The sequence below is a fragment of the Bowmanella yangjiangensis genome (genome assembly GCF_017255015.1).
In the GTDB taxonomy this organism is placed as follows: Bacteria; Pseudomonadota; Gammaproteobacteria; order Enterobacterales; family Alteromonadaceae; genus Bowmanella; species Bowmanella yangjiangensis.
On sequence record NZ_JAFKCS010000019.1, the window covers coordinates 1 to 57671 of the forward strand.

Below are 57671 nucleotides of genomic sequence, written 5' to 3' on the forward strand. Positions count from 1 at the left end.
GTCTGCACAAGGTCCAGAAAGGTCTTTCAGCTCCTGAAAGGCACCGGCACCAGCTTTGTCTAAACCGCGCTTCAGATCCATAGGGTTCATGCCAGCGGCAACGGATTTCAGACCTTCAGTTACGATAGCCTGGGCCAGTACGGTAGCAGTAGTAGTACCGTCACCCGCTTCGTCATTGGCTTTGGAAGCAACTTCCTTCACCATTTGCGCGCCCATGTTCTCGAACTTGTCTTCCAGCTCGATTTCTTTGGCGACAGAAACACCATCTTTAGTGATGGTAGGTGCACCGAAAGACTTTTCCAGTACTACGTTACGGCCTTTGGGACCCAGGGTAACTTTAACGGCATTGGCCAGAATATTTACGCCTTTCAGCATTCTTGCGCGGGCGTCATCACCAAAACGAACTTCTTTAGCTGCCATGTGTATATTCCTCTAAATTCAGTTAATTCAAATAGTCGATTAGGCTTCAACTACAGCCAGGATGTCGCTCTCACTCATGATCAGCACTTCCTCGCCGTCGACCTTTTGGGTCTTCACGCCGTAACCGTCGTTGAAAATCACGATGTCGCCAACTTTAACGTCCAACGCTTTAACATCACCGTTATCCAGGATGCGGCCGTTACCCACAGCAACAACTTCACCACGGGTTGACTTTTCGGCAGCAGAACCAGTCAGAACGATGCCTCCAGCAGACTTGCTTTCTTGCTCTTGGCGTTTGACGATAACGCGATCGTGTAAAGGACGGATTTTCATGCTCAAATCTCCTGAAAATTTCCAATCAAGGATGTTAGGTCCCGATTTCTCGGGGAAATTGCAGCGAACCGGATGTTTCCGATCCACTTAAAACTGTCTGCCAGCCTATTTGGGGGCCACAGAATCGATCTCAAGAGCAAAACACAAAAAATTGTGATTTTTTTTGTGTTAACGCACAGTAAAGGCATCACCTTCTAACAATCATGCGGTTTTCTATGTCAGCAACCTTACAAAGCACCAGACTGCTTCTACGCCAAATGCAGCCGGAAGACGCCGAAACCATCTATGCTTATCGACGGCTACCTGACGTCGCCCGTTTTCAGGGATGGGAACCCGTCAATGTACAGGAAATCGCGGACTATGCCCGCCAATTGCAGAGCCATCCAGACAGTCTGACAACACTCTGGCAGCAATGGGTTTTTATCGCTCGCCAAACAAACGAGGTTTTAGGTGACCTTGCATTCAAATTGGACGGTAACAAACAGCAAGCAGAGCTAGGGGTTGCTCTGGCGCCCAAACACCAGGGACAAGGCTTTGCCACCGAGGCCCTTAAGGAAGTAATAGGCCACTTATTTGAACAGTACAGGCTGCACCGCATCCATGTTTCCATTGACCCGCTCAATCACAAGTCCATAGCGCTATTCGAACGTCTGGGATTTCGTCGCGAAGGCCTGCTTAAACAGTCACTTTGGTTTAAACAACAGTGGTGTGATGACTTGTTGATGGCCGTTCTGGCCCAGGAATGGCAAGCTTAAAAGCAAAAAAAGGCGGGTTCCCCCGCCTAGTCTCAAAATACTAAAGACTTACCCCGGCCGCTAGTTTCTGACGCGGCCTCTAAACCACCCAATGGGTTACGGCTAATCACCTGCAAGTCGCCAAAACGCTGGTTATTCAAGCTATATCCCATGTCTTCCAAACGCTTTTTAGCACCCTCGCTTAAACCTGAGTGATGACGAATCACATCTTTTGGTAATAACTGATGATGTATACGCGGTGCATCCACCACTTCCTGGGCATTCATATCAAACAGGACTCGATTGAGAATGGACTGAAATACCGAACTAATAATAGTCGTGCCGCCGGGAGACCCTGTGACCATTTCAACCTTGTCTCCCTTAAGCAAAATGGTGGGCGTCATAGATGACAGCATGCGTTTCTGCGGCGCAATTTCATTGGCCTCCTTACCTACCGCACCGAAGAAATTTGGCACACCGGGCTTAGCACTAAAATCATCCATTTCATTATTCAGAATAAAGCCAGCACCATCGACCACCACTCCACTGCCAAAACTTAGGTTAATAGTGGTCGTAGTGGACACAGCGTTGCCCCATTTATCCACTACGGAGTAATGCGTGGTGTCCTCACTTTCTTTTAAGCCGGGTTTCACCTCATCGGTATTAGATATGGCCGTTGGGTTAACTTGCTTGGCCCGTTGCTCAATATACGCGTCTGCCAACAAGGGGGTAACAGGCACCTGATAGAAGTCCGGGTCGCCCATATATTCGGCACGGTCGGCAAAGCCCAACTTGGCCAGCTCAGCCAATAAATGAATATACTGGGCTGAATTATGTTCAAGACCATTAAACTGATTGGCCAACTCGGCTTGCATCTTCAACATCTGCACTAATACCAGCCCACCAGAGCTTGGTGGTGGCGCTGACAATACCTGATAACCTTGCCAATCCGCACTGATAGGTTGACGCCACACCGCACGATATTTGGCCATATCTTCCATATTGATTAAGCCCCCGCGCTGACGCATAAATTCCACCAGCAACTTGGCGGTCTGCCCCTGATAAAAATCTTTCGGCCCCTGTGCGGCAATGCGCTTCAGAGTGGCCGCCAGTTCAGGTTGCTTAAACGGCTTGTCCGCTTGCATGCCATCAAAATATTGGTCGAAATTGCGACCATGGCGGTTTTGCCTGACCCGCTTGATATAACCCTGCGTACTGCGTACTAACTTTTCATGAGGCAGGAAACCTTGCTCGGCCAGACGAATAGCCGGCTCCAGCAGCTCCTGCCAGGGTTTGCTACCGTACTTCTGGTGGGCTTCCCACATCCCCATAACTGAGCCGGGCACGCCGGACGCCAAAATGCCATACAAGGGCTTTTCGGTGATGACATTGCCTTGCTCATCCAGATACATATCTTTGTGCGCCTGCAGCGGCGCTTTTTCACGGTAATCAACGAAATCGGCTTTCCCCTTATGGCGAATCAGCATAAAGCCACCGCCACCTATATTGCCGGCTTCGGGCAGGGTTACGGCTAACACAAAACCTGCCGTAACGGCCGCATCTACGGCGTTACCACCACTTTGTAAAACCGCCGCAGCAGCATCAGCACTATAGCTATCCGGCATTGCCACCGCAGCCTGTTCGTTTGCATGAGCTGCCATAGCAAAACAGCTCAGCACGACGATGAAGAATTGACGCACAGTTAGAACTCCTCAATACAACCTATGCCTAAGTTAGGGCATACGGGGCAATGAAGTCCATGCTACTGGTCGGTAGATATGCAGTGTTTACCTGCTTAGCGAGGTAATTTAGGGTCCTGGTCCCGATCTTCCCGGCGAACTTCAAACTCGCCTTCGAATACATCGCCCTGACCAGATTGATGCGAGTAAAAACCTGCGGAATGTACTGATGCACCTGCCACAACCAGACGCTTTAACAGCCAACGGGCAATTAAAGGCCGGCTAACAGGCATCACCAACAGCAAACCTAAGCCGTCGGTGACAAATCCTGGCGTCAGCAGTAAAACACCTGCTACTGCCAACATTAAGCCTTCAAGCATTTCCTGGCCAGGCGACTGTCCGGTCGTCATCTTTTGACGCGCTTGCATCAAGGTTGCCACGCCTTGTTGACGTACCAGCGTCGCACCCACTGCGGCGGTTAAGATAACCAGCCCGATGGTTGACCAACCTCCAATGCGTTCTCCTACTTCAATCAATAGGGCGATTTCCACGATAGGGATCAACACAAAGAGTAAAAACAGCAGTTTTCCCACAAGGCATCCTTTAAGGCATAAAATTAGTAGTATAGTTTGGGCGCAAGATAGCAAATACAAGTTCAGACCAGCAACGCCGTATCAACGCTCACTGGCATTTACCCAACACAGATTTTGTTGCTCAATACCCAACAGGCTGGCAAAAAGGTAAAACCGTGTTACAAACCTCAATAATGAAAGTCTTTTACCTGTTACGGGGTCTGTATGTCTGAATTTTGCCTGGTGCTATGCACCTGTCCCGACCAGGACAGTGCCAGAACTATTGCTCGCCAGGCCGTGGAGCAACGTTTAGCGGCGTGCGTCAATATTATCCCTGGCCTGGAATCTGTGTATCGTTGGCAGGGTGAAGTAATGACCGACAGTGAAGTGCAGTTGGTGTCGAAAACCTACAAGACGCGACTGGACGCTCTGTATACGCTGGTAAGTGAACTGCATCCCTATGATGAACCTGAATGGCTGGTACTGGATATAGCCGATGGCAGCCCAACCTATCTAGATTGGATAAAAAGTAGTACGACATGATTAAGACCTTTTTGCGTAGTGCCTGGTTAGTACTGTTATTAGTGCTGTCCCCCATCTCTCAGGCGCAGGACCCGCTGGCAGATTTGTTTGCTGACCAACCCACCTTTTTGCCTGTTGATGAAGCATTTAAATTCGATTTTCGTCAGGAAGACAATGTACTGGTGTTGAGCTGGGAAATTGCTGAGGGCTATTACCTCTATAAGAAGCAGTTCAAGACTGTCGTCAAAGACGCCACATTGGGTGAGCCGCAATTTCCTCCCTCGGATCAAAAAGAAGACGAATATTTCGGCCTGTCTGAGGTCTTTCATCATCAGGTGGATATTCGTTACCCCATCCTGAATGCCGATAAAGACGCCGTGGTCAAAGTGAGCTTCCAAGGCTGTGCGGATGCAGGCTTGTGTTATCCAGCCACAGTTAAAGTGGTGTATTTGGAAGCAGTAAAAGGAAGTAGCGGCGAGCCAGCCGCGGTTGAAGACGGGAATCGCTCCGAGCAGTTTGAACTGGCGGACCTGCTGTCCAGCGATCAGAGTCTGGCCATTACCTTGGCACTTTTTGTATTACTGGGTGCAGGGCTGGCATTAACTCCCTGTGTTTTCCCTATGTATCCTATTCTGTCCGGCATTATTTTAGGTCAGGGCAAACAAGTCAGTATTTCCAAGGCCTTCAGCCTTAGCTTTGTCTATGTGCAGGGTATGGCCATTACCTATTCGATTCTCGGCTTGATTGTGGCCTCGGCAGGGGTGCAGTTTCAAGCAGCGTTGCAACACCCAGCCATTCTTATCACCCTAATTGCGGTGTTTGTGTTGCTGGCTTTGGTCATGTTTGGCCTGTGGGAATTGCAGCTACCTTCTAGCTGGCAGGAAAAACTTAACAGCCTGAGCAATCAGCAAAAGGGGGGCAGCTATTTCGGCGTGTTCTTAATGGGCGCAATTTCTGGATTAGTTGCCTCGCCCTGCACCACCGCTCCCTTAACTGGCATCCTCTTGTTCGTCGCTCAAAGCGGCGATCTGGTGCTTGGTTTCAGTGCCCTGTACGCCCTGAGTATAGGTATGGGTATTCCGCTTATTTTGTTCGGTATTACAGGAGGAAAACTGCTACCTAAAGCCGGTAACTGGATGAACGTGGTTAAGGTGACCTTCGGTTTTATGATGTTAGCAGTGGCCCTGCTGTTTGTTGAACGAATGACGGAAAACCTCTGGACGAATCTGGCCTGGGCCGGTTTGGGGCTAGCGACGTTCAGTTATTGGCAGGTGATGAACCAAAATACCGCTGCCAGTTTCCTCAAGGGCGTGCGCAGTTTACTGATTTTCCTTGGTCTGTTTGCTTCCGCACTCTACGGCTACCAAAGTTTAGGCCTGAAAACGCCCGCCACGTCCGTGCAGAGCAAGATCGTCTCTGGCCATGACATCGACTTTGTCAGAGTCAAAGATTTACAGGATTTTCACACTAAGTTGGCTGAGGCGAATGCTCAGGGGAAATCCGTAATGATTGATTTGTATGCCGATTGGTGTGTGGCTTGTAAGGAATTTGAAAAGTACACCTTCCCCGATCCCGCGGTGCAAAAAGCCCTGAGTAATACCGTATTGATGCAGATAGATCTGACCGATAACACACCGCAAAGCCTGGAATTCCAGGAGACATTTTACGTGCTGGGATTACCTACCATTCTGTTCTTTGATCCACAGGGACAAGAGATTGCCAAAGGCAGAGTGACTGGTTTTATGAAAGCAGACGCCTTTGCAACCCATCTGAGTAAACTACCACTTTAATCCCCCCAACAGGCTGGCTTATCGCCAGCCTGCCAAGCCCTCTATATAACCGAAAGAAATAAAGTATAACCATAGAATTAGTCCATTTATTATACTAATGCTTTAATTAAAGCTGCTAGAAGCCAGGTAAGGCGACATTAAATGCAGCGTCTGTCCTGGTCGTTGCCGTTTGCTCGATGCAAATCGGTGAATAGAAACAGCGGATTCTTCCGCATAACACCAGGAGAGATAAATGAGGTCTGTTTTTAAAACCTTACTGCCACTGACGGTAATATTGGGGGGAATGGGCATCAGCCAGCTTGCATCTGCCCATGGGTATATGCAAGTGCCAAAAGCCAGGCAAGTATTTTGTGAAGAGCAAGGCGGTTATTGGTGGCCACAGGATGGTTCGAACATACCCAACGCAGCATGCCGTGCCGCTTACCTGCAAAGTGGCTCCTACCAATTTGTGCAAGCCATTGAATTTTCAGTGAACGTGGCAGACTACTATAACCAAACCGCAGTAGAAGCTGCAGTACCTAATGGCAGTCTATGCAGTGCCGGCGATGCGCAAAAACAGGGTATCAATATGCCTTCCCCTTATTGGCAGCGTTCTCAGGTGGTACCCAATGGCAATAATGAGCTGAATGTACGCTTTTATGCCAGCACGCCACACAATCCCAGTTTCTGGAAATTTTACCTCAGCAAGCCAGGATTTGACGGCAGCACGCAGGCGTTAAGTTGGGCCGACCTGGATCATATCCAGGATCTGGGCAACGTCGCTGTTATCCTCGCACCGGATGGCAAGCGATACTACGATATGACAATTTCCATCCCAGCCAATCGCAGCGGAGATGCCATTCTTTATACCAGATGGCAACGCGAGGATGTGGCAGGAGAGGGGTTCTACAACTGCAGCGACATCACAATAATCAGAGACACCAATCCACCGACTCAATGGTATGCGGTCAGCTACTTTGTGCGTCAGGGCCAGGATGCCAGCCCTGGCGATACGGTTTGGGCACGACTATTTGACGGCAGTGGTCAGGAGCTGATCAGTGAATTACTACCCATCACCAGCCAGAACAGCCAAAGCTGGCAGGCAGATTTAGCCACTACGCTGAATACTGACTATGGCTTAGACATACAGGTAGGGGTTCAGGGCCAAAACGGTGCTATCCAGTTTGATAACCAAAACTTACTCAGTAATCAGGTTTTTGCCGCCCAGTCTTCCTACAGTTTTAACCTGAGCATTCAACCCCCGCAGGGCAATACTGCGCCGGTGGTGCATACTCCTGGCAACTTACAGTTAGTTGAGGGGCAAAGCGCAGCGGTAAATGTGCATGCCTATGACGACCAGCAGGATCCGCTCACGTTCACCTGGCAGGTACCTGCGCCCCTCAGTTACACAGGATCAGGGGCGAACATTACCCTAAGCGCGGGACAGGTGAGCCAAAACACCACAGTAACGGTCAGCGTATCAGTCTCTGATGGTCAACTTAGCACCAATGCCAGCTTTGAGGTTACTGTACAAAATGATAGCAGTAGCGCACCAAGCTGGGATGCCAATACTGTGTATGTCAAAGATGATTTGGCCAGTTATCAAGGTGTGGTCTACCGTGCCAAGTGGTGGACCTTAGGTGAACAACCGGATACTGCCGAGGTGTGGGAAGTTCAGCCGTAAGGGGCACTTCATTTCAACACTGAAACAGGCCAGGATCTCCTGGCCTGTTTTCAATGGTCAGCCGCTAATGTTTCGCGCCAATCCTTACTCAGCAAGGCTGGTACATCATCCGCGCCTACAGGCCGGGAGAATAAGTAGCCCTGCAATAGTTCACAACCATGCTCACGGAAGAAGCTTAGTTGCTGCATTGTTTCTATGCCTTCGGCGATACACTTCATCTGCAAACTTTCCGCCATCAGCAGCGTGGTTTTGATAATCGCCTCATCATTTCCGTCCAACCCGATATCCTGAACAAAGCTTTTATCGATTTTTATCTTTTCAATAGGAAACGCTTTCAGATATTTGAGCGACGAGTAACCTGTGCCAAAATCATCCAAGGCAAAACGAATACCTGCTTCATACAACTTGTCCATGCAGTCTTGTACCTTGGCATAATCTTCCATCAATGCACTTTCAGTTATCTCCAGTTTCAGCGCATGTACAGGTAAAGAGTACTTAGCCAGCAAGCACACCAAGTCGTCGACACTCACCCCTTGTTCGAGATGTTTTGCCGACAGATTGACCGTCAGGTATGGCTGCTTACCTGACTGATACCACCTTGACAAATCAGCCAAGCCCCGCTCCAAGGCCTGCCAGGTCATGGCGTCGATAAGACCAAGCTCTTCACAGACCGGAATAAACTCCGAAGGCGATCTGACGCCCTTGGGGGTTTGCCAACGCAGCAACAATTCCAGACCAACAGTCTTACCTGTTTGAATATTCACAAGCGGCTGATAATAGTTAATGAATTCTTCCGCTTTAAATGCTGCTTTGAGCTGGTTTTCCAAAAGCAAACGTTGCTGAGCCTGTTGATTCATTTGGGCAGAATAGAACTGGCAGCGATTCCGCCCCATGGCTTTGGCATGATACATAGCGATATCTGCCGCCTTCATCAATTCTGCCGGTGTGGTGCTGTCATCTGGATAGAGAGAAATACCAATACTGGCCGAGACACTGACCTGGTTATTGCCTATTTGTATGGGTTGCTCGACTCGCTCAATCAGCTTATTGGCCAACAAACGGAGATCGTCGGACTCACTGAAGTCTTCTATGATCACTAAAAATTCGTCACCACCCAAACGGCCAACCGTATCATCCACTCGCAGGCACTGCGTAAGACGTTGTGTCACCTCCAGTAACAGCTTGTCACCGGCTTCATGCCCCAGCGAATCGTTCACCTGTTTAAACTTGTCCAGGTCAATAAAGAACACCGCTACCTGACTGGAGCGACGAATCCCATGCGCTATCGCCTGGCGAATACGGTCCAGCAATAAGGTACGGTTAGGTAAGCCAGTCAGGCTGTCATAATTGGCCAGACGCTCTAGTTGCTGCTGCGCGGCTTTCTGTTCGCTGATATCGGTCATATTCATAATAAAGTGACCAATCTCATTGCTGTTGTTGGTAGGAACCGCGTAAATACTGACCATCAAATGGTGCATTTTTTTGTCAGCGCCGAGTACATCCTGCTCTCCCCGCCAACGACCATTAACTTTCATCTGCGACAAGATACGTCGGAAGAACAGTAATTGCTGCGTACTGAAACTGGATTCAATCTGCCTTGATAGCGCCTTGTCAGGATCAATTCCCAGCGCTTCACAAATAGCCTGGTTGGCAGCTATTGGCCATTGTTGATCATCCAGAATAAGTACCCAGTCCCGCGTATGACGGAATGCCTCGCCGAACAGACGCACTTTCTCTGCACTCGCGCGGTTTTCGGTGATATTCGTGAATGTCCCGCTAACACGGGTGATACGCCCGTCTTCTCGTTGTACTACCCTGCCCATGTCACGGTACCATTGCCATTCGCCCGCCTGGGTGCGTAACCGGTATGCCAAATCAAATCCGTCCAGTTCCCCTTGAACAAAGCGCATCCATTCTTTTTCATACTGCCGACGGTCCTGCACATGAATCAATTCAAGGTAGTGCTGAGGAGTAATCGCCACTGCGGCCTCATGATAGCCTAACTCGTCTGACAATCTGGGCTGATACATCTGATCAGAATCCGCCTGCCAATCCCAGACGCCGCTATCGCTGCCTTTTAAGGCCAACTGCAGACGCTTTTCACTTTCCAGTAGTTCTTCATGGGCTTTATATAATTGTGCAGCCTGACGGCTGCGGAACCTAAGCCAAGCGCCAGAACCGGCCAACAACACAAGGGCATAAAACAGGTAGGCGTAGCTGCTTGCCCAGAGCGGACTATTAACCTCAATACGCAGTTGCGTCGCCTTGCTAAGTTGCCCGGAAATAGGATCCATGGCCTGTACGCTCAACACATATTGACCGGGTTTAAATTGTGGGACAAAGAATTCCGCCTCCTTGATAGGCGGATAATCAATATTGGTGTCACCAGACAGACTAAATTTGTACTGAGTTTGCGCCAAATTGGCGTAATTAAGGGTGGTTACCCCAACCTGCAAACCCAGATCGTCAGGCTCTAAGGTAACAGCCTGGTCATTAAATACCTGGCCACCGGCCGCCAATTGGCGATTGAGTAATGACACCTCACTGATCATTACATTTAATTTTTCCGGGGAGGCTGGTTGCAATTGTTCGGGGGAAAAAATCGTAATGCCTTTAACAGACCCGTAGACTAATCTGCCATCCTTAAGTTTAAGTGCAGCACCAGCATTAAACTCCATGGTCGCCAAACCACTTTGATGGGTATAACTTTGAATATGTTGAGTATCGGTGTTCAGCATCATCAGGCCAGCATGGGAGCTCATCCACAAATTTCCCTGACTATCCAACTGCAATCCATAAATTGCATCTGAGCCAAGCTTATTGTCCGAGTTGTAACGGTAGCGTACGCCGTAACCATCTGCCTCAATGCCAATCAAACCCAAGCCTGAATAGGCAATCCATAGAATTCCGTGACGGTCCAGCGCAACACTATTGGGCGTGAGAAAGCGCGCGGTATCAGGCTGCTTAAAATCATGAATGGAGGACAATTGCCCGGTTTCTCTGTTCATGCCCCACAAGGCACCCGCCATACTGATTAGGAGCACATCAGGTTGCCCTGGCATAGTACCGATAAAACCCGATGACCAGGCCGCATCAAGCTGCGCAGAGACTTCATCTAAACGCGTCAATTTGGCGGTATCAGGGCTGTAACGGTAAAAACCTTCACCATTGGTAAACCAAATATCTCCCCGATCATCCATGTAGCTTCCCCACAGATCTTTCATCAACATGGGATTGGATAAATCGGGTGCTGAAGCACTGCGGGTAGTTGGGTCAAAAATTCTCAACCCGCTTGGTAATGCCAACCACAAACGCCCTTTAGTAGCGGGATATATAGCAAGAATGCTGTTTTCCCTGGAGTACTCTGTTGTGTCAGGCCAAACAGACCTAATCTCCCCACTGGCATCTTGATACTGGCTAAGACCATGTTCAGTGCCAATCCAAAAGTTGTTGTCTTTATCTTCTGCAAGCGCCCAAACCAAATCATGATTGAGCTTTTTACCTGAGCGACTGCTGCGGTGCAGGCTCCTGAAGGCTAGCGACGACACTGACCAACGAAATGCGCCGTCACTATTGGTCCCTAGCCATAAATTACCATACTGATCTTTTTCCAGTTCGCGGATACTGTCATCAGACACGTCAAAGCGCCCATCAGACAATTTGAACCAACTTTTCAATTCCTGTTGAGCGGGATCATAGGAATACAGGCCTTTATCTGTGCCCAATAACATCCCAGCTTCATGAGGTTTAATCTGCCAGATATTCAGCTTGGGAATTAACAGTTGCACCCTATACGGATTACCTGCCGACAAAGCGCCATCCAGAGCGAACAGGCCTTCCACTGTACCAACCCATAAACGCTCATCTTTATCGAAGTACAACTGCTTTACGTTATTCCGTTCAACGCTGAGCTTGTCTGGGTCAAGCTCAAAACGGAATATTTCGCTGGTATTAAGGTCAGCACGATACAAACCGTCACTGGTGCCAATAAAAAGAAAGTTTTGATGCTGCAACAATACCCGGTTTAGGTGTTGCGATGCCTGCTGCTGCTCGCTAAGCGAGAAAATCAATTGCTGTTGGCCTGTTCCCGCGTCAGCCCTGACCACTTCTGTAGAGAACGCGACCCATATCTGGTCAGCATGGTTGGCGTCAGACAGGTACTCAACAGATTGAGCCAGTTCTCTGCCATAAGGGAAGGTTCGACTCAAGATATGCTCAAAATCACCAGTCTCTGGTTTAAGTCTGAAGAGGCCTTCCTCTGCCGTGCCAACCCATAGGTTATTTTGCTTATCTTGCATCAACCGATAAACCGGGCTTTCATCCAATGTCCCAACCGTCGGGCTGACACGCCGAACACGATATCCATCAAAACGATTCAAACCGTTTTCGGTAGCCAGCCAAACAAAGCCTTTATGGTCGATGAGGAGATCATTAACCGTTGTCTGAGACAATCCTTCTTCAACCGACAACCTTTGCAACTTGGGCCTTTCCACCAGCGGCAGCGTGTCACCGACGCCAGGCAGAGCAAACAGGCAGGATAAGAAAATGGCAAGGTTGATAATTGAATTACGGCTCAAGTTTCAGCAACCAACAAGTAAGATGACACTTTGAGTTTATCAGCTTAACACTTTGTAACAAATCAACTTCGCTCGGTTTATATACAAAAATGGGGGTAGTCGCACCCTGAGCACGATACCAATCAGCCCACAGAGATTTCCTTGCCAGCAAAAAGTTGGCAAACTTCGCTGATAAGACCAGTATTTTGCTGAGATTTAGCTGCTCATCACTATAATGTGGTCTGCAAAGATAGAGACTGAGCAAAAATCAGCCAAAGCCTGCTCGTTACTCTCGAATTTTTGCTAAAAATAGTTAAACATAGAGTTTTAGCCACAAATGGGCGCACAATCGTGAACTTTTTATTGATTAACGGTCCAAATCTAAACCTGTTAGGAAAGCGCGAACCACATATCTACGGTTCTCAGAGCCTGGAAGATATAGTGACTGCATTAACAAAACAGGCTGATGCAGCGGGCGTGCGATTGCAACATGTGCAATCCAATGCCGAACATGAGCTGATCGATGCAATCCATCAGGCCATGGCAACCGTGGACTTCATCATTATTAATCCAGGTGCATTTACCCATACCAGTGTGGCCTTACGTGATGCCCTACTGGGTGTGAAGATTCCTTTTATTGAAGTGCATCTGTCCAACGTACATGCACGGGAAGCCTTCCGACGTCACTCTTACTTGTCTGATGTGGCAAAAGGTGTGATTTGCGGATTGGGTGCCCAAGGATACGAATTTGCTTTACAGGCAGGTATTAAGCACTGCCAGGAACATTCTGTATAAACGCCTACAAAACGAGAGAGAGCTAACGATGGATATTCGAAAAATAAAGAAACTGATTGAGCTGGTTGAAGAGTCTGGCATTGCTGAGCTGGAAATTACCGAAGGCGAAGAATCTGTGCGTATCCATCGCGGCAGCTCCGCCATGGCTGCGCCAGTGCATTACAGTGCCCCTATCCATATGGCCGCACCGCAGCCAGCCCCGGCTGCCGCACCAGTCGCCGCCGCTCCAGCTGCCGCAGCAGAGCCCGCCGGTCACATCGTGCGTTCACCTATGGTGGGCACTTTCTACCGTGCTTCCTCTCCCGGTGCCAAAAACTTCGTAGAAGTAGGCAGCCAGGTCAAAGTGGGTGATACCCTGTGTATCGTTGAAGCCATGAAAATGATGAATCAAATCGAAGCGGACAAAGCCGGTGTAATCAAGCAAATCCTGGTAGATAACCAGGAGCCGGTTGAATTTGATCAACCTCTGTTCGTCATCGAATAAGCGGGCGCAAGCTAATGCTGGATAAAGTACTGATAGCCAACCGAGGCGAAATTGCATTGCGCGTGCTGCGTGCCTGCAAAGAGCTCGGTATTAAAACCGTGGCGGTGCATTCCACTGCCGACCGTAATCTTAAACATGTTTTGCTGGCCGACGAATCGATCTGTATCGGTAGCCCGGCTGCCGCGCAAAGCTACTTGAATATCCCGGCCATTATCGCCGCCGCAGAAGTGACAAACTCCATCGCTATTCACCCCGGCTATGGTTTCCTGTCCGAAAACGCTGACTTTGCCGAACAAGTGGAAAAGAGTGGATTTGTTTTCATCGGTCCTAAAGCCGAGACCATCCGCTTGATGGGCGACAAAGTATCGGCCATTTCTGCCATGAAGAAAGCTGGCGTACCTTGCGTACCCGGTTCAGACGGCCCGGTAGGGGATGACGAAGCCAAGAACAAAGCCATTGCCAAACGTATCGGCTACCCGATTATCGTTAAAGCTGCCGGTGGTGGTGGTGGCCGCGGTATGCGCGTTGTGCGCAGCGAGGCCGAACTGCAATCAGCTATCGCCATGACCAAGAGCGAAGCCGGTGCAGCCTTCGGTAACGACATGGTATACATGGAGAAATTCCTGGAGAATCCCCGTCACGTGGAAATTCAGGTATTGGCCGACGGTCAAGGCAACGCCATTCACCTGGGTGAGCGTGATTGCTCCATGCAGCGTCGCCACCAGAAAGTGGTGGAAGAGGCACCGGCACCAGGCATCACCGCTGAAATGCGTGAAAAGATTGGTGACCGCTGTCGCCGTGCTTGTATCGAGATCGGCTACCGTGGGGCTGGAACCTTCGAGTTCTTGTATGAAAACGGTGAGTTCTACTTTATTGAAATGAACACCCGTATTCAGGTAGAGCATCCGGTTTCTGAAATGATCACCGGCGTTGATTTGATCAAAGAGCAATTGCGCATTGCTGCTGGCCAACCTCTGGCTATCGAGCAATCGCAAATTCAGATCCGCGGTCATGCCATTGAATGTCGTATCAATGCAGAAGATCCCGAGCGCTTCATTCCGTCACCTGGCAAGATTGATATGTTCCACCCTCCCGGTGGTCTGGGCGTTCGTTGGGACTCCCATATCTATGCAGGTTACAGCGTGCCACCTAACTACGATTCCATGATCGGTAAGTTGATCACTTATGGTGAGAACCGCGATGTCGCTATTGCGCGTATGCGCCACGCACTGAATGAGTTGGTTATCGATGGCATCAAAACTAACGTGCCACTGCAGCAAAAGATCATGTCAGACGAGAATTTCAGAAATGGTGGTACCAATATCCACTATCTGGAGAAGAAGCTCGGAATGCAGAAAGGCTGATAAAACAGTCTCAATACCGGTTAATGTTTCAATCATTGCCGGTATTTCTACTAAGGCGCCTTGGCGCCTTTTTTATTGGTCCCCCACCCGACAACGGATAAACTCCCATTTTTATCTAACGCTTCACTATGCTGGCCACGCAATTTCAACAGCTAGACAACTACCTTTGTCACTTCCGCCAACTCTGGCAATTTACGCCCTTTGTGGAAGATGACTACCCCTGGCGTACAAGCTATCCATCTCTGGCTGACTGGCTGGATGAACAGCCTGAACAATCCATCCGGTTGTGGCAAGCACACCCCGAACAGTTGATTCACGATTGTTCTGCATATTTACCCGGGCTGCGTTTATCTGATGAGCTAGTACCCATTCCCCATCAGGACACTTCCGTCGACGCACCTTTTTGGCTTAAAACTGGCATTAAAGGACGTAAATGGCAGCAAATAAGTGCTTTTTCAGGTCTTATCACCGCCAAGTCTCAACCCATTGTTGAATGGTGTGCTGGCAAAGGGCACCTTGGCAGATTGCTAGCCTGGCAGGATGGCTGTGAAGTCCTGTCATTAGAATGGCAAGAAGAACTTTGCCAACAAGGACAAGTCATTGCAGAGAAGTTGGAGCTAAGACAGAAATTTCACTGTCTGGATGTACTCACGCAAAGTAGCTTTCGCTATCTGCAGCAGGCCCAGCAAGTGGTGGCCCTGCATGCCTGTGGACAATTGCATATCACCATGCTTGAGCAAGCGGTAGAAAATAAAGTACAGGAAATACGCTTATGTCCTTGCTGTTACCAGCTCATCCCCCAGGCTGAATATCACCCGCTAAGCCAGTTAGCTCAAAAAAGCGAGCTGAGGCTATCGCGCCAGGATTTACGTTTGGCAGTACAAGAAACCGTTACCGCTCATCAAAGAGAGCGTGACAAACGTCAGGTGGAGAGGCGATATCGGCAAATTTTTGATATTTGGCAACGCCGACACCTGGGTAAGAATCAATATCTGAGCATTCCTTCTGCGCCCGACTCACTGTTTCGCCAACCCCCTCTGGCTTTTTGTCGATGGGCGGCACAGCAAAAGGGCATGCAGTTTGATGGGCAACACCTGTTGCACGAGCTTACACAGATGGCCGAACACCGACTTAGACAAGTCGAAAAAATGGAATTGATACAGCAACTGTTTCGCCGTCATCTGGAACTCTGGCTGGCTTTGGACCGTTGTTTGTATCTGCAGGAAAACGGTTATCAGACTTCTCTTTCTACCTTCTGTGAGCGCGAGGTTACACCAAGAAACCTGGTCATCATGGCTTCGCTTAAGGTTTGACGTATTGCGGTTGCCAGATGTCATATGCCTCCATCAGAGAGAAATACTCATCAGATTGGCGGTACTCAGTCAACGCCATGTTAAATGCGCTTAGCAGCGCCTTATCTTTGAATCCCACGCGGTAATCTGTCGGTGGAAATAGCCAATGCACATCAACCAATTCCATGGCATCTTCACTTATCTTGCGCGCTATGTGCCTGAATATATTGATATCCAACACAATAATATCGACCCGCCCTTCCATTAACATTTTTACCTGCTTACTTTGGTCGGGTAATTCTGTATAGAACTTGTTGCCGGCAACATTGTCAGCAAAATCCTGACCGAGCACGATACCGGCATTTTGAAAGGCAACTACGCTGTAGTTTTGCATATCACCAATGCGCTGGAGATTGACTCGACTCACTTTAAGACTGACTGCCACATTGCGGTAAGTGACATAAACCTGGCTCAGTTGTTCTGGAGGAACCGGCAATTGCTCCGTCATATTCAGCACCAAATCAACCTGTCCGTAAGTAAGCATGCTGGCCGACCGACCAAAAGGCACGTAAACAGGATTGACTTTATGACCCAGGTTTCCCAGTACTGCTCGAATTAAATCCAGCTCAAAGCCTCGCTCCTGGTCTGCAATAACATAAGGTGGCTTGGTCCAACCGACCCCCATCACCAAGGATTCGCCTCGTGTCATAAAACTCAATAACAAGCATCCCAGAATTAACGTTCCTCGCATGCCTATCCTCGCTCATTTGGTACTTATCCCACTTCAACAGGGTAAGACAGGATCCTTTGGTGATCCAGCTTCCTACCTTTATACTTCTGCACATTTATAATTGACGTTGCCTGCAGCGTCACAAAATGATGAGCACAGCATGGCCTGGATCCAACTTCGTATTAATACTGACGCCAAAGCAGCAGAGCCGCTTGGCGAACTTTTGTCTGATTGGGGCGCCCAGGCGGTAACTTTTGTCGATGCCAAAGACACTCCCTGGTATGAGCCGAAGCCTGGCGAAGTACAGTTGTGGCCAGATACTCAGGTAGTCGGACTGTTTGATGCAGAGGATGAGCTCACACCATTACTGCTGGAATTAAAAAGCCAATTGCCGGCGAATACACTGATTAAGCTCGACCCACTGGAAGATAAAGATTGGGAACGGGAATGGATGGACAATTTCCACCCAATGCAATTTGGCACCCGCCTGTGGATTTGTCCTAGCTGGCGGGACGTGCCGGATAAGACCGCCGTAAACGTCATGCTGGATCCCGGCTTAGCCTTCGGCACCGGCACTCACCCCACTACGGCATTGTGTTTACGCTGGCTCGATAGCCTGCCATTGGATGAAAGCCTGGTGGTGGATTTCGGTTGCGGCTCAGGCATTCTGGGTATTGCTGCCTTAAAGTTGGGAGCCAAACGCGTTGTCGGTATAGATATTGATCCCCAGGCCATTCAAGCCAGCCAGGATAACGCCAACCGTAATCAGGTGGGTGAACAGATAGAACTGTATTTGCCGTCAAATCAGCCGGAACTCAAAGCAGATGTGGTAGTCGCCAATATTCTCGCCGGTCCGCTGCGAGATTTGCGAGAGGTGATTACGGCTTATTGCCGTCCAGGTGGCAAACTGGCCTTGTCAGGGATCCTCAAAGAGCAGGCAGAAGATATCCGTAAGCTTTATAGCATGGATTTTCATATGGATGAGGTGGCCGTAGAGGGAGATTGGGCCAGGGTCAGCGGAACCCGCCACCAATAGCTCGCACCAAAACAGTGCAAAACGAATATTGTCCAACCAGTCAGGAAGGGTGCTCGCCAGCGCCCGTCCCGCTTGATACAAGCGGCATAACAGGTTTTTGCCTGTCAAGTCACAAATGGCAAAAAAACTGACATTTTGTTTAATTTCTAGCCTTTTCATCATGGCAAAAAAACCGTAAACTTAGCGCCCTTTTGGACAGGGTGGATATTTTTTGCACAGCGGTGTTATGCAGATTGGTCCTTACAAACTAGAGAATAATCTGATTCTGGCACCTATGGCTGGTGTAACTGACCGTCCCTTCAGGCAATTATGCAAACGCATGGGTGCAGGTTTGGTGGTGTCAGAAATGTTGTTGTCCAACCCCGACGTATGGAAATCAGACAAGTCCAAACACCGCATGAATCATGAAGGTGAATCTGGTGTCAGATCTGTGCAAATTGCAGGGTCAGATCCAGAGTTAATGGCTGCGACTGCTATCCATAACGTCGAAACCGGTGCCCAGATCATTGATATCAATATGGGATGTCCGGCCAAGAAGGTGAATAAAAAAATGGCGGGCTCAGCCCTGCTGCAGTATCCGGACCTGGTTCGGGATATTGTGAGCGCGGTTGTCAAAGCAGTAGACGTTCCCGTGACGTTGAAAATCCGTACAGGATGGGACACGGACAACCGTAATGGCGTGGAGATCGCCAAAATCGCCGCAGGTGAAGGTATTCAATCTCTCGCCGTACATGGCAGGACCAGAGCCTGTATGTATAGAGGAGATGCAGAGTATGACACCATCAGGGCCATCAAACAGGCAGTGCATATTCCGGTAGTAGCGAACGGGGATATCACCAGCCCGGAAAAAGCCAGCCAAGTGCTGACAATGACCGGTGCCGACGCCGTGATGATTGGTCGAGGAGCTCAGGGGCGTCCCTGGATCTTCAGAGAAATTGCGCATTATCTGAAAACAGGTGAGCTGTTAACGCCACCTCCGTTAGCTGAAGTTAGGCAGGTGATGCTCGAACATGTCAGCAACGTACACCAATTTTATGGTGAGTTTTCAGGCGCTCGTATCGCCCGCAAGCATGTGGGTTGGTATTTGGCGGAACATGACCTGGATCGTCGGTTTCGCAGTAACTTTAATGCCATTGAAGAGGCGCAAGCGCAACTTGAAGCATTAAATCAGTATTTTGAACAGTTGATGGAATCGGAGTCTACCTCCGTTTCTGTCGCCGAGTATCATTAACCTAAGAGCAAAGATAGTATTATGTTCGATCAAAACGTAACTTCTCCTTTTACCACTACGGTAACGACTCCTTCTCAAACTCAGGCTCAGAAGCCACTGCGCGACTCCGTCAAGCAAGCCGTCAACAAATACTTGAAACAGCTGGACAACACTAACATCGAGAACCTGTATGAACTGGTTCTGGCCGAAGTTGAAGCGCCGCTACTGGAAGAAATCATGACCTTCACCCGTGGCAACCAAACCCGCGCTGCCATCATGATGGGTATCAACCGTGGTACACTGCGCAAGAAACTGAAGCAGTACGGTATGAACTAAGGCCTGCTGGCCACCACTGAAAAGAGCACCTGATGGTGCTCTTTTCATTAATTCGGCCGGCATCTACACTGTGCCAGGCCAATTTCATGTTCTTCTATTCTTCATCCCAAGAGGACTTCTTGATGGAAAATGCAAAACCCATCCGTCGCGCCCTGTTAAGCGTGTCAGACAAAACCGGTATCGTTGAATTCGCCCAGGCCCTGGCGGCCATGGATATCGAACTGCTATCAACCGGTGGTACCGCTAAACTGCTGGCAAATGCAGGTCTGACAGTCACCGAAGTGTCAGACTACACCGGGCACCCTGAAATTATGGATGGTCGGGTTAAGACACTGCATCCAAAAGTACACGGCGGTATCCTTGGACGTCGCGGTCTGGATGAAGGCGTAATGGAACAACATGATATCAAGCCTATTGATATGGTGGTGGTTAACCTCTACCCCTTTGCCAATACAGTGGCCAATGATGATTGCACACTGGAAGATGCTATCGAAAATATCGATATCGGCGGGCCGACTATGGTGCGCGCCGCTGCCAAAAACCACAACGACGTGGCCATCATTGTTAATGCTCATGACTATGCCCGTGTGCTGGAAGAAATGCAGCAGAACAGCGGCAGCCTCACCCAGGCTACCCGTTTCGATCTGGCCATTGCCGCCTTTGAACACACTGCCCAGTACGACGGCATGATTGCCAATTACTTCGGCGCTATGGTGCCTTCTCACGGTGAAGCATCCAGCGAAGGCTCGCCCTTCCCACGCACGCTGAACCTGCAATTTATCAAGCAACAGGATCTGCGCTATGGCGAAAACAGCCATCAGTCTGCTGCGTTCTATGTAGAAGCTGATGTGCAGGAAGCCTCTGTTGCCACCGCTCGCCAGTTACAAGGTAAAGAACTGTCGTACAACAACATCGCCGATACCGATGCGGCATTGGAATGTGTGAAAGAATTCGACGAGCCGGCCTGCGTTATCGTTAAACATGCCAATCCTTGTGGTGTGGCACTGGGCAAGGATATCCTGGAAGCTTATAACCGCGCTTATCAAACCGATCCCACCTCCGCATTTGGCGGCATCATTGCCTTTAACCAGGAGCTGGACGGTAAAACCGCTCAGGCCATTATTGACCGCCAGTTTGTGGAAGTGATCATCGCCCCAAGCGTATCGGCTGAGGCGGCTGCAATCGTCAGCGCCAAACAGAATATACGTTTGCTTGAGTGTGGTGACTGGCGTGGCCAGTTAACGGAAGAGTTTGACCTGAAACGGGTCAATGGGGGCTTGTTGGTACAAGACCGCGACTTCGGCATGGTGGATCTGGAAGACCTTAAAGTCGTTTCCAAGCGTCAGCCCAGTGAGCAGGAATTGAAAGATCTGCTGTTTGCCTGGAAAGTGGCTAAGTACGTTAAGTCTAACGCCATCGTTTACAGCAAAGACAGCATGACTATTGGTGTGGGTGCAGGCCAGATGAGCCGTGTATATTCTGCCAAAATCGCCGGTATCAAAGCCGCCGATGAGAACCTCGAAGTAGCGGGTTCCGTCATGGCATCCGACGCCTTCTTCCCGTTCCGTGATGGTATCGACGCGGCCGCAGCGGCTGGCATTAAAGCGGTCATTCAACCCGGTGGTTCCATGCGCGACGAAGAAGTGATTGCCGCAGCCGACGAGCATGGTATGACCATGGTATTTACTGGCATGCGTCACTTCCGCCACTAATAGATTTTCAGGCACAATGCAGGACCGGATAGCTTAGCTTGCAGCTAACAAACTTGTCCTGCAAGGGAGAACAGAATGAAAGTATTGATTATCGGCGGCGGTGGCCGTGAACATGCGTTGGCCTGGAAGGCAGCCCAATCTGAACAGGTAAGCCAGGTGTTTATCGCACCAGGTAATGCCGGTACCGAGCTCGAAGCGGGTATACAGAATGTGGCCATAGGTGCAGAAAACATTGGCGGTTTGCTGGCTTTTGCTCAGCAGGAAAAAATCGACCTGACCATTGTTGGCCCGGAAGCGCCGCTGGTGTTGGGTGTAGTGGACAAGTTCCAGGCTGCTGGCCTGCGCATCTTTGGTCCGAGCCAGGCTGCAGCACAACTGGAAGGCTCCAAAGCCTTCACCAAGGATTTTCTGGCTCGTCACAATATTCCGACTGCGGCCTACCAAACCTTTACCGAAATTGCCCCGGCCATTGACTATGTCAAACAGCAGGGTGCACCTATTGTGGTGAAAGCCGACGGTCTGGCAGCCGGAAAAGGTGTAATTGTCGCTATGACAGAGCAAGAAGCCGAAGACGCCATTCGTGATATGTTGGCCGGTAACGCCTTTGGTGACGCCGGGAACCGTGTCGTCATCGAAGAGTTTCTAGACGGCGAAGAAGCCAGCTTTATTGTTATGGTTGACGGTAAGAATGTGCTGTCCTTTGCCACCAGCCAAGACCATAAACGGGTTGGCGATGGTGACCAGGGACCTAACACGGGCGGTATGGGTGCCTACTCCCCAGCGCCGGTCGTGACAGCAGAAATTCACCAGCGCATCCTGGATCAAGTGATTTACCCCACAGTGCAAGGCATGGCTTCCGAGGGTAATCCCTATGTTGGCTTCCTGTATGCTGGATTAATGATCACCGCTGAAGGGACCCCCAAGGTGATTGAATATAACTGTCGTTTTGGCGATCCAGAGACTCAGCCCATTATGCTGCGTTTGCAATCTGATCTGGTTGGCCTGTGTGAAGCCGCACTGGATAGCAAATTGGATAGCACTGAAATTGCTTTCGACAACCGCGCTGCGGTAGGTGTGGTGCTTGCAGCCAAAGGCTATCCTAACGATTATCCTAAAGGCGACGTGATCAGCGGTCTGGGCAAAGGCGAAAGTGCCAGCGCTAAGGTATTCCATGCCGGCACCAAAATGCAGGATGGCCAAGTTGTTACTAACGGTGGTCGGGTGCTTTGTGCAACCGCACTAGGAGAAACGGTCAGCGAAGCACAACAAAACGCCTACAAGCTGGTTGAGGAAATCAGTTGGAATGGCATGTTCTGCCGCAAAGATATTGCTTGGCGCGCCATCGCCAGAGAGCAAGGCAAGTAATGCAGCAACGCTGAAAAAAGGCCTGTTACAGGCCTTTTTTATTGGGTTTGGGATAACAGAGTATAAAACGCGCGCCGCCTAGAGGAGAGTCCTCAACATAGCAACTCCCTGCATGCCACTGCTGAATACGACGTACAATAGCCAATCCTAATCCAGCACCACCTCGCTTCCGGTCACGGCTACTGTCGGGCCTGAAGAAGGGCTCAAAAATTCGCTGTCGATCCGCTGCACTGACCCCAAAGCCATCATCATCAATGAGAATACATACCTGATGTTCGCCTTCTTCAATGCTGACCTGGATCTTGCTTTTTGCGTAGCGCATGGCGTTTTGCAGGATATTTTGTAGGGCTCTTTGGACAAAGTGACCATCCGCCAAAAGCTCGAATTCTTTTAACTCCAGTGCCAGTTCAATATTCGGTGGGCAATTGATTTGCATGCGCCGGGCTACGCCTTCGATGAGCTCTGCCAAGGGCAGTAACGAATAGTCCATTTCTGGGGCCATGCTCTCCATGCTGGCGTAATCGAGCATTTCCTGCACCAAACGTTCCAGCTCTTCCACATCCCGGCTCATGGCTTGCCAGGGAGCCGTTCCCGGCGGAGGTTCAACCGCCAGGGCAAACTTCAGCCGCGACAAAGGGGTACGAAATTCATGGGCTACCGCGCCGGTCAGCTCGCGCTGGTTCTGTAGAAGCTGCTTAATTTGATCACTAAGTTGGTTAAATGACTGCACAATACTGGATAAGGCTGAGGCCGAGCCTACCGAAAGCTCGGGTAATGACCCATCCTGACGCAATGAGTTGGAGGCATCTTTTAGACGTGATAGGTCCCGCCACAAAGGCCATATCCAAAGGGATAATAAAATCCCAAGCAGGCCAAAGAACAAGCCGCTATATAACCAGACATTCAGTTTGGTGTGGCTATCCGGGTGATAGATCTGCAGCAACTCGCCCCGGTTATTTAACACATAAAGTTGCTGACCTACCCGCTCATCGTACAACACAATGGGCAAGCCTTGCCTGAGTTGCTCGGCCATATCAGTTGGCCAGGCGATACTATCCATATCCAACAGCTCAGCGGTCAAACCAAATGATTGGAGATGGCTTTTAAGTTGTGCAGGTTCATGCTGGTGCTCGGCGATATAAGCAGCCGTTGCCGCTACCCAGGGATCCAACTGATCATCGGTTTCGACAAATGCTTTATCCAGAATCGCGGCTAATCCAACCAGCGAAAGCACAATAAACAGGTAGAGGCTGACAAAGAGTCTGCCCATTTACTCAACCCGGTACCGCGAAGCAGACTTGGCACATATCAATCCCAGGCATCGGCGACGAAAAAGAATCCTTTGCCCCAGATTGTCTTAATTCGCTGCGGATTTTGCTGATTGTCTTGTAGCTTCTTGCGCAGCCTGGATATACGCACGTCTGCTGAACGGTCCAAGCCATCATATTCGCGGCCAATTAAGTCACGATAGATTTTTTCCCTGTCAACCAACTGAGATGCGTTTTCGGCCAACATCCACAGCAGATCAAATTCATGACTGGTCAGCGGTATCTGTTCACCAGCTAACAACACCTGACGGGAAGCGCTGTCGATGCTCAGACTGCCGAACTTCAGTTTGCTGGACTGCTGCTGGCTGACAACTGGTTTCACGCGGCGCAGCAGCGCATGTATTCTGGCTAACAGGACACGAGGTTCAACGGGCTTGATGACATAGTCATCGGCGCCCAACTCCAAGCCCAATACCTGGTCGTAGTTTGTGTCCCTGGCCGTTAAAAACAGGATGGGACCACTAAATGAATTCCGCAAAGAGCGACACAGCATAAAACCATCTTCGCCAGGTAACATGACATCCAGCAAGATGATATCAGGCTGCTGTTTGCGCACTTCCTGCAATAAGCCGGAACCATCTGCAAACTGAACTACGTCCAATTGCTGGTTACGCAAAAAGTCGGCGGTCAGTTGACTGAGCCTTTCATCATCTTCTACCAGAAAAACTTTTGCCATTAGAACAGACTCCAGGGTTTACGCACCCGCTGGCGGAACGCACTTTGTGCCTTCACTTCCAGCGTCTCGGTCAAAATATCTTGGTCATCGTGTCTCATGCTCAGTGTGGCAGTTTCGCTGTAACTGAGAGACAGTTGCACATGCTTGGTTGGAACTTGCCAGCACTGCAATTCTTGGTTGCTGAAAAATAAACAGGCATCAGGAGGCAAGTCCCCAAGAATCTCAATACTTAGTTGCAGTTGACAAGCATCCCCCATTTCCTTAACCACACAGACATTCGGTTTAATTCGCCAACCTAGATCTTCTGCTGCGTAAGTAAACGGAAACGCAAAAAACGCCAACAGCCCAAACGCACCAACCATCGGGAGCTTCAAGCTTGATTCCACTTAAAATTGGTATGCCACACCGACAAAAAGTCCTCGAATGTTGCGCTCTTCCAATAACGGGCTGTCCGTCATTCCCTTGTGCAGTTTGGTCCAACTCATGCTAGCGAGCAACAGCCAGTTTTCTGCAAGAGGCCGTGCTAGCTGTAAAGCAAGGGAAGGATACCAACCTGATCGCCCCTCATAATAGAGGAAGGTATCCACGCCATCACGATCATCCAACCCATAATAGTAATCAACCAACGTAGCGCTTTTCCAGATAAGTCCCGGCGTGATACTCCAGCGCCAACTCCCAAGGTTAGTTGAGTAACTATAATTGAGTTCCACTTGTTGGCCGTTGTGTACGCCGCTCACATCTGTTGCAACACTAGCTTTTAGTTCGCCATTGTCATGGCGCCAATGCATACGAACACCACCATTAACAGACCAATGTCGAGTAGCCACATCATCCTTTGATACACTGCGTTTTACTTCTGCAGAAGGCCCGATAAAACCGGAGTTCATCGACATATTGGAGAACAAGTTGGCAGGATGCCAAAATGCAAAATTTGCGGCTTCTTTATTAATATTTACGAAGCCTTCCAAGGCCCAATCAGCATCATTTTTTAACTGATAGCCTAATTCATCATTATCGAGATAGAAGTGTTCACCATACCAGGCGATATCGGGCAGGATGACAAGGGGAATATTATCACCATCCACCAAGGGATTCGTTCTCACTCCAGCACCAATGGCCACACCAATCTGCCACTGGTTTGTGTCAATACAGTCTTGTTCGCAGGCAATAGCGTTTTGGCTGACCACCAGGCCCGCCAATAAGATACTTATCAAAAAACGCAACATGCTACTACTGCCCCTAAAATACTGACTGGATAGATTAGCAAAGCCTTAATCCGGACTCACTCAGCAATTACAATTTCTCACAAATACTGCCAATTTCGATCTGATTCAGTTCTACGCTGACGTTAGCATGGCCCGTCGGTTTGTGGAAAGGAAGCCCGCGGTTACCGACATAGTGCAAGAGCAGGTTAAGCAATCAAACCTGTGTTGTGGTTGGCCGGGTTTCCCGGCCTTTTTTATACTCAAAACGAGCGTTGTAGCATCGATACTGCGGCCTATTAATTCAGTAATGCTGCAGCTCGCACAGACGCAACTTCACAAGACCTACTGCAGCTATCTCAGCAAAGTTTTAGAAATCCTTTAGCTATAATGCACTTATCTTTTTTTGGTTCAGCCAAAATTCAGTTGAAGCATGTAGACTGATTCATATAACCCTTATGTATATGCAGAGGTAAGAGTATGAAAAATGCTACCCGTTCCTTATTAATGGCAGCCGCGTTGCTTGGTGTAAGTGGCGTATCCTGGGCAAAGGCTGACGTTGAGATTAATTGGCAGGATCCTGAACGCTATACAGATGTCCACCCTGCAAATGAATCGAGAGTTAATTTCAGAGAACGTACCTTTGCTGATATACAAAAGTACATGGAAAAGCTGGCGGAAAAATTGCCAGATGGGCAAAAACTGCAAATGAACGTGACCAACGTCGATTTGGCCGGGCAGGTATGGCCTGGCAGCTTTGTTGGTTTGGATAGCCCCTCAGATGTGCGTCTTATCAAGCGTATCGACATTCCTCGCATGAAATTTGATTACAAACTGCTGGATGCCAATGGCCAGCAACTGAAAGGCGAAGAAGTTGACCTCAAAGACATGAGTTTTCAGGACAGGGTAAACCCTTTATTTAACAGCGAATCGCTGCGCTATGAAAAGAACATGCTACGGGATTGGTTTAACGAAGCCTTTGCAGAATTCTTACCGAAAAAAGACGATAAGTAGTAAAAAGCCAGGGATGACCCTGGCTTTTTACTTAGAGCATTTTCTCAATGGAGCGATATAGCTCAGTCGCTTTATCCGTGCTGAGATTATTGCTTTGCGCAGCTGGACCGACGCTACTGGACACTCGCACATACTCGTTGCTTGCTTGTTGTTCCGGATCTTTTTGCTCGGGCTCGCGAACTTGACGACTGGCTTGCTGGGTCTGCAGGTTTTGTTCGGTCTGCTGCAAAATCTTAGCCTGCGCAGACAATTCCACCTGGGGCTTCGCACCTATTCCGAACGCAACAGATGCTTCGCCAGTCTCGGCTTTTACCGACTGTTGGCGAAATGTCGAATTTAACGATGTGTTGGTTGCCACAACGTCCATCACAACCTCCCCCTCTGGCTACCTCAAGGTTAAGTACCCTCTCAATGCTAAGTATGCACCAAGCCGGTCAAAAAACAACCAGGCAAGGCATCAGGGGACATTGCTTTATTGTTAACCTTTCAGACTTTCCTTCAAGCCAGACAGCGTGTTAAAAAGCTGCTCCATTTTTTTTACCACCACAGCCAGCTCAGATTCAAACGACGAGCTTCCGGTTAAGCCTTCAAGCGTCACAATGTCTTTTGCCAATTCTTCCACATAGGGACCGAATCTTTTGCTTTGCACTTTGAAACCAGCATCATCGGCAAAGATCTGTTGAAACTTACCTTGCCCTTGCTGATGCAACTTTGCCAATGTCTGATCTGCGTCCAAAGCCCGCCGATACAAGATCTGCATGTTGTCTTTCAGTTTGTCTAAGATGGATTGCATGAAAAAATTCGCTGTTTTGGTTAAAGATACCCTAACGCTGGCCGATAAGGTGTCGAAGGTGGGCAATTCTGCCTACTTTTAAATTCACTCTCAAGCTGTAAGAGGATCAGGTATGGAACTACAAGGTGCTTCAACCTCTGGAATGTCCGACGTGTCGGCAGAACTTCGCTCTGCAAAACTTGCTAAAAGTCAGCAAGAACAAGAGGGCAAGGCCGCACTTCAGTTGCTGGATTCAGCATCTGACGTACCCAAAGCTTCTTCGGCAAATCCGTCGTTGGGATCGTCTATCGATACCTACGCCTGATTGGCAGCCCGATTTCAGCCAGGCTCGCCTGCGCTAGGGTTGAAGATGTAAGTCAATGGGCGTCTTGCCGGGTTGGTTACCAATCTCTCGAACGAGTTTGGGCACCAGGTAGCCCGGCAGGCGCTTTATCACACCCGCCATGATGTCTCGCGCCTGAGACTCAGCCAAATCAAAATGTGCTGCTCCCTGCACCTTATCCAACACATGCAGATAGTAGGGCATAATACCCGCCGCAAAAACACTTTCGCTTAGCTCTACTTGAGCCTGCACACTATCGTTCACACCTTTTAGCAACACCGCTTGGTTTAACAACGTCACACCGGCATCGCGCAGTGGCTTTACAGCCCGCTTTAGCTCATCATCCATTTCATTGGCGTGATTAATATGTAACACCATCACTGGCTGCAGACGCGTGCCCGTAAACCAATCCAATAGCTCGCGAGTAATCCGACTCGGAATAACTACTGGCAGTCGGGTATGAATTCGCAATCTGCGCACATGCGGAATCGCGGCGATTTCACTACTTAGCCAAGCCAGAAAGTCGTCCTTAGCCATTAATGGATCGCCACCTGAATAGATCACTTCGTCAATCTGCTGATCGGCGCGAATATACTCCAGCGCTTGCTGCCAACCGGCTTTGGAAGGTGAGTTGTCCGCATAGGGGAAGTGCCGTCTGAAACAATAACGGCAGTTAACGGCACAGCCACCACGAATGATCATCAACACCCGGCTTTGGTATTTGTGCAGTAAACCTGGTACAGCACTTTGCTGCTCGTCGAGAGGATCCTCACTGTAACCGCTAACAGCAGTAAGTTCTTGTTCCAGAGTCAGGACCTGACGTAACAGTGGGTCATTCACATCCCCTTTGCGCATCCGGCGCACAAAAGGTCTGGGCACCATCAAGGGAAATAGTTTTCTGGCAGCAAAACCTGCCTGGAAAGGCTCGGTTGGCAAGTCCAGCACTTCAAGCAATTTGCTGGGATCACGATAGGCTTGAGCCAATTCTTTTTGCCAGGAAGTCTCTACAGCGGTGAGAATTTTAGGTATCATCTGCGCCAAGAAAGTGCTCACAAAACGTAACGAGGAAAAGATGGCATTTTACAGCACAAACGAATTCAAAGCTGGACTAAAAATCATGCTCGACGGTGAGCCTTGTAACGTCCTCGAGAACGAGTATGTAAAACCAGGTAAGGGTCAAGCCTTTAACCGGGTTAAAATCCGTAAGCTGATTTCTGGCAAAGTGCTGGAAAAGACGTTTAAATCCGGCGACACCGTTGAAGGCGCTGACGTTATGGATATCAGCCTGGCTTACCTGTACACAGATGGTGAGTTCTGGCATTTTATGAACAACGACACCTTCGAACAAATCGCCGCAGACAAAGCGGCCGTTGGTGACAACCTGAAGTGGTTGGTGGAAAACGATCCTTGCACTATCACCTTGTGGAATGGTTCACCTATTACTGTTACTCCTCCTAACTTTGTTGAACTGCAAATTACTGAAACCGACCCAGGTCTAAAAGGCGATACAGCCGGTACCGGCGGTAAGCCAGCTACCTGCAGCACAGGGGCAGTAGTACGAGTTCCTTTATTCATACAAACCGGCGAAGTCATCAAAGTCGATACCCGTAGCGGTGAGTACGTTTCCCGGGCTCAGAAGTAAGCAAAAAGTACTATCCGAAAGCCCACATTGCGTGGGCTTTTTTATTCATCACGAGCAGATACCCATGACGTCCCATTCCGTTCACTGGCAACCTACCGCCGACATTGAAGTCTTGCAAAAGCGCGCATCAATGATGCGAGCGATCCGCGATTTTTTCGCCAAGCGAGATGTATGGGAAGTCGAAACGCCCAATTTATCCAGCGCCACAGTAACAGATGAACATCTACAGGGCTTTAGCACCGTGTTTGTTGGCCCAGGCGCAGCCGCGGGGCGCACCTTATACCTGCAAACCTCGCCAGAATATGCCATGAAGCGGCTACTCGCCGCCGGCAGCGGTGCCATTTACCAAATATGCAAAGCTTACCGCAACGAGGAGGCTGGGCGTCGGCATAACCCCGAATTTACTATGCTGGAATGGTACAGACCCGGTTTTGATCATTTTGCCCTGATGCAGGAACTGGATGAACTAATACAAAGTCTTTGTCATACGCAACCGGCCGATAGAATCAGCTATCAGCAGGCCTGCCTTGAACATCTGCAGCTTGACCCTTTGAGCAGCAACTTGGAAGAACTTCGCGAAGCGGCAAATAAGCTTGGACATGGCGACCTGGCGGCCAATGAAAGCGACCGGGATGTATTGCTGCAACTGCTGTTTTGCGATGGCGTTGAGCCCCATATCGGGCAAGTCCGTCCCTGTTTTGTGTATGATTTTCCGGCCAGCCAGGCGTCGCTGGCGAAACTTAATCCCGATGACCGGCGTGTTGCACAGCGCTTCGAGCTGTATTTTCGTAATCTGGAATTGGCCAACGGTTTTCACGAATTGGATAATGCAGAAGAGCAGTTAGCCAGATTTGAACAAGATAATCTAAAACGCCGTCAGCAGGGCAAAGCCGAAAAGCCCATAGATCCCTATTTGTTAGGTGCACTGGAAGCTGGTTTACCGCCCTGTGCCGGCGTGGCTGTGGGGTTGGACCGTGTGTTTATGTTGGCACTGAATAAATCTCAAATCCGTGATGTCCTCAGCTTTGATATAGGAAATGCCTGAGCATGAAACTGAATGAAGCCCAGGATCAGGCAGTCAAGTATATCTCTGGCCCCTGCTTGGTATTAGCCGGTGCAGGCAGCGGCAAAACCCGGGTAATCACGAACAAGATTGCCTATCTGGTGCGTGAGTGTGATGTGCCAGCCAGAGGCATTGCCGCTGTTACTTTTACCAATAAAGCGGCCCGTGAAATGAAGGAACGGGTTGCTCAGACGCTTGGTAAACAGGAAGCCAGAGGGCTAAAAGTTTCTACCTTCCATACTCTGGGCCTGAACATTATCAAATCCGAGGTCAAGGCGCTGGGTCTGAAAGCCGGCTTCTCGCTCTTTGATGACAAGGACAGCTTGGCCTTGCTCAAAGACCTGACCCAGGACGAATGGGATGGTGATAAGGAACAATTAGTCTTATTACAAAGCTGCATCTCCAACTGGAAGAACGACTTGCTGTTACCTGAACAGTTGCAACGTGCCGCCACTTCACCTGGTGAAAAGGAATTTGCCCAGTATTATCTACGCTATCAGCAGCACCTAAAGGCATACAATGCGCTGGATTTTGACGATCTGATTCTGATGCCGACCTTATTGCTTAAGCAGAATGAAAGCGTACGACAGAAGTGGCAGAACAAAATTCGCTATCTGTTGGTGGACGAGTATCAGGACACCAACACCAGTCAGTACGAACTGGTAAAACTGCTGGTGGGCGAGCGTGCCCGTTTTACTGTGGTTGGGGATGATGATCAGTCTATCTACTCATGGCGAGGTGCCAAACCGCAAAACCTGATATTGCTGCAAACGGACTTCCCCAAATTGCGGGTGATCAAACTTGAGCAAAACTATCGCTCATCTGGCCGTATACTGCATAACGCCAACATTCTGATTCAAAACAACCCACACGTATTCGAGAAGAAGCTATTTTCTGAGTTAGGCTATGGCGAACCACTGAAAATATTACAAGCCAAGAACGAAGAGCACGAAGCCGAGCGGGTTGTTGCAGAGTTGATGGCGCATAAGTTTATGAACGGCACAGAGTTTAAAGACTATGCAATATTGTATCGTGGTAATCATCAATCCCGATTATTTGAGAAGACCCTAACCACCAACCGCATCCCTTATAAGATCAGTGGTGGTACCTCCTTCTTTGCCAAGGCGGAAATCAAAGACATCATGGCGTATCTGCGCTTGTTGGTGAATCAGGATGACGACAACGCCTTATTACGTGTAATAAACGTGCCGCCACGAGGCATTGGTCGCGCCACCTTAGAGAAGCTGGGGAATTTTGCCAATGAACTGCACGAATCGTTATTTAGTGCCACATGCCATGCCCAGCTACACAACGTGCTCTCCGGCAAGGCGCTAATTGCCGTACAAAATTTTAGCCGGTGGTTGGTTGAGCTGTCGGATCAAGCATCAAGGAGCGATGCCGGACAAGCAATCCGCGACATGATTAAAAGCATGCACTACGAAGAGTACCTGTACGAGTCCAGCGCCAGTCCCAAAGCAGCAGAATGGGCCATGAGCAATATCAGTACTCTGTTTGGCTGGGTGACCAATATGCTGGAAGGGAATGAACTCGATCCTGCCATGACGCTGCAGGAAGTGGTTAACCGCTTAATTCTCAGAGACATGATGGAGCGGGGCGAGGACAGTGAAAACGCCGATCAGGTGCAATTGATGACCCTGCATGCGTCCAAAGGACTAGAATTTCCCTATGTGTTTATGGTCGGTATGGAAGAGGGGTTGTTGCCCCATCAAAGCAGCATTGATGAAGACAATATCGAGGAAGAGCGCCGTCTGGCCTATGTGGGTATTACCCGCGCCCAGCGGGAATTGTTTTTCACCCTGGCCAAAGAACGTCGACAATATGGTGAAGTAATCAATCCTGAACCCAGCCGCTTTTTGTACGAGTTGCCACAGGACGACCTGATTTGGGAGCACAAAAAAGAGAAAGACAGTGCCGAAGTCAGACAGAAAAAGGGGGAAATTGGCATCGCCAATCTACGCAATATGCTTAAGCGCTGATTTCCCGGGAGGGCAGGCTGGTTAACTGATCCATACGCAGTGAATTGACCACAAAGCTGCCCTGACCATATTGGCAGCCTATTTCTCTTAGTGCGTCATATTGCGCTTGGTTCTCAATTCCTTCTGCAATCAATTTAAAACCCAGATGCTCGGCAATACTGATAACAGATTGAATCATTTTAAGATTCTTTTCCGAGCGAGGCAGTGACTTCACAAATCTGTGGTCTATTTTGACGTAATCAAAAGGATAGGAATACAAGTAGGCAAGTGACGCCAGACCACTGCCGAAGTTATCCAGCACCAGAGTAACGCCGGCTTTTTTAAGCTTTTTCAATGCCGGCAAAATATGCGAGGAACGTTTGTTTAAATCATTCTCGTCGAATTCTAAAACGAGCTGGCTGGGTGAAATACCTGCCGCCTCGACCTGTTCCAGCATTTGATTGACCAGTTTACTTTGCAGTAAATGGTTAATGCTCAAGTTCAGAGCAATATGGGCTGAGTGACCAGCTTCCTTTTGCATTTGTTTCAAACAGCTACAGGCCCGCTCTAACATAAAATTATCCATTTCTATGGTCAGGCCGCTATGTTCTGCCACTTGCCAAAACTGTTCACGCTTAACTTTGCCCAAAGTGGGGTGCTGCCAACGGATATAGCACTCAAGATAGACCCATTCCTGAGTATCCAGGTTCACAGCTGGCTGACAGTAGCATTCGAACAAGTTTTCTTTGAGCATATGGCGGAATTCACTTTCCAGTTCCAACTCTTCCAGCAGGCGTTCGCGCATACTGCTGTCAAAACTCATAAAACGGCCGCGGCCCAACGCCTTTGCCTGATACATGGCTGCATCTGCATCACGAATCACTTCTTCGGCTTTCTTGTACCAGTTCTGGATAAAGGCAATGCCGATACTGGCACCGGAATACATTTCCTTGTCATCTAAAATGAATGGCTTAGCTAACAATTCAATAATGCGCGAAGCGACCTCTTCCGCGTCCTCTTCATGCTCCAGACTGTCGAGCAGGATGACAAATTCATCTCCACCCAAACGCGCCAGCAAATCATGGCCACGGATGCACTGACTGAGGCGTTTGGACACTTCAATCAAGAACATATCCCCGGCATGATGACCGATGGTGTCGTTGATAAGTTTGAATCTGTCCAAATCGATAAACAGCACAGCAAAATTATGCTCTGGATGACGTTTCTTATTAGCTACTGCCAGTTCTAACCTATTTGTAAACATCACACGGTTGGGAAGATCCGTTAAGGCATCATGGTGCGCATCGTGGATCAGCTTCAGCTCTATTTCTTTACGTTCTTCAATCTGCTTCTTCAAATGCTGATTGGTTTTATATAGCTCGTCGGTTCGTTCTTTGACCTTCTCAGCTAATTGCTGATTGATGGCCTGCATAGCATCGGCCACACGTTTACGCTCCATGGCCACCGCAATATGGTGAGAAACAAATCTCAACAGCTCGAGATCCTTGAGTGTGTAACCCTTACTCTTTTCATAGGTCTGTACGGCAATAACACCGGAAATCTCACCATCCACCACCAGTGGTGAGCCTAGCCAGCTAGTTTCTCTTTCCCGCATCCGCTCACTGATATCTTTATCCAACTGCCCTTGCTCAGACAACAGAATGGACCGCTCGGCATTAATCAGCTCAGCCTGACCGCTAGCCAGAACAAATTCAGTGAGGCCTCTCCCTAACGGGCGGGGAGCAATACTCTGATCCAACTCATCACTGAAATAGGGAAAATTCAGAATACTTTTGGCGCGATCCCAAATTGCAATGTAGCAGTTCGGCGCACTCAGCAACCTGGCCAGAATGTCATGCAAGTTCGAATAAAAGTCCTGCATGTCGCCTTCCACATTGGCGGACAGCTCGGAAATCTCAAACAAAGCCTGTTGCAGGGATTCAATCTTCTGCCGTTCCTGAATTTCATCCTGCAATTCTTCGTTCATGTGGCGCAACTGGCGGGTTCGCTCACGAATGGTTCTTTCCGTCAGTTCGCGATTTTTAACCCGATCCAGAGCATTAACTATATGCTGCGAAACAAAAGCCAGTAATTCTCTGTCTCGCTCCTCGTAACGAATAGAATCATCATAGCTTTGCACCACCATGGCGCCAATGGTTTGCGCCCCACGGCGTAGTGGTACCCCAATCCAATCTACCGGCATAGTGCCAATACCCTTAGCACCAGTTGCCTTAATTTGCTCCTGCAGGTTTTCCTTGGTGAGATATAAAGGGTTGCCAGTGGTTAGTATGTATCCGGTAAAGCCATGCTTAATTTTCGCAAAAGGCACTTCCCGTTCGAGGGATTCATCAAACTCATCGACAACGTAAACAAATTCAACAAGATCCGATGATGAATGATGTAAGGCAACAAAGAAGTTCGCAGCATCCATCATACCGCTGATAATGTTATGAATGGCCGGATAAAGACGAGAAAGTTCGCTGACTGAGTTGGCAAGCTCAGAAATATCAAACAGGGCCTTTTGCAAAGCTTCTGCCTGTTTATATTTTTCAGTCAATTGCTGAAGTTCTGGCACCAGAGCGCGTAGCTCTTCAATGCTCATCAATTCAGCGAGTTTTTCAGGTGCCATGTTGCCTTTGTTATGCGAATTGCTTGTAGATTTTATAGTTAATTAGCCGCTAACCGGCCAAAAATAGCGCAATTCAAACAAAAAGACCACCAAAAAGGTGGTCTTAACTTCCGGCACAGAAGCCGTCGATACGCCGTTTTACAGGCCTTCGATCATATGTTCAATAGCTGCCTTGATCTCGTCGTCGGAACAATTTCCACAGGTGCCACGAGGAGGCATGGCGTTGAAACCATTAATAGCATGATTCAGCATGGTGTCCATACCCTGAGCGATTCTGTCACCCCAGGCAGCGGCATCACCAGACTTAGGTGCCCCCATTACGCCCGTACCATGGCACGCAAAGCAGGATGTTTTAAATACGTCCGCACCAGAACGAGGACCGGAAGCCGCTGCCGTTTGTGCTTGCGCACCGGCTACATGAATTTGTCCAAGAGGCTTGATGCGATCCTTGATAGCATCACGAGACATGTCATCAGCCTGGCCGGCAAATACGCCCAGCAGACCCACACTCAATACCAGCAAAGCTTTATATTTCACAACCTACTCCCGCACCAATCTGATCTTTAGAATTCGTTTGTCACGACTTTGGGCACAGATTATAACGGTTAATCGGTGCCCGACAACCATTTATCCACTATTAGTGGGGTCTTTGCGGTCATTTATTTGGCAACCTGCTCGGCAAAAGCCCCCATCCTTTGGGAGTCAGGCAAACAGCTCAGCAGGATTGATTTCAAGCCACTATTAGGGCATAGTACGCGGCCTCCAGACATCCCGTCTTGCTCTCGTGGTGAAATGGATATCACGTGGCCCTCCGGAGGCCAAGTTATAGGTTCGATCCCTATCGAGAGCGCCATACCTTTCAAGGCTTTTTACGATAGTTTTCACTATCAAAATATTTTCCGTGACCACAACTGGTAAGGCCATCAGTTCCCAAACTTAAGTCTAAGCTCGAATTCTTCACTGGTGGTAAAGCATTCCCTGCTAGTAAAAATGTCTAAGCTATTGCTTGCTAGACATTCTCCAAATCTTACCTTCGCTCTCAATCCAGCCCTCTTTTTTCAGGGCTTGTAACAGATTTTTGATCTTGTGGTGTTTCTGGGGGACATCCAATACATCAGGCAATTTGTCTAAAAGTAGCCCGTCAATGTCTACAGGTCTTGCTGTACCGAATTTGTCCAAATATTCGGCAATAAGTTGTTTGTAGTGATGGTCATCAAAGGCTCTGTTACGAATATATTGGGCCCTGTCTCCACTATGATCCGCCAGTTGCGCTGGAATATGATAGTTAGGCTTACGGCCTTCGATCAGTCTAAGAGCCTTGAGGTGTTTGGCCTGACCATCCGTGAGTGGTTTACGTTTTCGTACCCGATCCAGCAACAGAATGTGTTCCAATGTCAGGTCTGGGTATTCGGCCAGCTTTCTGGCGTAGGCTATATCTGCGACTCGACCAATGATGGTGACTTGAACGCGATTATCCTTTAGCTCGTATTCCGGCAGAGGGAAGTAACGTTTCTTCTGAATGAGGAACATCTTGCGAATGTGCTGCCAATGGTATCAATCATGTTCAAATTGACCATAGCATCGGTTAAAAAGCGATTGCGGTAATGGAAGTGCAAAGGCGGCGGAGTTGAACGACTTCCCTCTAGTCGCTCCACCTTGAACTTATTTAATACTCAAACCAATTATCCGCATATGCGTATAAATTGTATTTTATACCCACTTGCGTATAAGGCAGCGAACAATGAAAGTGACGGATCCGAAAACACTCTCGGTATATCTGCGGGACGAGCGCAAACGCCGTGGTATCAGTCAGTCTCAGGTTGCAGATCTAGTTGGGTTAAGGCAAGGAACGGTTTCCCGTTTTGAATCTTCTCCGGAAAAAATGCAACTCGATACACTGTTCCGTTTATTGTCGGCTCTGGAATTGGAACTCTCCGTTACCCCTAAAGGTTCAATCAAACCTGAAGAGAATGATGATATCTCCGGCGCGGGTAAAACCTGGAATGAGGAATGTTAATGAGTACGCTGGATATGTATATGAATGGCTATAGTGTCGGCTATTTCAGACGCAATAATTCCGGCTCCAATTCGTTCCGCTATAAAGAGTCATGGCTTGAGCAGCAAGGGGCAAGGCTTACAGAACAATAAGCAAGCCATACCCCTTATTTTCCCATCATTGACGTGATAATTATTGAGGTGAAGCTGCCTTTGCCTCCAAAGGTTGCTCATATCCGGTAGCCGCTTCTGCGGCCAAGCGCAACGGCTGTGATGTCACTTGCAGGGCAAGTTCCTCAGCCGGAGGTAAGCTTAACTGCCTGGGTTTTGGCATCTGGCTCACCAAGGCCCCAAGATAGTTTGCGGTGACAGCAATGCCGTCAATACTGGCTGTTATCTGGTCTGGCAATACCAACCTGTAATTGGCCGCGTCTGCCCCTACCAGTTGACCATTCACCAACACCACTTTATCTTTACCTACCTTGGTATCTGTGAAATTACCAGTCACCCTAAGTGTCACATCATCCCCCGCCAGCACGCCGTCCAGCCCTCCTGCGGTGTTGGCCAATAGCGTACCGTCATACAGCTTGTCATCGGCGGTCACCCAGCCCTGAATCTCCCGCTGCTCAATAGTCCCCGCAGCGTCGGCCAGAGTGAGTCGGTAGTTGGCGCCGCCGTTGCCATCCTCAATATGATAGCCATCCTGTACCGCCAGCCTTTGTTCACCCGCCGAATCACCGGCAAATAACTGCGACAGCCCGCTAATGTTGTCTCCTTGCATTAAGCCGGAAACCTGCACCACGCCTTGTGAATCGGTGTTGCCGTCGTAGATTTTGGTATCCGACGTCGCGGACAGGAGCAGACTGGCTTGCTCTATGGTTAGCAGACCGTCAATAAAGGTCAGGTCGTAGTTATCCGCACCGCCACTTAAACTGTGGGTATAGCTCCCTGCATTGCGACCACTGCCGCCGCTACTGCTGATATCCAGCACCGAGGCATCTTCACCGGCTACCAAACCACTCACTGTAAAACCGTCAATACTTTGCATCTGGCCGTTATAGGTAACGCTGCCGCTATTGGCCGTCACCGTGGCCAAGGCTTTATTGATGGTTAAGCTGCCGTCGATAAAGGTCAGGTCGTAGTTCGCACTGTTGCCGCCACTTAGGCTATGGGTATAAGTGCCGGCATTTAGCCCGCTGCCGCCGCTGCTACTGATGGTGCCTAGCACCGAGGCATCCTCACCGCCCACCAGGCCGCTCACGCTAAAGCCATCAATACTTTGCATCTGGCCGTTATAGGTAACGCTGCCGCTATTGGCGGTGACCGTAGCCTGGGCTTTATTGATGGTTAAGCTGCCGTCAATAAAGGTCAGGTCGTAGTTGGTACTGCTTCCGCCGCTTAGGCTATGAGTATAAGTGCCGGCATTCAGCCCGCTGCCGCCGCTGCTGCTGATAGTGCCGAGCACCGAGGCATCCTCACCGCCCACCAGGCTGCTCACGCTAAAGCCATCAATACTTTGCATCTGACCGTTATAGGTAACACTGCCGCTATTAGCGGTCACCGTGGCCAGAGCTTTATTGATGGTCAGTGTACCGTTATGAGTCATCAGATCATAACCTTGCTGAGTCGAGTACATACCCTGCAAGCCTAATTGATAGGTGCCTGCATTAGTACCACCACCAGCCACTTCACCCAACACCAGGTTGGCATCGTAGGGGCCGCTGGCAGTCCAGCCCCCAGCGCCGGTCTGATACTGGCCGTTATAAGTCACTGTGGTATTGCCCGCCGTCAGGGTTAGCGGGGTTAAAAAATTACGTAATAGCGGCGTGCTATGGCCTGCATAAATACGCCAGATACTGCCGCTGCCGCCCTCAGCATCGATATTGGCACCCCAATCAGCAAAGGTGCTGAGCTGGGTAAGTTCTGCCCAGGTTTTAGGCGTACCATCAATTCCTGTCGACGTAAGCGGGTTACCGGCGCTATCTGTAGAGGCATAGAAGCTATTAGATACGAAGCCAAAGTCATAGAACCCTATCAGATTAGTCTGATTGCCATTTACAATGACCGTTGTATAGCTATGGCTGATACTTCCACCATTTAATTGGCCAACAAGCCCTCCGGACATCCCCCCCGAGACAGTGCCCGATGCATAGCTATGGTGAATATCCCCTTCAATTATCCCAACCAGCCCTCCACCTATAGAAGAGGTGACATCAATATTGGCATAGCTTTGCACCAACTCGCCACCAAGCAAGCCGACAATGCCACCGCCCATGTTACCGGCCGTAACTTTGCCCGTTACATAGACAGTACGGATATTTCCATAGGTTCGCCCCGCAATCCCGCCAACAAGTGAGGCTCCCGCAATATCCACATTAGTCAGGCCAATATTACGGATGGTGCTGCCATTGCTGTTATAGCTGAACAGGCCAACGTTATTAGTGCTGCCACGGTTGATGGTCAGGCCATCAATCGCATAACCCATGCCATCCAGGCTACCGGTAAAGCGGTTGGCAGAGCTACCAATAGGCATAAAACCCGCGCCGCTATGCCAGCCGGCGGTGGCACTGGCATCTATGGCATTACCCAGCAGATAATAGCCTGACAGGTTTTGCTGTATGGCCTGCAACTGGTCAACATCTTGAATCACCTGATACAGCACCGGGCGGTTAGTGGCGCTAATAGTGCCGCTGGGCAGATGATTTTGGTTAAATACCCTGTTACCGGCCAGGCCAAGCAGGTAGGGGGTGCTCTGATTATCGGCGTTACCCCAGATACCGCTAAAATCAAAACCCGCGAGGTTACTGGCATTAAACATCTGTTCGGTGGTCAGCCCGGTGGTGCCCGCAGTGCTGCCATTCCCCACACCAACAGACTGACCGCTGGTTTCGCTATTCCAGTAGCTGTCGGTAATAACAGAAGCATGCTGCCCAACCAAACCACCTAAATCTGTGCCAAAACTACTAACCTGTCCACTGGCATAGCTTTGCGTGATACTGGCCAAACTGGATCCCACTAACCCCCCGACATCATTGCCGCCATGCACGTTGCCCGTGGCATAGCTTTGTGAAATGTTGCCTGCGCTGCTGCCAGCCAGCCCCCCGGCGCGGTTACCACCGCTCACATTACCCGAAGCAAAACTCTGGCTGATATTGACATTACTATAACCAACCAAACCGCCGCCATCATCCAACCCTGGATTATTCACGTTACCGGTCGCGTAGCTTTGGCTAATCAACCCACTATGCGCCGCTCCCACCAAGCCACCTGTACGTGAACCCCCCTCAACATGTCCCGTGGCATAGCTTAAGGTAATGGTGCCGCGACTTTCCCCCACCAGGCCGCCAGTATCGCTCGCCCCTCTAACATTACCCGAGGCGTTGCTATTGCTGATATCTCCCGTTATGCTACCTGCCAGTCCCCCCACGTTGTTCGCTCCGCTAGTCATAACATCACCTGTGGCATAACTGCTGACAATATTTCCCGTTATGCCGCCTACCAGCCCGCCTACATCAGAATAGCCGCCACTAACGCTAGCAGTGGAGAAGCTGTGGTTAATCTGGCCCGTCATAGTGCCAACCAGACCACCGGTCACATTATATGAGTCCAGGGTACCGGCCATCGAACTATGGCTAATCTGGCCGGCAAAGATGCCTGCCAGCCCGCCACCATAACCGCTGGTAACAACCACATCCCCCTGCACTGAGCTATTGGTAATCCTGGCATTATTGACAGCTTGCCCGACCAAAGAGCCAACATTCACCTTCCCTTTAACAAAGCTATTGGTCATATGCAGATTGCTGATTGCACTACCAGATATCGCCCCAAATAAGCCAACGTAGTTAGTGCTGCCACGGTTGATGGTCAGGCCGTCAATCGCATAACCCATGCCATCCAGGCTACCGGTAAACTTGGTCGTCCAACTACCAATGGGCATAAAACCCGCGCCGCCAGCCCAGTTCACCGTACTGCTGGCATCAATAGCGTTAGCCAGGGCAAAGTGCTGACCAAGCAGTGATTGAGAGGCCATCCCCTGCACACCAAAAATATCCGTCAGTAAATACGGCGTTGCCTGACTACCGTCACCACCTAAGGCACGTAAAAAGCTGGCACTACTGGTATTTAGGTAAAAAACATCCGCTTCAAAGCCCGGCAAACTGGCCGCCACTTGGCTAAAGGCACCGTTTAACAAGGCGAAGTTGCCCACATTAATGGCACCAGCAGCGCTGATTTGATTCTGCGCATCCAGGCGCAGCCCGCCATTGCTGGCACTGATGGCCTGATTGATATGGATATTGTTATGCGCCCGCAGCTCTAAGTTCGTCGCTGCCGTCCAATTGAGCGCCGCATTGACATAAATATCCCCGGCCTCAGCACCCGTTGCTACGGTTTGCAGCGTCACATTGGTGCTGCCCAGGTTGCTCATCAGGGTATCGGCACCGATGCCGCTGGCGGTCTGGGTGGCGCCGCCCGGGGTAATATAAAAATCGGTAGGGTCAATCAGCCATTCACCGGTGCTGCCATTAGGCGCCAGGGTAGTCACCTGTGTGCCCTCGGCAATTTGCACATAGGCACCAGAGGTGTCAATAAAGCCACCATCTCCTTGCACCGGCGCAGAGGCATCAAGGGTACCGGCCACCTTGACCGTACCGCCGTTAAACCCGCCTTTCAGCACTATCTTGCCACTGTGGCTTTCCAGGCTGTGGGCTTCTATCACGCCGGTGTTACTCACCACGGTTTGCAGCAGCGCCTGGCTGGCATGGGCGGTCATCAGTACCTGCCCGCCGTGGGCACGGATTAACTGGTGGTTTTCAACCAGGGCATCCACTGTGCCTTCATCGACACTGACGCTCAGCAAGCCATCACCAGCAAAGTCCAGGGTAATCTGCTCACCGGCCGCCAATGCCACATTGCCCTGATTGGCCTGAATCAGCCCTTCATTGCTGACATAGCCGCCTAATAGCGCTACCGTGCCGTTATCGGCCTGAAGACTGCCGCGATTGATTAGCGCCGCCGGGCGCTCTCCCTCAGCCCCAAAGCGATATTGGCCGCCAAGAAAATCAGCATCGCTAAGGCTTAAGGTGGAGGCCACCAAAGCGCCCACATTAACCGACGCGCCCTCACCAAACAGTATGCCGTTGGGATTGACCAAAAAGACCTGGCCGTTGGCCGTGAGCTGGCCGTAAATATGCGATGGGTCATGGCCAATCACCCGGTTCAGGGCCACCGCCTGGCTGCCCGGCTGAATAAAATTCACGCTGTGGTCGCGGCCAATGGAAAACTGCTGCCAATTAGCAATCAACTTGTCGCTTTGCTGATGAATGGTCAGGGTATCGCCCTGATAGTGCAGGGCACCATCACCGGCCACCACTTGCCCGCCGCTAGGTAAATCGGTGGCCTGCACGCAGGTTACTGTTAGGGCGGCTGCCACTGCCATCGCCGAACGGGAAAGAAGGAATCTTGGATGGTTGTTCATCGGGTACCTCTGTTATCTATGCAAGCTAAACGCACGGTCAGGCAATTTAAAAACGCCGCTGAACCAAGCCCCATACATACATATCCTGGGGATCATCATCACTAACCGGCACTTCATCGCCCAGTGCCCTGGCCAGGTTTATGGATACCTGCCAGTCTGCGTCGGGTTGCCAATAAGCCCCCACACCGGCGGCTTTGAGACTGCGCTGATTGCCCAGCCCCGGTACAGGATCTTTGTTGTAGCGAATGCCACCGGCATCCACAAAGGCCGCCAGTTGCCAATAAGGATTAAGGCGGTAACGCAGCTCTGCGCTGGCCAGCCAGCCCTCATCACCGGCAGCTTCGCCCTGGGGAAAGGCACGCACGCCGTAAGCACCGCCCAGACTGAGCTTTTCACTGGCATCGAGATTCTTGTCGGCAAGCTGGCCGCGTAGATTCAGTTGCAGACTTAAACGCCGGCTAAGGGCTTGTTGGCGCAGCAGCACCAACGCAACCTTGTTGTAGCTACCGGCGGTGTTTAGCAGATCGGCGGCCTGGGCGTAGGGGCTTAATAACGTCAGCTGACCATGACTGAGACTCAGCCGGTAACTGTTGGCACTGTCTCCCCACCAGCTGTCACGCCAATAGCCACTCAGTAAGTCGAAGACCAGGCTATTGAGACGCTTCTCGCTGACCAGGCCCAATTGTTCATCGGTCAGCTGCCGATAGCGCCATTCCAACCTGCTGCTTAGTCCCCAACTGCGCTGCTGCCACCAGCTATGACTGACAAAAGCGCTGGCACTGGTGGCCCGGCCTTGGCTGTCCAAGGCCTTAAATTCTTTACCTAAGCGGTACTTGAGCCAGGAGAATTCAGCGCCAATACGGGTGTTCCAGGGCCCTACCGGTAGTTCATAGCCACTGCTGACAAACAACTGCCCTTCGTCGCTGACCAGCGCCTGAAATTGTATGGCGTCGGCACCGCCGAACGGGTTAGCCATCAACAGGCCGAGATTGAGTCGGTGTGCGCCGTTATAGGTATTGCCATAGTTGTCGAGGGATATATTGCCTTGCAGCCAGGGGGCATCTTGCACAAACAAATCCAGATAGCTGGTACCCAGCTCATCACCAGCCGACAACCTTGAACCCACCTGGGTACCGGGCAGGGCATCAATATTCATCAGGGCGTTTTCTAATGGCCCAACGCGGATGCCGTCGCCGTCTTCCAGACCGCGCATGGCACGGCGGATAACCTGTTCATCCGCGCCACTGTCATTATGTAAGCGCACTTTGTCAAAACGCCCTTCCAATACCTGGATCAGCAGTGTCTCGTCGCTAATCTCTTGCGCTGGCAACAAGGCCCTGGCCAACAGCCAGCCTTGTTCGCGGTAAAACACACTGATGCGTTCAGCCGCCCCATGCAACTGCGCCAGGGTAAGAGGCTGGCCGAGTAGATCGTGCAGCTGTGCAGATAGCTGTTCCTGACTGAATGCCGAATTGCCGGTAAATTTAAAGGCCTTGAGGGTCACGCTAAGCTGGCCATCTTCCTGTGGCTGCGTGTTAGCGACCTTAATAGCAGACAGAGCCTGAGGTGGCTCAGGAGGGGTTTGTAAACGAGGGGATTGTAAGTCACGCAGGGCACTGCCCGCGCTATTGACCTGGTTGGCTAGTGCCTGGCTGTTGAGCGCTAAGCACATTATCAACATCATTGCCCGACGAATTAACACTACAAACCGTTTGGACATTTTTCTCACCCGATTGTGTCACACGCATTTTCTCGGGCGAAACGTTATCAGGCTAGATGATTGACGGCCTCCACTGAGCGCCACACCACAAACACAAAACCAGCGACAACTGGGTCTTCAAGAAGCACATTCCACTACCGCCAGTTCACGCACTTGGGTTGGCGTAAGCGCAAAATGCCGTTTAAAGGCGCGGTAAAACCAGGATAAATTGTTAAAGCCGGCATCGTAGGCAATATCCGCCACCGAGCGGTTCAGGTGAACAGGGTTACGTAGCCGGTCAAACACCCGCTGTAGTCTCAGCCCCAGCAGGTAGTCGGTAAAGCTACCGCCTTCCCGTTCAAACATAGCCCGTACATAACCCGGAGAAATACCATGCCGTTTGGCCACCCAACTCAGCGACAGATCACCCCGCCAGGCATGGGCCAATAAATCTGCTTTCACAGCCTTCATACGCGCTTCGCGTAAACCGCGCTGACGGGCCAGCATCTCCCTGTCTCTGTTGGTGCCCACCGCCAAAGTCGCCAAATCCAGCAGGCGGTTGGCATCTTCCATTATGCTGTTATCTGAATGTTCGTCACCCTGAGTCAAGGCCACCGCGCATTGCACCAAGTGGTTAAAAGGTTCCTGCGACAATAGTGGCGAGCGACTGGTGCGTTCTAATTCAGTCACCAGCGGCCCGAGCAAAGCGCGGGAAAAGCTGATATTCAGCATATAAGTTCTGGCACCGTCGAATTTGATTTCGCCAGGCCTGTCATTAAAGCCAAAGCAACCTGAACCGGGGGCGCACTGCACTTCGCCCAAACCTTCCATGGTAGTCGTCCAAGTATTCTTACCAGCGGGGTTTAGCAACAGCGAAAAGTCATCATTGCCATCCTGCAGTTGCCTGGATTGTCTGCGTACCACCAACGGTGAACATTCAACCAAGGCAATTGAGATGCCCGGCAGCAAACGAATGCGGGTTTCAATATGTGGTACATGGCCACGGGGAATGCTGGCTTCAATATTGGCGATAGCAGCGTAGATATCCTGCGAGACCTCCAGGCGCTCGGCTGGCGGATAATCTTGGGTTGAAAACTTGATAAAGGCCATCGTTTACTCCAACTGCCGGATGCAACCAAGTTCTTTTTAAGACCTTTCGCGGATTTAAAAACTAATGGCCATGATCACCCACCCAATGAGTGGATTCAAGACAACTTTTACATAAAAGTTCGAAAAAATAACAGCTTAGCAAATAAGCTAAAAGATCCGTGATGGCCCTGACAACTGTGCAACGTATAGCGCCGGCACCGGTTGCGCTTCCACCAGCCAGCGCCACGGGGTATCCGCCGCCAGAGCGTAAAAGGGGTAACAGGTAGACAGGTACAAGCCCGGTCTAGCCAAAAAGCCGATATCTTTCTCATCGATCACTTGTAAATTAGTTATCTGGAAATGTTGCCAGCGGCCATCCTGGGTTTGCATGGCAAAACGCTCGCCCACTTGTACATGCTGCAGGAAGGAAAAGTGTGTGTCGTTATGTCCCGCGATTAATACGCCTTTTTCGGCACTGTCGCCCAGCTCACCACTGGCCAGCAGGTGGCCGGGGCCAAAGGCCAGATTGCGGCCGGAAGCCCCAGACAGCACCGTTAGCTTTTGCTGATGGATGGGAAAATCCAGTTGTGCCACCACATAAGTGTCTGCATAGAACCAGGGCCGTACTTGACTCTGTGGTTCGGCCAGCGCCTGTTGCCAGGCGTCTTCGATTAAATGATTAGCCAGCCGCGCCTTGGCCTGCACATAGCCACCGGAAGCCATCAGTGCCAGACCCAGCGCCAACAAGGCATAGAAAAACAGCGCGCGGCCACTGCTTAGCGGATCCATCGCAAACCTCCAAGCCCAGATACCAGCAATATCAGTCCACACAACATATACAAATGGCTGGCACCACCGGTTTGCGGCAAGCTCAACGGGCCACTGTCTGGCAACGCATTGGACACTTGTGCATCTTGCTCGGCAGGCGTGACGCCAGGGGTGTCATCCACCGCCACAAAGGCCGTAAAGGGACTAAGTAGTTGGAATGCCAAGGCCAGTTCCTGCACTTGTTGTTTAACCTGCTCCTGGGGATGGTAAAGCAGCAGGGATTTGATCTGCTGTCGCGCCCACAGTCTGGCAATGCTGTCGCCCTGGCTATGCTCAGTGGATGCCAAATTAACCAGCAGTGGCCCGAGCGGGGTTTGGCCTTGCACACTGACTGAAGCATTCTCAGTTGGCAGCTTAGCAGCAACCATCAGAGGCTGGCCAAAATACAGGTCGGGCAAAGGATTTGGCCAAAATGCCAGGGCCTGCCCGGCACTGCTGAGTGACAGGTTGGTAATGGCCGGATGCTGCAGAGCTTTAAACAGTTGCTGCATCTTGTCCTGCACTTCATGGCTGCTGCCAATAAAAGTGTATGCGCCGCGCCCGGTATCGGCTGCGCGGGTCATAAACAGACTATTGGGAGCGCTGCCGATGCCCACCGTAAATAAACGGCTGTCACCCAATTGTGCCTGAATTTGGGTAAACAAAGCTGCTTCGTTACTGACACTGCCATCGGTCAAGAACACCACTTGGCGTACCCTGTCCGAATGCTGCTGACCGTCCAGCACGGCATCCAGCGCCTGAGCTATTTCGGTGCCGCCATCCGCTTCCAGGCTGTGCACAAAGCCACGGGCCAAGGCCAGATTAGCGGGATTTACTGCCAAGCTCTGTAAGCTAAGAAATTCAAGTTGGTTGTCAAAACCGATAATGTTAAAGCTATCTTGCTTGTCCAGCAGGGTCAGGCCGTACAGCAGCGCCTGTTTAGCCTGCTTCATCGACTTGCCATGCATAGAGCCGGAGGTATCAATGACAAACACCGTCTCGCGCGGCAAACTGGCGGTGGCGGTAAAGCTGTCGGCCGGTGGTACCAGCATGACCAGACCATAGTGTTCCCCTTGGCTGGTTTGCTGTGTTATCAACGCGGCCTGAGCCTGAGCGCCTAGCCTGGGGCGAAAGCTCAGCACAATATCCTGATTCAGCTTGGTATCCTGCAAGGCCAGTTGATAATGACCCAGGGCAGGGTTATCCAGACTGAACTCATGCTCGCCGCCCCTCACCTCGGCCAGTTCCAGACCGAGCTGTAAATCCAGGGTCAGGTTAAGACGGCTCTCTTGTGCGGGCTGCCTGGCGCCCCTAGGACTATAAAGGGGTGCCAGCCAACCAGCCGGCTGGCGCTCGGCGGTATCATCTTCTTGCTCACCGATTTGCATCACCATAGGGTGATAGCGGGGCGTGATGGTGGTAGGAAAGCGAATGGAGAACACCCCATCGACATAGCTCAGGGTTTCCTGATAACTCAGCTCAACGGATACCAACTGACCAGGTTCAATATTGGCCACATCGGTGACGAACATATTGGCCCGTTGCTGGCGCACCAGCGCGGCTTTTTTACCTTCGGCTTTGGCCTGCTGATAGGTGCGTTCGGCTTCGGCTTTTTTGTCGATAACACCGCGAATGCGCCGCTCTCCCAGCTTGAGTGTCATAGCATACACTGCGCTTTCGTCCGGTAACGGAAATACATAACGGCCATTCACTGCGAACGGGTTGTCGTTACGAAAGTGCTGCACCACCTTAACCTGATTGATCAAGCCCACCGCCTGCATATTGACCTCAGTGTTCAACATCAACCCCGGTGCCACAGACACCCCTTGTTGATTGAAAAGCTCCAGCCTGGCTGTTTGTGCCCATGCCATTGACGTTCCCAAGCAGGTCACCAGCACTATTATGCTGCGCAGTAAAACCCCCATTTGCCTTCTCCATTCTGTTTACCATTCACTGAGTACTCAAATTTCAGCAAAGGCTTATGGCAAAAATGGCGGGCAATAGGGGCAATCCGCTGAACAATAGTGGCGAAAATATGGCAAGGCGCAGTTTCATTGAGACTACTTACCCGGTGCAATAAACTGCTTACGGTAATCCACCACTTTTCCTAAGTAATGACGGGTTTCTTCGTATGGGAGTTCGCGCCGCAAGGTCTCATAAACCTGGGTGGGCGTCTGGCTATTAATTTGCTGCAAAGCGGCTTGGCGCTTTCCACCAAAGGCTTTGAATACGTTACCCGCGCCGGTGTTATACGCAGAAATGACACAATACTCGCGCGATACCTGATTTTGCACCTGCGCTAAATGTTGGTAAGTGAGGATGTGTAAGTAAGCCGCCCCAAGCTCGATGTTATTGCCAGCATTAAACAGGAAGTCCTTGCTTGGCATGTTGTCTTTGCCATGCGCCAGTTTATAGGCATCTCTGCCGCCACTTGAAGGTACTAACTGCATTAAACCGTAAGCTGGTACGGCGCTGACCGCAAAAGGATTGAAGTTACTTTCAGCACGGATCATGGCGTAAATCAGATTGGCGCTGATTTGGTACTTCTCAGCATAACGCGCAACCAGCGGGCTGTATTTTCTAGCCTGTTCGTGACTGAAATTATTGATAAGCCCAAACTGCACATAAGTGGCTTGCCTGACAGTACCGTCATCCAGCGTAAGCTCTCGCTGCTGACGCTTGTTGTGCAGTAAATAGTTGGCAAACTGTTCCGCAGAATCAGCATTATCGACCATCTTCCCCTGCGCATCGACAACCAATCCTGCCAGGTAGGGCGAATGTGCACTCGATAGCGTTACAGTTTTATCGCTAAACAAGTCCACAGCTCGCGGGTCATCTGGGGTTAGTAGCGTAGTGACAATAGCATTTAACAAGCTCTTATCCGCTTCCGTTTGATCCAACGTTTCCACCAGGATTTCACCCTTGTCGAAATCCACTATGGCGCGACTAAGATAATTTTGCGTGTACTTGACGTATTGCTTCTGGGTCGCCACGCGCAACTCGGCCTTGCCCCATTGCTGGCCGACGTTGCTGTGAAACAGCGCCAGTAAGCGCTTGAAGTCAGTTTTGACCTGATCCAGGTCGCGTAAGATAGCTTCCGGATCATCTTTGTAACGCTCAGCCCGTTGCCCCAGATTATCCTGCAATGCTTTACCAGGAGAATCACTGGCGGCGATGTCCGTGACTGTTCTAACCGTACTGCTTTTTACTGCAGACATAACCTTGCTGACTTCCTTCACCGAACCTTCGAATGTTGACTGACAACTGACCAGCATCAGGGACAAAGGCCCAAGCAAACATATTTTGACAAACTTCATCTCGGCAACTCTTCTATCTGTGGGCTTATTCCCCGTTTGGCACAAAATGACAATGTCTCTATCTGAATTACTGCACCTCCAGACACTGCCAATTTTCAAGGCCGCCAGTGTTTCAATTTTGCCCGGCAAAAAGTAGTAGTCGCCTGACCGCTTAATAAAAAATTAAGTAATTCATAACCTTCCGTGTAGCAGGAAGCGAGGTTGAACTGAAATATGCACCCATAAAGCGCAGGGGGTTTGCCACTGATGGCGGAATCACGGAAAATAGCCTGTCCCCCTTCCAGCCAAGATATCCGATGACCGACCGTTCTGCGCAAACCGGTGTGCTGCTAGCTATAGCGGCTTACACCATGTGGGGCATAGCCCCTATGTACTTCAAGCTGCTGCTTGACGTACCGGCTCCCGATATTCTGTTACACCGTATTGTCTGGTCGATGCTGATCCTGCTGGTGTTGGTCTTGGCGTTGGGGCAATTACCCAAAGTGCGTCAGGCAATCAGTAACCCCAAGGTGATGAAAGTTCTGCTTATCTCAGGCCTGTTGCTGGGCGGCAACTGGCTGCTGTTTATCTGGGCTATCAATAATGACCATCTGCTGGATGCCAGCCTGGGGTATTACATTAACCCCTTGCTAAATGTGGCATTGGGGCGAATTTTTCTCGGCGAGCGACTGCGCAAACTGCAAAAGTATGCGGTAGCCCTGGCATTATCCGGCGTGGTGATTCTGGTGGTGTCTTTCGGCCAGGTACCCTGGATTGCCCTGGCACTGGCGGGCAGCTTTGGTATTTATGGGTTGCTACGTAAGCAGGTAGCGGTAGACTCGCTGCCCGGCTTGATGCTGGAAACCCTGTTGATGATGCCCTTTGCTATCGCTTATTGGATTTGGCTGGCCAGCCCGGCCAGTAATATGTTCGCCAATAGCTGGGATATGAACAGCATACTGATCTGTGCCGGTATCGTCACCACCGCGCCGCTGCTGTGTTTTACCGCCGCAGCCAGACGTATTATGTACTCCACTTTGGGCTTTTTTCAGTACATCGGGCCAAGCATTATGTTTGTGCTGGCGGTGTTTTTGTACAACGAGCCACTGCATCAGGAAAGGCTGATTACCTTTGCGCTGGTCTGGGCCGGCCTGGCATTATTCAGCTTTGATTCTTACCGACATTTTCGCAACAACCGCAAAGCCATGAAGCTAAAACTGGTGAGCCAGGAATAAAGCTTTTCCAACACGCCGGCTTAAGCCGGCGTGAGTCTGGCGTAAGCTAATACCAGCCATTTGCTGCCTACATCACTGAAATTCACTTGCACCCTGGCGTGTTCGCCAGAACCTTCGTAATTCAGCACCGTACCTTCGCCAAATTTAGGATGCAGTACCCGCTGTCCCAATTGAAAACCTGTGCTTTCAAAGGCCATATGTGAGGTGGCCGGGATAAAGCGGTTTTGTACCGGCCGGGAAACCTGAGTGGCACGCAGGCGGATTTCTTCGATGCAGTCAGATGGGATCTCGCGAATAAAGCGCGATGGGGTATGGTACTTGTCCTGCCCGTAGAGGCGGCGGCTTTCCGCGTAAGTGATATAAAGCTTCTGCATGGCGCGGGTCATTCCCACATAGCAAAGCCGACGCTCTTCTTCTAAACGCCCAGGTTCTTCGTTGCTCATTTGGCTGGGGAACATGCCTTCTTCCACCCCGGCAATCACCACCAGTGGAAATTCCAGGCCTTTGGCACTGTGCATGGTCATCATTTGCACCGCATCCTGATGGCTGTCGGCTTGGGTTTCCCCGGCCTCCAACGAGGCATGGGCCAAAAAGGCCGATAACGGCGTCATACTTTCGGCTTCATCCGGGGCAACAAACTGCTTACAGGCGGTCACCAGTTCTTCCAGGTTCTCTATGCGGGCCTGGGCCTTCTCGCCTTTTTCGGCCTGGTACATGGCGTACAAGCCCGAGGCCTTGATGGCTAAGTCGGCCTGCTGTTCCAGGGCCAGACCAGGCAACTCTTCCTGTAGCTTAAGCACCAGATCCACAAAGCCCTGTAAAGCATTGGCAGCACGGCCGGACAAACGTTTTTCCCGTAGCATCAATAAGGCCGCTTGCCACATGGACTGCTCGGTGGCCCTGGCCACTTCACGTACCTGTTCCAAAGTTCGTTCACCTATACCGCGGGCTGGGGTATTCACCACCCGCTCAAACGCGGCATCATCGAGCGGCTGGTTGGCCATACGCAAATAGCCCAGCGCATCTTTGATTTCCTGGCGCTCGAAGAAGCGCAGACCGCCATAAATGCGATAAGCCAGGCCTTCATGCAGCATGCCCTCTTCCAGTACACGCGACTGGGCGTTATTTCGATACAACACCGCGCAGTCACTTAAGGCACCGCCTTTCTCCTGCCAGCTACGAATTTGCGACACAATAAAACGGGCTTCATCCAATTCATTAAAACCGGCATACAGTGAAATGGGTTCCCCTTCGCTGCCTTCGGTCCAGAGTTCTTTACCCAGACGTCCGCTGTTATTTTCGATCACTGTGTTGGCGGCTTTGAGGATCTTGCCGGTAGAACGGTAGTTCTGCTCGAGTCGAATGGTGGTGGCGCCGTCAAAGTCGCGTAAAAAATGCTGGATATTATCCACGTTGGCGCCGCGCCAGCCGTAGATAGACTGGTCATCATCACCCACAATCATCATGTTGTTGGTAGGGCAGGCCAGCAGGCGCAACCAGGCGTATTGGATGTTGTTGGTATCCTGAAACTCGTCCACCAGAATGGCGCGAAAACGCTGCTGATAATGCTGCAAGATACGAGGGTGATTCACCCACAGCTCATGCGCCCGCAGCAACAGTTCGGCGAAATCAATTAAACCAGCCCGGTCACAAGTGTCCTGGTAAACCTGATAAATCTCGCGCATTTTGGTTTGCGACGGGTCACCATGAGTTTCAATGTGCTGAGGACGCAAACCCTCGTCTTTATTGCCGTTGATATACCACTGAATGGATTTAGGCGACCAATGCTTCTCATCCAGATTCATGCTTTTCAACACCCTGCGGATCAAACGATGCTGATCATCAGAATCCAGGATCTGAAAGTTTTCAGGTAAACCGGCTTCCTGATAATGAGTGCGCAATAATCTGTGCGCCAAGCCATGGAAAGTGCCAATCCACATGCCCTGTAAAGAGGAACGCATCAGGCTTTCTACCCTCGAACGCATTTCTCTGGCGGCTTTATTGGTAAAGGTCACGGCCAGAATGCCAAAGGGCGAAATCCCCTCCACATCCATCAGCCAGGCCATGCGATGCACCAGTACCCGGGTTTTACCGCTGCCTGCACCGGCCAACACCAGCATGTCACTGGGCGGTGCGGCTACCGCTTGACGTTGTTTGTCGTTCAGGGAGTCGAGTAAGGCTGATACATCCATCGTTTTAACGCGCAAATCTGAGATAGCGCCAGTATACCAGCCATACTGTATTTTTATACATTCATTTGCCCTGGCATTTATTTACAACGGATTTACACCGCAATGTTCTTTTTTTCACCATCCTCAGATACGCTTTAAGCTTCATAACGTTGCGGAGCTTTTTACATGATCAGCTTTACCTTAAATGGAACCCAAAGGCAGTATCAGGGTGACCCCAATCAACCGCTACTCTGGTATGTAAGAGATGAGCTGAATTTAACCGGCAGCAAATTCGGCTGCGGTGTAGCCCAATGTGGAGCTTGTACTATGCATGTAAATGGTCAGCCGGTGCGCGCTTGCAGCACACCTATGGCGGCCGTGCAAAATGCCAGCATCACCACCATTGAAGGTTTGGACAGCGTTGCAGGTAAAGCCATACAGCATGCCTGGCAACGCCTCGATGTGGTGCAATGTGGCTACTGTCAGTCTGGGCAGATCATGTCGGCCACGGCCCTACTGCAAAATAATCCCAGCCCATCCGATCAGGATATTGACCAAGCCATGCAGGGCAACCTATGCCGCTGTGCCACCTACCACCGTATTCGCCAGGCTATTCACCAGGCCGCAGACGATCTGGCCAGGGAGGTATAGTGATGAAGTCTCTCAACTCAACATCGATGGACCGCCGTCAGTTTCTTAAGGTCACCAGTCTGGCGGGCGTAGGTTTTGCCATAGGACCGGTTGGTTTTGCCAATGCTGCTGACCAGAATAAGCATCAAAGCCTGGGCAATTTTGTTCGCATCAGTAAAGACAATCTGGTCACAGTGATCATTAAACACCTGGATAAAGGTCAGGGTGTGACTACCGGTCTCACCGCCATTGTAGCGGAAGAATTGGATGCGGATTGGCAGCAAATGCGCTGGGAATTTGCACCGGCCGATGCCGAGCGCTATAACAATCTGTTCTTTGGCAAATTCCAGGGCACAGGCGGATCCACGTCGGTTGCCAACTCCTGGATGCAGCTTCGTCAAGCCGGTGCTGCAGCACGCGCCATGTTGGTTGATGCAGCGGCCAAAGTGTGGGGCGAGGACGCCGCGTCACTGCGCACCCAAGCTGGCAAAGTCATTAATGCCTCAGGTAAGCAGCTCAGTTATGGTGAACTGGCCGAGCTGGCTGGTACCCAGCCCATTCCTGCCGAGCCCGTGCTGAAAACCCCGGATCAGTTCCGTATTATTGGTCAGCATATTCCGCGCATCGACAGCCCGGAGAAAACCACAGGAAAGGCCATATACACTATTGATGTGCGCCGACCTGGCATGTTGCACGCTGTGGTACTGCATGCCCCCAAATTTGGTGCAGTGCTGAAAACGGTGGATGACAGCGCGGCCAAAAAAGTACCGGGTGTAAAAGCTGTGGTGCGTATTGAGCGAGGTATTGCGGTGCTGGCCACCAGCCACTGGAGCGCTCTGCAAGGACGCAATGCACTGATAGCCCAGTGGGATGAGAGCCAGGCGGAAACACGCAGCTCCTCAACCTTATGGGATGAATACCGGGCACTGCTGGCTAAGCCCGGTCATGTGGTGCGCGAGGACGGCGATGCAGATAAGGCATTAGCCAACAGCAATAACAAACTATCCCTGACCTTTGAATTACCTTTTTTGGCCCACGCCACCATGGAACCTCTGAATTGTGTAGTGGAGCTTGTCGACAACCAGTGCCAGATCTGGACTGGCTCACAAATGCCGACCGTAGATAAAATGGTGGCCGCACAGATTGTCGGTCTACCACCTGAGCAGTTGCAAATTCATACCCAGCTGGCGGGCGGCAGTTTTGGTCGACGTGCCAGCCCCAATGCGGATTATGTGGCAGAAGCCTGTATGATTGCCAAGGCCATTAATGGCAGCGCCCCCGTCAGCCTGCAATGGAGCCGTGAAGATGATATGAAAGCTGGCTATTACCGCCCCATGGCCCTGCATCAATTCCACGCCGCATTAGATGCGGAGGGAAAACCAGTGGCCTGGCATCAGCGAGTGGTCAGCCAGTCCATTATGCGTGGCACACCATTTGAGGGTATGGTGCGAGGACCCATCGACCCGACAATGGTCGAAGGCGGCTCGACCTTGCCTTACGCCATTGCCAATCTGAAAGTTGACGCCCACGAGCATAAAAGTGGCATTCCTACTTTATGGTGGCGTTCGGTAGGCCACAGCCATAATGCTTACGTTACCGAGGTATTTATGGATGAAGTGGCAAGACTGGGAGGACAAGACCCGCTGACGCTGCGCCTTGCCTTACTGGCCAACCACCCGCGACACGCCGGTGTGTTAAAGCTAGCCGCCGAAAAGGCTGGATGGGGGAAAGCCTTGCCAGACAATCAGGCCATGGGCCTGGCGGTACACGAGTCTTTCAATAGTTTTGTCGCCCAGGTGGCTTTAGTGACTATGCATCAGGATGGCACCTACAAGGTCAATAAAATAGTCTGCGCTGTGGATTGTGGTATAGCCATTACCCCGGATGTGATTAAAGCCCAGATGGAAGGCGGCATAGGTTATGGACTGGGTGCCGCCATGGGTGAGGCCATCACGGTTAAAGAGGGGGCAGTGGAGCAGAATAACTTCTATGACTATCTACCCATGCGCATTCAGCACATGCCAGACGTGGAAGTCCATATCCTGGCTTCCGACCAGGCCCCTACAGGGGTCGGCGAACCAGGCCTGCCTCCTGCGGCACCTGCGGTGGCTAATGCCTTGCGTAAATTTTTAAAAGGCCCGTTAACCAAACTACCTTTCGGTACTAAGTTAGATTTAGCCTGAACACTACCGGCATACCGGGCTGAAAAATATTTTTTTCAGCCCCTCTTGTCGACCTATCAGCCGCCCGCATAGAATCTGTCGTTGGCGTTTTACGGCGACACCTTCAGTGTGTTGTCTGCCAGGTCAAACTGCCCACCTTTTTTGATTGTTACTGTCATTTTTTTGCGGAGTCTATATGCAAAGACTGCGGGATCTATCGCGTCTTGTTGAGGCTGTGTATGGCGAACTCGATCATACCTTTGGCACTTATCAACGAAACTCAGGGCTGACCTGTCGGCCAGGCTGCGGTGCTTGCTGCAATAATCCGGAGATTGATGCCACGGCCCTGGAAATGTTGCCGTTGGCCCTGGAAATATACGACCAGGGCAAAGCGGAACAAATGCTGGACGAACTTGCGGCCTATTCCGGCTTTAACTGCTTTCATTATGTTCGCCACTCACTGGATGCAACACAGGGGCAGTGTGGGGTATATCAGCATCGCCCGGCCATTTGCCGCATGTTTGGTGCTGCCGCAGTGAGAAATAAGCAAGCCGGGATGCGTTTGTCCGTGTGCAAAACCATCAAGGAAGACAAGGAACATCCTTATCAACAAGCGCTTATCACTATGCTTAGCGAACCAGCCCCCAGCATTGCCGCAGGCAAGGACAGGGTCAGAAGCCTGGACTACGAACTGGGCAAGCGGGATCTGCCGATTAATCAGGCGCTCAAAGTGGCATTGGAAAGGGTATTGTTTGTCGCCTATTACAGCGGTTTTGAACAAAGCGAAGAAGTCGCCTAGAGCAATTGCAGTAACTCGTTTAGATCCTGCAACTGCACATGCGGCAATAACAAGACAGGTTCTTGTGTAAGCCGCATGGTGCGGTTAGCCGCATACCAGGCAGATTGGTATCCGGCTTGCAACGCGCCAAGCACATCATTGTAGAGGTTATCACCTATATGCAGGATATCTTGGGGCGCTAAACCAAGCCGTCTTGCCGCCAGTTCAAACATTGCACCCTGGGGTTTCATAGGTTGTGTGAGGCTGGCGTGCAAGCTGAATTGGAAATAGTTGGCGATGCCTATCTTAGTTAAATCCACATTGCCGTTGGTAATCGCCACCAAGGGTAATTTGGTCGCTAAGGCGGCAAGCAAAGAACATATATTCTTATCTACGTTGAACTGGCTACGCTTGTTATAAAAATCGTCAAAGGTGGCGACTATGGCCTGTTCAAGTTCGCTACCAGTATAGCCACATTGCATCAGCCCGCGACGCAGCTCCACCCGCCGCAGTTCTCCCATATCGTTATGCAACTCGGGCTGCTCTGCCAGAGCCTGCCATTTAATAGTCCGCCAAAAGGCCAGATCAGTTGCCCGCGTAGCTGCATAATGCAGATGCAAAAAGTCCAGCATACCTTGTTCAGCTTTTTGCAATATAGGTCTGTTGTCGTAGAGGGTGTCATCCAGATCAAAGGTCAATGCCAATGGACGCTGAAAGGGACGGTAAAAAATCATTTGTTCTTCTTTGCTCTTGGGTGGGCTCCGTCATATACCTGAGCCAGATGCTGAAAGTCGAGATGCGTATAAACCTGGGTAGTAGACAAATTGGCATGACCCAATAGCTCCTGTACACCGCGCAGGTCGCCGCTGGACTCAAGCAGATGGGTCGCAAAGGAGTGACGCAGTTTATGCGGGTGAACAGGCTGTGCCATACCCTGGCGCTGCGCCCATAACCGCATTCGTTTGGCAATTTGCCGTGACGTAATACGCTGACGTTGCATGCTGACAAACAACGCCGTTTCATCAGGCGGTGCTAACTGGCCACGAACTTTCAGCCAGGCATCCAGACTTTGTTTGGCTTGCCTTCCAATTGGCA

General features: G+C 50.6%; 49 protein-coding genes and 1 tRNA gene (1 of these 50 running past the window's edge). 25 read left to right on the top strand and 25 right to left on the bottom strand.

Annotation, left to right across the window (positions count from 1 at the left end; translation table 11 throughout):
* On the bottom strand, positions 1–420 hold a 420-nt coding region (locus tag J0A65_RS16445; RefSeq protein ID WP_332874353.1), incomplete at its 3' end, for a TCP-1/cpn60 chaperonin family protein.
* 39 nt (positions 421–459) lie between these two features.
* A complete protein-coding gene (locus J0A65_RS16450) occupies positions 460–753 on the bottom strand; it encodes a co-chaperone GroES (protein ID WP_188691129.1) in 294 nt (97 codons plus the stop codon).
* A 215-nt stretch (positions 754–968) separates the two neighbouring features.
* Here J0A65_RS16450 and J0A65_RS16455 point away from each other — a divergent pair, with 215 nt between their 5' ends.
* On the top strand, positions 969–1508 hold the full coding sequence (locus J0A65_RS16455; RefSeq protein WP_206595415.1) for a GNAT family N-acetyltransferase: 540 nt from the start codon (positions 969–971) through the stop codon (positions 1506–1508).
* Between the two features lie 32 nt (positions 1509–1540).
* Here the strand turns inward: J0A65_RS16455 and ggt are convergent, their stop codons facing one another.
* Positions 1541–3148, bottom strand: a complete 1608-nt coding sequence (gene ggt, locus J0A65_RS16460; RefSeq protein WP_206595488.1) for a gamma-glutamyltransferase — start codon at positions 3146–3148, stop codon at positions 1541–1543.
* Between the two features lie 134 nt (positions 3149–3282).
* On the bottom strand, positions 3283–3759 hold the full coding sequence (locus tag J0A65_RS16465; protein ID WP_206595416.1) for an FxsA family protein: 477 nt from the start codon (positions 3757–3759) through the stop codon (positions 3283–3285).
* A 204-nt stretch (positions 3760–3963) separates the two neighbouring features.
* Here J0A65_RS16465 and cutA point away from each other — a divergent pair, with 204 nt between their 5' ends.
* From cutA to J0A65_RS16480, 3 genes are all read left to right on the top strand, one after another.
* Complete coding sequence (gene cutA, locus J0A65_RS16470) at positions 3964–4281, top strand: divalent-cation tolerance protein CutA (protein ID WP_206595417.1); 318 nt, start codon at positions 3964–3966, stop codon at positions 4279–4281.
* A complete protein-coding gene (locus tag J0A65_RS16475; RefSeq protein WP_206595418.1) occupies positions 4278–6050 on the top strand; it encodes a protein-disulfide reductase DsbD in 1773 nt (590 codons plus the stop codon). The genes cutA and J0A65_RS16475 overlap by 4 nt, the downstream gene beginning before the upstream one ends.
* 232 nt (positions 6051–6282) lie before the next feature.
* Positions 6283–7713: a lytic polysaccharide monooxygenase gene (locus J0A65_RS16480; RefSeq protein WP_206595419.1), complete on the top strand. Its 1431-nt coding sequence runs from the start codon at positions 6283–6285 to the stop codon at positions 7711–7713.
* A gap of 50 nt (positions 7714–7763) precedes the next feature.
* Here J0A65_RS16480 and J0A65_RS16485 read toward each other — a convergent pair whose 3' ends face one another.
* On the bottom strand, positions 7764–12290 hold the full coding sequence (locus J0A65_RS16485; RefSeq protein WP_206595420.1) for an EAL domain-containing protein: 4527 nt from the start codon (positions 12288–12290) through the stop codon (positions 7764–7766).
* Between the two features lie 330 nt (positions 12291–12620).
* Here J0A65_RS16485 and aroQ point away from each other — a divergent pair, with 330 nt between their 5' ends.
* The 4 genes from aroQ (at position 12621) to J0A65_RS16505 (ending at position 16225) form a co-directional block, all read left to right on the top strand.
* Entirely contained in the window at positions 12621–13064 is a 444-nt protein-coding gene (gene aroQ, locus J0A65_RS16490) for a type II 3-dehydroquinate dehydratase (protein ID WP_206595421.1), read from the top strand.
* 28 nt (positions 13065–13092) lie between these two features.
* Positions 13093–13548: an acetyl-CoA carboxylase biotin carboxyl carrier protein gene (gene accB, locus J0A65_RS16495; RefSeq protein ID WP_206595422.1), complete on the top strand. Its 456-nt coding sequence runs from the start codon at positions 13093–13095 to the stop codon at positions 13546–13548.
* Positions 13549–13562: 14 nt separating this feature from the next.
* A complete protein-coding gene (accC, locus tag J0A65_RS16500) occupies positions 13563–14912 on the top strand; it encodes an acetyl-CoA carboxylase biotin carboxylase subunit (RefSeq protein ID WP_206595423.1) in 1350 nt (449 codons plus the stop codon).
* A gap of 128 nt (positions 14913–15040) precedes the next feature.
* Positions 15041–16225 carry a methyltransferase gene (locus J0A65_RS16505; protein WP_206595424.1) on the top strand — a complete coding sequence of 395 codons (1185 nt, stop codon included), beginning with the start codon at positions 15041–15043 and terminating at the stop codon, positions 16223–16225.
* Here the strand turns inward: J0A65_RS16505 and J0A65_RS16510 are convergent.
* Complete coding sequence (locus J0A65_RS16510) at positions 16215–16955, bottom strand: substrate-binding periplasmic protein (RefSeq protein WP_206595425.1); 741 nt, start codon at positions 16953–16955, stop codon at positions 16215–16217. The two genes, J0A65_RS16505 and J0A65_RS16510, sit on opposite strands and share 11 nt — an antisense overlap.
* A 139-nt stretch (positions 16956–17094) precedes the next feature.
* On the opposite strand from J0A65_RS16510, the gene prmA reads away from it, so the two are divergent.
* From prmA to purD, 5 genes are all read left to right on the top strand, one after another.
* Positions 17095–17970 carry a 50S ribosomal protein L11 methyltransferase gene (gene prmA, locus J0A65_RS16515; RefSeq protein WP_206595426.1) on the top strand — a complete coding sequence of 292 codons (876 nt, stop codon included), beginning with the start codon at positions 17095–17097 and terminating at the stop codon, positions 17968–17970.
* 226 nt (positions 17971–18196) lie between these two features.
* Complete coding sequence (dusB, locus tag J0A65_RS16520) at positions 18197–19201, top strand: tRNA dihydrouridine synthase DusB (protein ID WP_206595489.1); 1005 nt, start codon at positions 18197–18199, stop codon at positions 19199–19201.
* 21 nt (positions 19202–19222) lie between these two features.
* Positions 19223–19516, top strand: a complete 294-nt coding sequence (fis, locus tag J0A65_RS16525) for a DNA-binding transcriptional regulator Fis (RefSeq protein WP_102794436.1) — start codon at positions 19223–19225, stop codon at positions 19514–19516.
* A 122-nt stretch (positions 19517–19638) separates the two neighbouring features.
* Positions 19639–21228: a bifunctional phosphoribosylaminoimidazolecarboxamide formyltransferase/IMP cyclohydrolase gene (purH, locus tag J0A65_RS16530; protein ID WP_206595427.1), complete on the top strand. Its 1590-nt coding sequence runs from the start codon at positions 19639–19641 to the stop codon at positions 21226–21228.
* Positions 21229–21303: 75 nt separating this feature from the next.
* Positions 21304–22593 (top strand): phosphoribosylamine--glycine ligase, encoded by a 1290-nt coding sequence (gene purD / locus J0A65_RS16535; RefSeq protein ID WP_206595428.1) that lies wholly within the window; start codon positions 21304–21306, stop codon positions 22591–22593.
* A gap of 25 nt (positions 22594–22618) precedes the next feature.
* Here purD and J0A65_RS16540 read toward each other — a convergent pair whose 3' ends face one another.
* Genes J0A65_RS16540 through J0A65_RS16555 form a run of 4 tightly spaced genes read right to left on the bottom strand, consistent with a single transcriptional unit; the run spans position 22619 to position 25823 of the window.
* On the bottom strand, positions 22619–23863 hold the full coding sequence (locus tag J0A65_RS16540) for an ATP-binding protein (RefSeq protein WP_206595429.1): 1245 nt from the start codon (positions 23861–23863) through the stop codon (positions 22619–22621).
* 38 nt (positions 23864–23901) lie between these two features.
* A complete protein-coding gene (locus tag J0A65_RS16545) occupies positions 23902–24597 on the bottom strand; it encodes a response regulator (RefSeq protein ID WP_206595430.1) in 696 nt (231 codons plus the stop codon).
* Positions 24597–24971: a DUF3019 domain-containing protein gene (locus J0A65_RS16550; protein ID WP_206595431.1), complete on the bottom strand. Its 375-nt coding sequence runs from the start codon at positions 24969–24971 to the stop codon at positions 24597–24599. Before J0A65_RS16550 ends, J0A65_RS16545 begins: the two co-directional genes overlap by 1 nt.
* 12 nt (positions 24972–24983) lie before the next feature.
* Positions 24984–25823: a MipA/OmpV family protein gene (locus J0A65_RS16555; protein ID WP_206595432.1), complete on the bottom strand. Its 840-nt coding sequence runs from the start codon at positions 25821–25823 to the stop codon at positions 24984–24986.
* A 456-nt stretch (positions 25824–26279) separates the two neighbouring features.
* Between J0A65_RS16555 and J0A65_RS16560 the strand changes: the two genes are divergently transcribed.
* A complete protein-coding gene (locus J0A65_RS16560) occupies positions 26280–26813 on the top strand; it encodes a DUF3016 domain-containing protein (protein ID WP_206595433.1) in 534 nt (177 codons plus the stop codon).
* Between the two features lie 31 nt (positions 26814–26844).
* Here J0A65_RS16560 and J0A65_RS16565 read toward each other — a convergent pair whose 3' ends face one another.
* Together J0A65_RS16565 and J0A65_RS16570 are read right to left on the bottom strand one after the other, a co-directional pair.
* Positions 26845–27180 carry a hypothetical protein gene (locus J0A65_RS16565; RefSeq protein ID WP_206595434.1) on the bottom strand — a complete coding sequence of 112 codons (336 nt, stop codon included), beginning with the start codon at positions 27178–27180 and terminating at the stop codon, positions 26845–26847.
* A gap of 111 nt (positions 27181–27291) precedes the next feature.
* Complete coding sequence (locus J0A65_RS16570; RefSeq protein WP_206595435.1) at positions 27292–27606, bottom strand: hypothetical protein; 315 nt, start codon at positions 27604–27606, stop codon at positions 27292–27294.
* A gap of 112 nt (positions 27607–27718) precedes the next feature.
* Between J0A65_RS16570 and J0A65_RS16575 the strand changes: the two genes are divergently transcribed.
* Entirely contained in the window at positions 27719–27910 is a 192-nt protein-coding gene (locus J0A65_RS16575; RefSeq protein WP_206595436.1) for a hypothetical protein, read from the top strand.
* A gap of 33 nt (positions 27911–27943) precedes the next feature.
* Here the strand turns inward: J0A65_RS16575 and epmB are convergent, their stop codons facing one another.
* Positions 27944–28969 carry an EF-P beta-lysylation protein EpmB gene (epmB, locus tag J0A65_RS16580; protein ID WP_206595437.1) on the bottom strand — a complete coding sequence of 342 codons (1026 nt, stop codon included), beginning with the start codon at positions 28967–28969 and terminating at the stop codon, positions 27944–27946.
* A 31-nt stretch (positions 28970–29000) separates the two neighbouring features.
* On the opposite strand from epmB, the gene efp reads away from it, so the two are divergent.
* The 3 genes from efp (at position 29001) to rep (ending at position 32630) form a co-directional block, all read left to right on the top strand.
* The gene (gene efp / locus J0A65_RS16585; RefSeq protein WP_206595438.1) at positions 29001–29570 is read left to right on the top strand and encodes an elongation factor P; all 570 of its coding nucleotides are present in this window, start codon (positions 29001–29003) and stop codon (positions 29568–29570) included.
* Between the two features lie 64 nt (positions 29571–29634).
* Positions 29635–30615 (top strand): elongation factor P--(R)-beta-lysine ligase, encoded by a 981-nt coding sequence (gene epmA / locus J0A65_RS16590; RefSeq protein WP_206595439.1) that lies wholly within the window; start codon positions 29635–29637, stop codon positions 30613–30615.
* A gap of 2 nt (positions 30616–30617) precedes the next feature.
* Positions 30618–32630: a DNA helicase Rep gene (gene rep / locus J0A65_RS16595; RefSeq protein WP_206595440.1), complete on the top strand. Its 2013-nt coding sequence runs from the start codon at positions 30618–30620 to the stop codon at positions 32628–32630.
* Here the strand turns inward: rep and J0A65_RS16600 are convergent.
* Both J0A65_RS16600 and J0A65_RS16605 read right to left on the bottom strand, forming a co-directional pair.
* On the bottom strand, positions 32620–35238 hold the full coding sequence (locus J0A65_RS16600; protein ID WP_206595441.1) for a sensor domain-containing phosphodiesterase: 2619 nt from the start codon (positions 35236–35238) through the stop codon (positions 32620–32622). The two genes, rep and J0A65_RS16600, sit on opposite strands and share 11 nt — an antisense overlap.
* Before the next feature lie 138 nt (positions 35239–35376).
* On the bottom strand, positions 35377–35775 hold the full coding sequence (locus tag J0A65_RS16605) for a c-type cytochrome (RefSeq protein ID WP_332874354.1): 399 nt from the start codon (positions 35773–35775) through the stop codon (positions 35377–35379).
* A 241-nt stretch (positions 35776–36016) separates the two neighbouring features.
* Here J0A65_RS16605 and J0A65_RS16610 point away from each other — a divergent pair.
* Positions 36017–36091: transfer RNA gene (locus J0A65_RS16610), tRNA-Arg, on the top strand.
* A gap of 146 nt (positions 36092–36237) precedes the next feature.
* On the opposite strand, the gene J0A65_RS16615 is transcribed toward J0A65_RS16610, so the two are convergent.
* A complete protein-coding gene (locus tag J0A65_RS16615; protein WP_206595442.1) occupies positions 36238–36768 on the bottom strand; it encodes a hypothetical protein in 531 nt (176 codons plus the stop codon).
* A gap of 211 nt (positions 36769–36979) precedes the next feature.
* On the opposite strand from J0A65_RS16615, the gene J0A65_RS16620 reads away from it, so the two are divergent.
* Both J0A65_RS16620 and J0A65_RS27725 read left to right on the top strand, forming a co-directional pair.
* Complete coding sequence (locus J0A65_RS16620; RefSeq protein ID WP_206595443.1) at positions 36980–37255, top strand: helix-turn-helix domain-containing protein; 276 nt, start codon at positions 36980–36982, stop codon at positions 37253–37255.
* A complete protein-coding gene (locus tag J0A65_RS27725) occupies positions 37255–37386 on the top strand; it encodes a HipA N-terminal domain-containing protein (protein ID WP_269814681.1) in 132 nt (43 codons plus the stop codon). Before J0A65_RS16620 ends, J0A65_RS27725 begins: the two co-directional genes overlap by 1 nt.
* A 40-nt stretch (positions 37387–37426) precedes the next feature.
* Here the strand turns inward: J0A65_RS27725 and J0A65_RS16625 are convergent, their stop codons facing one another.
* The 6 genes from J0A65_RS16625 to J0A65_RS16650 form a co-directional block, all read right to left on the bottom strand.
* A complete protein-coding gene (locus tag J0A65_RS16625; protein ID WP_206595444.1) occupies positions 37427–42664 on the bottom strand; it encodes a two-partner secretion domain-containing protein in 5238 nt (1745 codons plus the stop codon).
* Between the two features lie 91 nt (positions 42665–42755).
* Positions 42756–44429 (bottom strand): ShlB/FhaC/HecB family hemolysin secretion/activation protein, encoded by a 1674-nt coding sequence (locus tag J0A65_RS16630; RefSeq protein WP_206595445.1) that lies wholly within the window; start codon positions 44427–44429, stop codon positions 42756–42758.
* Between the two features lie 117 nt (positions 44430–44546).
* Positions 44547–45518 carry a helix-turn-helix transcriptional regulator gene (locus tag J0A65_RS16635; protein ID WP_206595446.1) on the bottom strand — a complete coding sequence of 324 codons (972 nt, stop codon included), beginning with the start codon at positions 45516–45518 and terminating at the stop codon, positions 44547–44549.
* A 147-nt stretch (positions 45519–45665) separates the two neighbouring features.
* On the bottom strand, positions 45666–46286 hold the full coding sequence (locus J0A65_RS16640) for a class GN sortase (protein ID WP_206595447.1): 621 nt from the start codon (positions 46284–46286) through the stop codon (positions 45666–45668).
* A complete protein-coding gene (locus tag J0A65_RS16645; protein ID WP_232850015.1) occupies positions 46274–48175 on the bottom strand; it encodes a marine proteobacterial sortase target protein in 1902 nt (633 codons plus the stop codon). Before J0A65_RS16645 ends, J0A65_RS16640 begins: the two co-directional genes overlap by 13 nt.
* A 189-nt stretch (positions 48176–48364) precedes the next feature.
* A complete protein-coding gene (locus tag J0A65_RS16650; protein ID WP_206595449.1) occupies positions 48365–49621 on the bottom strand; it encodes a murein transglycosylase domain-containing protein in 1257 nt (418 codons plus the stop codon).
* A 296-nt stretch (positions 49622–49917) separates the two neighbouring features.
* Here J0A65_RS16650 and rarD point away from each other — a divergent pair, with 296 nt between their 5' ends.
* On the top strand, positions 49918–50835 hold the full coding sequence (gene rarD, locus J0A65_RS16655; protein WP_206595450.1) for an EamA family transporter RarD: 918 nt from the start codon (positions 49918–49920) through the stop codon (positions 50833–50835).
* Between the two features lie 20 nt (positions 50836–50855).
* On the opposite strand, the gene uvrD is transcribed toward rarD, so the two are convergent.
* On the bottom strand, positions 50856–53027 hold the full coding sequence (gene uvrD, locus J0A65_RS16660) for a DNA helicase II (protein WP_206595491.1): 2172 nt from the start codon (positions 53025–53027) through the stop codon (positions 50856–50858).
* A 165-nt stretch (positions 53028–53192) separates the two neighbouring features.
* Between uvrD and J0A65_RS16665 the strand changes: the two genes are divergently transcribed.
* The 3 genes from J0A65_RS16665 to J0A65_RS16675 all read left to right on the top strand — a co-directional run bounded on the left by J0A65_RS16665 (position 53193) and on the right by J0A65_RS16675 (position 56597).
* Entirely contained in the window at positions 53193–53657 is a 465-nt protein-coding gene (locus tag J0A65_RS16665; protein WP_206595451.1) for a (2Fe-2S)-binding protein, read from the top strand.
* 2 nt (positions 53658–53659) lie between these two features.
* The gene (locus tag J0A65_RS16670) at positions 53660–55819 is read left to right on the top strand and encodes a xanthine dehydrogenase family protein molybdopterin-binding subunit (protein ID WP_206595452.1); all 2160 of its coding nucleotides are present in this window, start codon (positions 53660–53662) and stop codon (positions 55817–55819) included.
* Positions 55820–55994: 175 nt separating this feature from the next.
* A complete protein-coding gene (locus J0A65_RS16675) occupies positions 55995–56597 on the top strand; it encodes a YkgJ family cysteine cluster protein (protein WP_206595453.1) in 603 nt (200 codons plus the stop codon).
* Here J0A65_RS16675 and J0A65_RS16680 read toward each other — a convergent pair.
* A complete protein-coding gene (locus J0A65_RS16680; RefSeq protein ID WP_206595454.1) occupies positions 56594–57310 on the bottom strand; it encodes an HAD-IA family hydrolase in 717 nt (238 codons plus the stop codon). The genes J0A65_RS16675 and J0A65_RS16680 overlap by 4 nt on opposite strands.
* Positions 57307–57671 carry the 3' portion of a tyrosine recombinase XerC gene (gene xerC, locus J0A65_RS16685; protein WP_206595455.1) on the bottom strand. The gene runs 529 nt beyond the window's last position, so 365 of the gene's 894 nt are visible here — the last part of the coding sequence; the start codon falls outside the window, past its right edge — the gene reads right to left on this strand; it ends in the stop codon at positions 57307–57309. Before xerC ends, J0A65_RS16680 begins: the two co-directional genes overlap by 4 nt.

Bases quoted from the DNA above. Each gene is read 5' to 3' on its own strand.
- J0A65_RS16450 (WP_188691129.1), bottom strand. From the start codon at position 753: ATGAAAATCCGTCCTTTACACGATCGCGTTATCGTCAAACGCCAAGAG.
- J0A65_RS16455 (WP_206595415.1), top strand. From the start codon at position 969: ATGTCAGCAACCTTACAAAGCACCAGACTGCTTCTACGCCAAATGCAG.
- ggt (WP_206595488.1), bottom strand. From the start codon at position 3,148: ATGGCAGCTCATGCAAACGAACAGGCTGCGGTGGCAATGCCGGATAGC.
- cutA (WP_206595417.1), top strand. From the start codon at position 3,964: ATGTCTGAATTTTGCCTGGTGCTATGCACCTGTCCCGACCAGGACAGT.
- J0A65_RS16475 (WP_206595418.1), top strand. From the start codon at position 4,278: ATGATTAAGACCTTTTTGCGTAGTGCCTGGTTAGTACTGTTATTAGTG.
- J0A65_RS16480 (WP_206595419.1), top strand. From the start codon at position 6,283: ATGAGGTCTGTTTTTAAAACCTTACTGCCACTGACGGTAATATTGGGG.
- accB (WP_206595422.1), top strand. From the start codon at position 13,093: ATGGATATTCGAAAAATAAAGAAACTGATTGAGCTGGTTGAAGAGTCT.
- accC (WP_206595423.1), top strand. From the start codon at position 13,563: ATGCTGGATAAAGTACTGATAGCCAACCGAGGCGAAATTGCATTGCGC.
- J0A65_RS16505 (WP_206595424.1), top strand. From the start codon at position 15,041: ATGCTGGCCACGCAATTTCAACAGCTAGACAACTACCTTTGTCACTTC.
- J0A65_RS16510 (WP_206595425.1), bottom strand. From the start codon at position 16,955: ATGCGAGGAACGTTAATTCTGGGATGCTTGTTATTGAGTTTTATGACA.
- prmA (WP_206595426.1), top strand. From the start codon at position 17,095: ATGGCCTGGATCCAACTTCGTATTAATACTGACGCCAAAGCAGCAGAG.
- dusB (WP_206595489.1), top strand. From the start codon at position 18,197: ATGCAGATTGGTCCTTACAAACTAGAGAATAATCTGATTCTGGCACCT.
- fis (WP_102794436.1), top strand. From the start codon at position 19,223: ATGTTCGATCAAAACGTAACTTCTCCTTTTACCACTACGGTAACGACT.
- purH (WP_206595427.1), top strand. From the start codon at position 19,639: ATGGAAAATGCAAAACCCATCCGTCGCGCCCTGTTAAGCGTGTCAGAC.
- purD (WP_206595428.1), top strand. From the start codon at position 21,304: ATGAAAGTATTGATTATCGGCGGCGGTGGCCGTGAACATGCGTTGGCC.
- J0A65_RS16540 (WP_206595429.1), bottom strand. From the start codon at position 23,863: ATGGGCAGACTCTTTGTCAGCCTCTACCTGTTTATTGTGCTTTCGCTG.
- J0A65_RS16545 (WP_206595430.1), bottom strand. From the start codon at position 24,597: ATGGCAAAAGTTTTTCTGGTAGAAGATGATGAAAGGCTCAGTCAACTG.
- J0A65_RS16555 (WP_206595432.1), bottom strand. From the start codon at position 25,823: ATGTTGCGTTTTTTGATAAGTATCTTATTGGCGGGCCTGGTGGTCAGC.
- J0A65_RS16560 (WP_206595433.1), top strand. From the start codon at position 26,280: ATGAAAAATGCTACCCGTTCCTTATTAATGGCAGCCGCGTTGCTTGGT.
- J0A65_RS16565 (WP_206595434.1), bottom strand. From the start codon at position 27,180: ATGGACGTTGTGGCAACCAACACATCGTTAAATTCGACATTTCGCCAA.
- J0A65_RS16570 (WP_206595435.1), bottom strand. From the start codon at position 27,606: ATGCAATCCATCTTAGACAAACTGAAAGACAACATGCAGATCTTGTAT.
- J0A65_RS16575 (WP_206595436.1), top strand. From the start codon at position 27,719: ATGGAACTACAAGGTGCTTCAACCTCTGGAATGTCCGACGTGTCGGCA.
- efp (WP_206595438.1), top strand. From the start codon at position 29,001: ATGGCATTTTACAGCACAAACGAATTCAAAGCTGGACTAAAAATCATG.
- epmA (WP_206595439.1), top strand. From the start codon at position 29,635: ATGACGTCCCATTCCGTTCACTGGCAACCTACCGCCGACATTGAAGTC.
- rep (WP_206595440.1), top strand. From the start codon at position 30,618: ATGAAACTGAATGAAGCCCAGGATCAGGCAGTCAAGTATATCTCTGGC.
- J0A65_RS16600 (WP_206595441.1), bottom strand. From the start codon at position 35,238: ATGGCACCTGAAAAACTCGCTGAATTGATGAGCATTGAAGAGCTACGC.
- J0A65_RS16615 (WP_206595442.1), bottom strand. From the start codon at position 36,768: ATGTTCCTCATTCAGAAGAAACGTTACTTCCCTCTGCCGGAATACGAG.
- J0A65_RS16620 (WP_206595443.1), top strand. From the start codon at position 36,980: ATGAAAGTGACGGATCCGAAAACACTCTCGGTATATCTGCGGGACGAG.
- J0A65_RS27725 (WP_269814681.1), top strand. From the start codon at position 37,255: ATGAGTACGCTGGATATGTATATGAATGGCTATAGTGTCGGCTATTTC.
- J0A65_RS16630 (WP_206595445.1), bottom strand. From the start codon at position 44,429: ATGTCCAAACGGTTTGTAGTGTTAATTCGTCGGGCAATGATGTTGATA.
- J0A65_RS16635 (WP_206595446.1), bottom strand. From the start codon at position 45,518: ATGGCCTTTATCAAGTTTTCAACCCAAGATTATCCGCCAGCCGAGCGC.
- J0A65_RS16640 (WP_206595447.1), bottom strand. From the start codon at position 46,286: ATGGATCCGCTAAGCAGTGGCCGCGCGCTGTTTTTCTATGCCTTGTTG.
- J0A65_RS16645 (WP_232850015.1), bottom strand. From the start codon at position 48,175: ATGGCATGGGCACAAACAGCCAGGCTGGAGCTTTTCAATCAACAAGGG.
- J0A65_RS16650 (WP_206595449.1), bottom strand. From the start codon at position 49,621: ATGAAGTTTGTCAAAATATGTTTGCTTGGGCCTTTGTCCCTGATGCTG.
- rarD (WP_206595450.1), top strand. From the start codon at position 49,918: ATGACCGACCGTTCTGCGCAAACCGGTGTGCTGCTAGCTATAGCGGCT.
- uvrD (WP_206595491.1), bottom strand. From the start codon at position 53,027: ATGGATGTATCAGCCTTACTCGACTCCCTGAACGACAAACAACGTCAA.
- J0A65_RS16665 (WP_206595451.1), top strand. From the start codon at position 53,193: ATGATCAGCTTTACCTTAAATGGAACCCAAAGGCAGTATCAGGGTGAC.
- J0A65_RS16670 (WP_206595452.1), top strand. From the start codon at position 53,660: ATGAAGTCTCTCAACTCAACATCGATGGACCGCCGTCAGTTTCTTAAG.
- J0A65_RS16675 (WP_206595453.1), top strand. From the start codon at position 55,995: ATGCAAAGACTGCGGGATCTATCGCGTCTTGTTGAGGCTGTGTATGGC.
- J0A65_RS16680 (WP_206595454.1), bottom strand. From the start codon at position 57,310: ATGATTTTTTACCGTCCCTTTCAGCGTCCATTGGCATTGACCTTTGAT.